The sequence below is a fragment of the Rhodococcus sp. IEGM 1381 genome, assembly GCF_030056795.1.
Lineage (GTDB): Bacteria > Actinomycetota > Actinomycetes > Mycobacteriales > Mycobacteriaceae > Rhodococcoides.
In genome coordinates, this window is the sequence record NZ_JASHKQ010000001.1 from 1779781 (window position 1) to 1837451 (window position 57671).

The 57671-nt window shown below is 64.5% G+C and carries 53 protein-coding genes, 4 tRNA genes and 1 riboswitch (2 of these 58 only partly in view); of the genes, 31 read left to right on the forward strand and 26 right to left on the reverse strand.

Annotated features, from left to right (window positions below):
* Positions 1-528 carry the 5' portion of a hypothetical protein gene (locus QM797_RS08355; protein ID WP_283274824.1) on the reverse strand. It extends 363 nt beyond the left edge of the window, so only the first 528 of its 891 coding nucleotides appear in the window; its start codon is at positions 526-528; its stop codon lies beyond the left edge, outside the window.
* Positions 529-593: 65 nt separating this feature from the next.
* On the opposite strand from QM797_RS08355, the gene QM797_RS08360 reads away from it, so the two are divergent.
* Positions 594-1892 carry a M18 family aminopeptidase gene (locus QM797_RS08360; protein ID WP_283274825.1) on the forward strand — a complete coding sequence of 433 codons (1299 nt, stop codon included), beginning with the start codon at positions 594-596 and terminating at the stop codon, positions 1890-1892.
* Positions 1893-1966: 74 nt separating this feature from the next.
* Here the strand turns inward: QM797_RS08360 and QM797_RS08365 are convergent, their stop codons facing one another.
* Positions 1967-2785 carry a nucleoside phosphorylase gene (locus tag QM797_RS08365; RefSeq protein WP_283274826.1) on the reverse strand — a complete coding sequence of 273 codons (819 nt, stop codon included), beginning with the start codon at positions 2783-2785 and terminating at the stop codon, positions 1967-1969.
* A gap of 49 nt (positions 2786-2834) precedes the next feature.
* Between QM797_RS08365 and purL the strand changes: the two genes are divergently transcribed.
* The 10 genes from purL (at position 2835) to purM (ending at position 16334) form a co-directional block, all read left to right on the forward strand.
* A complete protein-coding gene (purL, locus tag QM797_RS08370; RefSeq protein WP_283274827.1) occupies positions 2835-5126 on the forward strand; it encodes a phosphoribosylformylglycinamidine synthase subunit PurL in 2292 nt (763 codons plus the stop codon).
* 101 nt (positions 5127-5227) lie between these two features.
* Positions 5228-6955 carry an alpha/beta hydrolase gene (locus QM797_RS08375; RefSeq protein WP_502942300.1) on the forward strand — a complete coding sequence of 576 codons (1728 nt, stop codon included), beginning with the start codon at positions 5228-5230 and terminating at the stop codon, positions 6953-6955.
* Complete coding sequence (locus tag QM797_RS08380; RefSeq protein WP_283274828.1) at positions 6952-7542, forward strand: CPBP family intramembrane glutamic endopeptidase; 591 nt, start codon at positions 6952-6954, stop codon at positions 7540-7542. Before QM797_RS08375 ends, QM797_RS08380 begins: the two co-directional genes overlap by 4 nt.
* 2 nt (positions 7543-7544) lie before the next feature.
* Positions 7545-7931 (forward strand): sterol carrier family protein, encoded by a 387-nt coding sequence (locus QM797_RS08385; protein WP_283274829.1) that lies wholly within the window; start codon positions 7545-7547, stop codon positions 7929-7931.
* Between the two features lie 125 nt (positions 7932-8056).
* Entirely contained in the window at positions 8057-9619 is a 1563-nt protein-coding gene (gene purF, locus QM797_RS08390; RefSeq protein ID WP_283274830.1) for an amidophosphoribosyltransferase, read from the forward strand.
* Between the two features lie 141 nt (positions 9620-9760).
* Positions 9761-11401: an ABC transporter substrate-binding protein gene (locus QM797_RS08395; RefSeq protein ID WP_502942301.1), complete on the forward strand. Its 1641-nt coding sequence runs from the start codon at positions 9761-9763 to the stop codon at positions 11399-11401.
* Positions 11402-11510: 109 nt separating this feature from the next.
* Entirely contained in the window at positions 11511-12497 is a 987-nt protein-coding gene (locus QM797_RS08400; RefSeq protein WP_502942302.1) for an ABC transporter permease, read from the forward strand.
* Complete coding sequence (locus QM797_RS08405; protein ID WP_283274833.1) at positions 12497-13465, forward strand: ABC transporter permease; 969 nt, start codon at positions 12497-12499, stop codon at positions 13463-13465. The genes QM797_RS08400 and QM797_RS08405 overlap by 1 nt, the downstream gene beginning before the upstream one ends.
* The gene (locus QM797_RS08410; RefSeq protein ID WP_283274834.1) at positions 13462-15147 is read left to right on the forward strand and encodes an ABC transporter ATP-binding protein; all 1686 of its coding nucleotides are present in this window, start codon (positions 13462-13464) and stop codon (positions 15145-15147) included. The genes QM797_RS08405 and QM797_RS08410 overlap by 4 nt, the downstream gene beginning before the upstream one ends.
* Before the next feature lie 86 nt (positions 15148-15233).
* Positions 15234-16334 carry a phosphoribosylformylglycinamidine cyclo-ligase gene (purM, locus tag QM797_RS08415; protein ID WP_283274835.1) on the forward strand — a complete coding sequence of 367 codons (1101 nt, stop codon included), beginning with the start codon at positions 15234-15236 and terminating at the stop codon, positions 16332-16334.
* A 70-nt stretch (positions 16335-16404) separates the two neighbouring features.
* Here purM and QM797_RS08420 read toward each other — a convergent pair whose 3' ends face one another.
* From QM797_RS08420 to ygfZ, 3 genes are all read right to left on the reverse strand, one after another.
* Positions 16405-16599 carry a DUF3073 domain-containing protein gene (locus QM797_RS08420; RefSeq protein ID WP_008719426.1) on the reverse strand — a complete coding sequence of 65 codons (195 nt, stop codon included), beginning with the start codon at positions 16597-16599 and terminating at the stop codon, positions 16405-16407.
* A 247-nt stretch (positions 16600-16846) separates the two neighbouring features.
* On the reverse strand, positions 16847-17485 hold the full coding sequence (locus tag QM797_RS08425) for an MOSC domain-containing protein (RefSeq protein WP_283274837.1): 639 nt from the start codon (positions 17483-17485) through the stop codon (positions 16847-16849).
* Positions 17482-18603: a CAF17-like 4Fe-4S cluster assembly/insertion protein YgfZ gene (gene ygfZ / locus QM797_RS08430; RefSeq protein WP_283274838.1), complete on the reverse strand. Its 1122-nt coding sequence runs from the start codon at positions 18601-18603 to the stop codon at positions 17482-17484. Before ygfZ ends, QM797_RS08425 begins: the two co-directional genes overlap by 4 nt.
* Positions 18604-18697: 94 nt before the next feature.
* On the opposite strand from ygfZ, the gene QM797_RS08435 reads away from it, so the two are divergent.
* The 6 genes from QM797_RS08435 to cydC all read left to right on the forward strand — a co-directional run bounded on the left by QM797_RS08435 (position 18698) and on the right by cydC (position 26927).
* Positions 18698-19996, forward strand: coding sequence for a dicarboxylate/amino acid:cation symporter (locus tag QM797_RS08435; RefSeq protein WP_283274839.1), 1299 nt, complete (start codon positions 18698-18700; stop codon positions 19994-19996).
* A 23-nt stretch (positions 19997-20019) separates the two neighbouring features.
* The gene (locus tag QM797_RS08440; protein WP_283274840.1) at positions 20020-20886 is read left to right on the forward strand and encodes an aminodeoxychorismate lyase; all 867 of its coding nucleotides are present in this window, start codon (positions 20020-20022) and stop codon (positions 20884-20886) included.
* Positions 20887-21017: 131 nt separating this feature from the next.
* Positions 21018-22568, forward strand: coding sequence for a cytochrome ubiquinol oxidase subunit I (locus QM797_RS08445; RefSeq protein ID WP_283274841.1), 1551 nt, complete (start codon positions 21018-21020; stop codon positions 22566-22568).
* Between the two features lie 9 nt (positions 22569-22577).
* A complete protein-coding gene (gene cydB / locus QM797_RS08450) occupies positions 22578-23615 on the forward strand; it encodes a cytochrome d ubiquinol oxidase subunit II (RefSeq protein WP_283274843.1) in 1038 nt (345 codons plus the stop codon).
* Positions 23612-25300, forward strand: a complete 1689-nt coding sequence (gene cydD, locus QM797_RS08455) for a thiol reductant ABC exporter subunit CydD (protein ID WP_283274844.1) — start codon at positions 23612-23614, stop codon at positions 25298-25300. The genes cydB and cydD overlap by 4 nt, the downstream gene beginning before the upstream one ends.
* Positions 25293-26927 (forward strand): thiol reductant ABC exporter subunit CydC, encoded by a 1635-nt coding sequence (cydC, locus tag QM797_RS08460; protein WP_283274845.1) that lies wholly within the window; start codon positions 25293-25295, stop codon positions 26925-26927. The genes cydD and cydC overlap by 8 nt, the downstream gene beginning before the upstream one ends.
* 198 nt (positions 26928-27125) lie before the next feature.
* Here cydC and QM797_RS08465 read toward each other — a convergent pair whose 3' ends face one another.
* Positions 27126-27869, reverse strand: a complete 744-nt coding sequence (locus tag QM797_RS08465; protein ID WP_502942277.1) for a heme-binding beta-barrel domain-containing protein — start codon at positions 27867-27869, stop codon at positions 27126-27128.
* Positions 27870-28238: 369 nt separating this feature from the next.
* Here QM797_RS08465 and QM797_RS08470 point away from each other — a divergent pair, with 369 nt between their 5' ends.
* Positions 28239-29708 (forward strand): cutinase family protein, encoded by a 1470-nt coding sequence (locus QM797_RS08470; RefSeq protein WP_283274846.1) that lies wholly within the window; start codon positions 28239-28241, stop codon positions 29706-29708.
* Positions 29709-29787: 79 nt separating this feature from the next.
* Here QM797_RS08470 and QM797_RS08475 read toward each other — a convergent pair whose 3' ends face one another.
* The 5 genes from QM797_RS08475 to QM797_RS08495 all read right to left on the reverse strand — a co-directional run bounded on the left by QM797_RS08475 (position 29788) and on the right by QM797_RS08495 (position 32896).
* The gene (locus QM797_RS08475) at positions 29788-30093 is read right to left on the reverse strand and encodes a DUF1416 domain-containing protein (protein ID WP_094679874.1); all 306 of its coding nucleotides are present in this window, start codon (positions 30091-30093) and stop codon (positions 29788-29790) included.
* A 1-nt stretch (position 30094) separates the two neighbouring features.
* Positions 30095-30931 (reverse strand): sulfurtransferase, encoded by an 837-nt coding sequence (locus tag QM797_RS08480; RefSeq protein WP_283274847.1) that lies wholly within the window; start codon positions 30929-30931, stop codon positions 30095-30097.
* Positions 30932-30974: 43 nt separating this feature from the next.
* Positions 30975-31448 carry a DUF4395 domain-containing protein gene (locus QM797_RS08485; RefSeq protein ID WP_283274849.1) on the reverse strand — a complete coding sequence of 158 codons (474 nt, stop codon included), beginning with the start codon at positions 31446-31448 and terminating at the stop codon, positions 30975-30977.
* A 252-nt stretch (positions 31449-31700) separates the two neighbouring features.
* Positions 31701-32120, reverse strand: coding sequence for a thioredoxin family protein (locus tag QM797_RS08490; protein ID WP_283274850.1), 420 nt, complete (start codon positions 32118-32120; stop codon positions 31701-31703).
* Positions 32117-32896, reverse strand: coding sequence for an LmeA family phospholipid-binding protein (locus QM797_RS08495; RefSeq protein WP_283274852.1), 780 nt, complete (start codon positions 32894-32896; stop codon positions 32117-32119). The genes QM797_RS08490 and QM797_RS08495 overlap by 4 nt, the downstream gene beginning before the upstream one ends.
* A gap of 130 nt (positions 32897-33026) precedes the next feature.
* Here QM797_RS08495 and QM797_RS08500 point away from each other — a divergent pair, with 130 nt between their 5' ends.
* The 6 genes from QM797_RS08500 (at position 33027) to pstB (ending at position 38847) form a co-directional block, all read left to right on the forward strand.
* The gene (locus tag QM797_RS08500; protein ID WP_283274853.1) at positions 33027-33788 is read left to right on the forward strand and encodes a winged helix-turn-helix transcriptional regulator; all 762 of its coding nucleotides are present in this window, start codon (positions 33027-33029) and stop codon (positions 33786-33788) included.
* Complete coding sequence (gene mshD / locus QM797_RS08505; protein WP_283274854.1) at positions 33789-34694, forward strand: mycothiol synthase; 906 nt, start codon at positions 33789-33791, stop codon at positions 34692-34694.
* Positions 34695-34895: 201 nt separating this feature from the next.
* Complete coding sequence (gene pstS / locus QM797_RS08510) at positions 34896-35996, forward strand: phosphate ABC transporter substrate-binding protein PstS (protein WP_283274855.1); 1101 nt, start codon at positions 34896-34898, stop codon at positions 35994-35996.
* A gap of 87 nt (positions 35997-36083) precedes the next feature.
* Positions 36084-37121: a phosphate ABC transporter permease subunit PstC gene (gene pstC, locus QM797_RS08515; protein ID WP_283274856.1), complete on the forward strand. Its 1038-nt coding sequence runs from the start codon at positions 36084-36086 to the stop codon at positions 37119-37121.
* Positions 37122-37124: 3 nt separating this feature from the next.
* Positions 37125-38033, forward strand: coding sequence for a phosphate ABC transporter permease PstA (gene pstA / locus QM797_RS08520; protein WP_283274857.1), 909 nt, complete (start codon positions 37125-37127; stop codon positions 38031-38033).
* A 37-nt stretch (positions 38034-38070) separates the two neighbouring features.
* Positions 38071-38847 carry a phosphate ABC transporter ATP-binding protein PstB gene (gene pstB / locus QM797_RS08525; RefSeq protein ID WP_283274858.1) on the forward strand — a complete coding sequence of 259 codons (777 nt, stop codon included), beginning with the start codon at positions 38071-38073 and terminating at the stop codon, positions 38845-38847.
* Between the two features lie 139 nt (positions 38848-38986).
* Here the strand turns inward: pstB and phoU are convergent, their stop codons facing one another.
* The 6 genes from phoU to QM797_RS08555 form a co-directional block, all read right to left on the reverse strand.
* Positions 38987-39661 (reverse strand): phosphate signaling complex protein PhoU, encoded by a 675-nt coding sequence (phoU, locus tag QM797_RS08530; RefSeq protein ID WP_283274859.1) that lies wholly within the window; start codon positions 39659-39661, stop codon positions 38987-38989.
* 66 nt (positions 39662-39727) lie between these two features.
* Complete coding sequence (locus tag QM797_RS08535) at positions 39728-41647, reverse strand: LCP family protein (protein ID WP_283274860.1); 1920 nt, start codon at positions 41645-41647, stop codon at positions 39728-39730.
* A gap of 118 nt (positions 41648-41765) precedes the next feature.
* Positions 41766-42905, reverse strand: coding sequence for a tRNA dihydrouridine synthase DusB (gene dusB / locus QM797_RS08540; protein ID WP_283274861.1), 1140 nt, complete (start codon positions 42903-42905; stop codon positions 41766-41768).
* Positions 42906-42997: 92 nt separating this feature from the next.
* Positions 42998-43954 (reverse strand): acyl-ACP desaturase, encoded by a 957-nt coding sequence (locus QM797_RS08545; RefSeq protein ID WP_283273943.1) that lies wholly within the window; start codon positions 43952-43954, stop codon positions 42998-43000.
* Positions 43955-44214: 260 nt separating this feature from the next.
* Positions 44215-44290: transfer RNA gene (locus QM797_RS08550), tRNA-Lys, on the reverse strand.
* Positions 44291-44357: 67 nt separating this feature from the next.
* Positions 44358-45611, reverse strand: a complete 1254-nt coding sequence (locus QM797_RS08555; RefSeq protein ID WP_502942278.1) for a lipase family protein — start codon at positions 45609-45611, stop codon at positions 44358-44360.
* A gap of 670 nt (positions 45612-46281) precedes the next feature.
* On the opposite strand from QM797_RS08555, the gene QM797_RS08560 reads away from it, so the two are divergent.
* The 6 genes from QM797_RS08560 (at position 46282) to QM797_RS08585 (ending at position 48508) form a co-directional block, all read left to right on the forward strand.
* On the forward strand, positions 46282-46950 hold the full coding sequence (locus tag QM797_RS08560) for a TetR family transcriptional regulator (RefSeq protein WP_283274864.1): 669 nt from the start codon (positions 46282-46284) through the stop codon (positions 46948-46950).
* Between the two features lie 79 nt (positions 46951-47029).
* Positions 47030-47102 (forward strand) — tRNA-Glu (locus tag QM797_RS08565).
* A 124-nt stretch (positions 47103-47226) separates the two neighbouring features.
* Positions 47227-47300 (forward strand) — tRNA-Asp (locus QM797_RS08570).
* Positions 47301-47356: 56 nt separating this feature from the next.
* Positions 47357-47433, forward strand: a tRNA-Phe gene (locus QM797_RS08575).
* A gap of 117 nt (positions 47434-47550) precedes the next feature.
* Positions 47551-48123: a DUF6584 family protein gene (locus QM797_RS08580; RefSeq protein WP_283274865.1), complete on the forward strand. Its 573-nt coding sequence runs from the start codon at positions 47551-47553 to the stop codon at positions 48121-48123.
* Positions 48124-48208: 85 nt separating this feature from the next.
* Positions 48209-48508: a hypothetical protein gene (locus QM797_RS08585; protein WP_283274866.1), complete on the forward strand. Its 300-nt coding sequence runs from the start codon at positions 48209-48211 to the stop codon at positions 48506-48508.
* A 12-nt stretch (positions 48509-48520) separates the two neighbouring features.
* Here the strand turns inward: QM797_RS08585 and QM797_RS08590 are convergent, their stop codons facing one another.
* The 8 genes from QM797_RS08590 to metE form a co-directional block, all read right to left on the reverse strand.
* Positions 48521-48820 (reverse strand): ANTAR domain-containing protein, encoded by a 300-nt coding sequence (locus tag QM797_RS08590; RefSeq protein ID WP_283274867.1) that lies wholly within the window; start codon positions 48818-48820, stop codon positions 48521-48523.
* Between the two features lie 90 nt (positions 48821-48910).
* Complete coding sequence (locus QM797_RS08595; RefSeq protein WP_283274868.1) at positions 48911-49495, reverse strand: helix-turn-helix domain-containing protein; 585 nt, start codon at positions 49493-49495, stop codon at positions 48911-48913.
* A 73-nt stretch (positions 49496-49568) separates the two neighbouring features.
* Positions 49569-50501 carry a pseudouridine synthase gene (locus QM797_RS08600; RefSeq protein ID WP_283274869.1) on the reverse strand — a complete coding sequence of 311 codons (933 nt, stop codon included), beginning with the start codon at positions 50499-50501 and terminating at the stop codon, positions 49569-49571.
* An 89-nt stretch (positions 50502-50590) separates the two neighbouring features.
* Positions 50591-51586: an NADP-dependent oxidoreductase gene (locus tag QM797_RS08605; RefSeq protein WP_283274870.1), complete on the reverse strand. Its 996-nt coding sequence runs from the start codon at positions 51584-51586 to the stop codon at positions 50591-50593.
* 12 nt (positions 51587-51598) lie between these two features.
* Positions 51599-52024, reverse strand: a complete 426-nt coding sequence (locus QM797_RS08610) for an organic hydroperoxide resistance protein (RefSeq protein WP_032377436.1) — start codon at positions 52022-52024, stop codon at positions 51599-51601.
* Positions 52021-52479, reverse strand: coding sequence for a MarR family winged helix-turn-helix transcriptional regulator (locus QM797_RS08615; protein WP_283274872.1), 459 nt, complete (start codon positions 52477-52479; stop codon positions 52021-52023). Before QM797_RS08615 ends, QM797_RS08610 begins: the two co-directional genes overlap by 4 nt.
* 98 nt (positions 52480-52577) lie before the next feature.
* Complete coding sequence (locus tag QM797_RS08620; RefSeq protein ID WP_283274874.1) at positions 52578-53624, reverse strand: ABC transporter substrate-binding protein; 1047 nt, start codon at positions 53622-53624, stop codon at positions 52578-52580.
* A 107-nt stretch (positions 53625-53731) separates the two neighbouring features.
* Positions 53732-55987: a 5-methyltetrahydropteroyltriglutamate--homocysteine S-methyltransferase gene (metE, locus tag QM797_RS08625; RefSeq protein WP_283274875.1), complete on the reverse strand. Its 2256-nt coding sequence runs from the start codon at positions 55985-55987 to the stop codon at positions 53732-53734.
* A gap of 128 nt (positions 55988-56115) precedes the next feature.
* Positions 56116-56322: riboswitch (cobalamin riboswitch) on the reverse strand.
* A gap of 239 nt (positions 56323-56561) precedes the next feature.
* On the opposite strand from metE, the gene QM797_RS08630 reads away from it, so the two are divergent.
* Entirely contained in the window at positions 56562-57653 is a 1092-nt protein-coding gene (locus QM797_RS08630) for a 3-deoxy-7-phosphoheptulonate synthase (protein WP_283274876.1), read from the forward strand.
* Here QM797_RS08630 and QM797_RS08635 read toward each other — a convergent pair.
* Positions 57650-57671, reverse strand: partial view of an alpha-ketoglutarate-dependent dioxygenase AlkB gene (locus tag QM797_RS08635; RefSeq protein ID WP_283274878.1) — the 3' end only. The gene runs 599 nt beyond the window's last position; only the last 22 of its 621 coding nucleotides appear in the window; the start codon falls outside the window, past its right edge; its stop codon occupies positions 57650-57652. The genes QM797_RS08630 and QM797_RS08635 overlap by 4 nt on opposite strands.

Genomic DNA, 57671 nt, shown 5'->3' on the forward strand with positions numbered 1-57671 from the left:
GGCTTCCTCGAACTTCACAGCAGCGGTGTTCTTTCGGCCGGCTGCCCATGCAGCGTCCATGTCTCGGCCGACAAGATGACAATCGGCCAGTGTCACAGCTCGATTAGGAGACGACAGATTCAGGACACGTAGCGGTGCGCCCGGCACGTCGAGCAACGGGACCGAATAGATGTACCGACCCATGGCCTCGAGTGCGGTTGGCGCGACGATGCGCTCGCGCAACCTCGAGTGGAACTCGTCGTCCGACAACGAGGTGATGAACGTCGGGTCGGCTTCGCGCATCATCTCGATCATGACGTCGACATGGCCGTCGATGATGCTGTCCCACGCAGATCTGCTTGCCCCCGAGCACCGGGCGAAGAGGTTCTCCAGTGGAAAGTGCGGGCCTGATCCCGCCGCCAATGTTGTTGCATCCACGCGGTGAACCACCACCCCGCGCCTTCGGAACGCCTCGATGGTCTTCATCCGCACGATCGCGAATGTCGTTGCGTGAACTGCGCCGTAATTCGGCAAGGACTGAAATTTCATGATGTTCCCCCGAGTCTGTGTGTGCTCTTGGTGCGTTCGACGCAGGGGCTGACACAATGGTTCCCATGCCGTCCAACGCTTCTGCAATCGGTCTCTGCAACTTCGTCGACGTCTCGCCGTCGCCGTTCCACGTCTGCAACACGGTCTCGGTGCAGCTCGAGGAAGCCGGTTTCGTTCGGCTCGACGAGATCGACGCCTGGCCGACCGAACTAGGTCGCTACTACTTGATCCGCGGAGGTTCACTCGTCGCCTGGAGTACCGAGAGCGATAATTCGGGTCGTTCCGCAGGCTCCACTCATGCCCCCTTTCGCATCGTCGGCGGGCACACCGACAGCCCGAACCTTCGGGTGAAGCAGCATCCCGATCTGCAATCCGCAGGCTGGCAGATGGTGGGTCTCGAACCGTACGGCGGCGCGTGGCTCAACTCCTGGCTCGACCGCGATCTGGGTATCTCCGGCCGGTTGAGTGTGCGTGACGGCAACGTTGCGCGCGAAGTGCTCGTCAAGGTGGACGAACCGATCCTGCGAGTTCCGCAGCTGGCCATCCACCTGTCCGAAGACCGCAAGGGCGTCACCCTGGACCCGCAGCGACATGTCAATGCTGTTTGGGGCGTGGGTAATTCACCGAAGTCTTTCATCGCGTACGTCGCCGAGCGACAAGGCGTCGACCCGCGTTCGGTTCTGGGTTGGGAGTTGATGACGCACGATCTCGCGCCCAGTGCCGTCGTAGGGGTCGAGTCGGAATTGGTCAGTGCGCCGCGTCTGGACAATCAGGGCACCTGCTACGCCGGAACTCAGGCTTTGCTTGCTGCGGTGGAGAATCCGACCGATGTGACTCCGGTGCTGGCCCTGTTCGATCACGAGGAAGTCGGCAGCATGTCCGATCGCGGTGCGTTCTCGGATCTGCTGAACACAGTGCTCGAGCGCATCGTGCTGGGAAGGGGCGGTGGGCGTGAGGAATTCCTGCGCACGATGGCCGGATCCATCTGTGCCTCAGGCGATATGGCGCATGCGACCCACCCCAACTACCCGGATCGGCACGAGCCCGCACATCGCATCGAACTCGGTGGGGGACCGGTACTGAAGGTCAACCAGAACCTGCGTTATGCAACCGATTCCGCAGGCGCAGGTGCATTCGCGCTCGCGTGCGATCAGGCCGGAGTTCCCTTGCAGCGCTACGTTCATCGCGCCGATCTGCCCTGCGGATCGACCATCGGACCCATCACCGCGTCGCGCACCGGGTTATCGACGGTGGACGTCGGCGCGGCGCAGCTGGCCATGCACTCGTCACGAGAGTTGATGGGAGCCAACGACGTGAAGGCGTACGCCGACGCGTTGGCGGCATTCCTCGCCCCTGCGCAGTAGTCGGACGGCCAGTCGCAAACGCGCGCGCGTTTGCGAGATCCCAGGGTGAGCCAGCGACCAGAAGACCCGACGACCTACACGGGATCGAGTTGCAGGCACGCATCCGCCGCGAGCCAGAACAACTGTTCGCGCACTGTTGTCGCCTTGGTCCAGCCGCGGTGGTCCCAATCGGCGGCCAGGGAGTCTCCCGCGTACAGCAGTTGCGCGAATCGCACTCCGCGGAATTGGGCGACCGCGCAGAATGCCGATGCTTCCATGTCGACCGTTCGGCAGCCCTCCTCGACGCGGCGCGAGACCCGGCCACGCGTCTCGCGGTAGAGCGCATCGGTCGTCCAGGAACGCCCGGTGACGAAGTCGATTCCGGCGTCGGTGAGTACCGACTGGAGTACGGCCACACCTGCCGGATCGGCGTCGACCACTCGCCCCGGCGGCAGGTAGTGGAACGAGGTGCCCTCGTCACGCAGGGCGCTGTCGACCACCATCACGTGTCCCATGCCCAGGTCGTCGGACAGGGCTCCTGCGCCGCCGACGGCCACGAACTGCGTGCAGCCCATGGCGATGGCCTCTTCGAGGAACAGTGCGGCCAGTGGCGCTCCGACTCCGGGATGGAAGACGGCGAGCTTCTGTCCACCTCGTTCGATCTCGTAGACGGGGTGTTCGCCGTGCTCGGAGCGCATGATCGACACCACCCGGGCGTCGCCTTTGGCGCAGATGCTCTCGATCACCTCGGCGAAGAAACAGACGACGGCTTTCGGCGGTACGTCGACTCCCTTGGCCACCATCGACGGGTCGATGACGCCCGTTTCGTCCAGATCGTCCTCGGTCAGCGCGATGTTCATCAGGTGATGTTCGCACGAGGCCGATACGTCCGATGCCGTAGATGTCGGTGGCACCTTATAGACTCTCCCTGGCATTTCGCTCCATCGAAGGGACCTATTCCTCGTGTCCGCTAGCTCTGTACCCACAGACACTGTCTCCAACGCCGTCGCCACCCCCGACGTTGCGCAGCCGTACAAGGAACTCGGACTCAAGGACGACGAATACGTCCGCATCAAGGAAATTCTCGGCCGTCGGCCCACCGACGCCGAACTGGCGATGTACTCCGTCATGTGGAGCGAGCACTGCTCGTACAAATCCTCCAAGGTGCACCTGAAGTACTTCGGCGAGACCACCACCGACGAGATGCGCAAGCCGATGCTCGCCGGCATCGGTGAGAACGCGGGCGTCGTCGACGTCGGCGACGGTTGGGCCGTCACGTTCAAGGTCGAGAGCCACAATCACCCGTCGTACGTCGAGCCCTATCAGGGTGCAGCCACCGGCGTGGGCGGCATCGTCCGCGACATCATGGCCATGGGTGCGCGCCCGATCGCCGTCATGGACCAGCTGCGATTCGGTGCTGCCGATGCACCCGATACGCGCCGCGTCCTGAGTGGCATCGTCGCAGGCGTCGGCGGCTACGGAAACTCCCTCGGCCTCCCGAACATCGGCGGCGAGACGGTGTTCGACGCCTCCTACGCCGGTAACCCTCTGCTCAACGCCCTGTGTGCCGGTCTCATGCGGGTCGAGGACATGCACCTGGCGTTCGCGTCGGGGCTGGGTAACAAGATCATTCTGTTCGGTGCCCGAACGGGTCTCGACGGCATCGGCGGTGTTTCCGTGCTGGCTTCGGAGACCTTCGACGGTGACGAGACCGGTGGGGGCCGCAAGAAGCTTCCGGCCGTCCAGGTGGGCGATCCGTTCACCGAGAAGGTGCTCATCGAGGCCTGCCTCGAGCTGTACTCGAACAAGCTGGTCGTCGGCATCCAGGACCTCGGCGGTGCCGGATTGTCTTGTGCCACTTCGGAACTCGCCTCTGCGGGTAGTGGTGGCATGCATATCGAGCTGGAGAAGGTGCCGATGCGCGCCACCGGCATGACCCCCGCAGAGGTGCTGTCGAGCGAATCCCAGGAGCGCATGTGCGCCGTGGTGACTCCCGAGAACGTCGACGCGTTCATGGCTGTCTGCAAGAAGTGGGACGTGCTGGCCACCGTCATCGGTGAGGTCACCGACGGCGAGCATCTGCAGATCACCTGGCACGGCGACACCGTCGTCGACGTTCCGCCCAAGACCGTTGCGCACGAGGGACCGGTGTACAACCGTCCGGTCCAGCGCCCGGACACCCAGGACGATCTGGTCGCGAACACCACGGCGTCGCTGCAGCGTCCGGAAACCGGGGACGAACTGAGGGCGACGCTGCTGAAGATGATCGGCTCGCCGCAGTTGTGCAGCCGTCGCTTCATCACCGAGCAGTACGACCGCTACGTGCGCGGTAACACCGTGCTGGCCGAGAACGCCGATGCCGGCGTCATCCGAATCGACGAGAAGACCGGTCGCGGAATCGCTTTGGCCACCGACGCGTCGGGTCGCTACACCGCACTCGATCCCTACCAGGGTGCCCAGCTCGCGCTCGCCGAGGCGTTCCGCAACGTCGCGGTCACCGGTGCGACACCGAAGGCCGTCACCAACTGCCTGAACTTCGGCTCGCCCGAGGATCCGGGCGTCATGTGGCAGTTCCAGCAGGCCGTGCGCGGATTGGCGGACGGCTGCGTCACCCTCGGCATCCCGGTCACCGGCGGCAACGTCAGCTTCTACAACCAGACCGGTGCCGAGCCGATCCTGCCGACGCCCGTCGTCGGTGTGCTCGGCGTGATCGACGACGTGCATCGCCGCATCTCGACCGGCCTCGGACTCGAGCCCGGTGAGACGCTGATCCTGCTGGGCGATACCTACGACGAATTCGACGGATCCATCTGGTCACAGGTCGAGCACGATCACCTCGGCGGCGTTCCACCCAAGGTCGATCTGGCCCGCGAACAGTTGTTGGCCGACATTCTGCTGTCGTCCTCGCGCGACGGGCTGGTCTCGGCGGCACACGACCTGTCCGAGGGTGGTCTTGCGCAGGCCGTCGTCGAAGCAGCTCTGGCCGGCGAAACCGGTTGTCGCATCATCGTTCCCGAAGGTGCCGATCCGTTCGTGACGCTGTTCTCCGAGTCCTCGGGCCGGGTGCTGGTCGCGGTGCCGCGCACGGAAGAGATTCGGTTCACCGGTATGTGCACCGCCCGCGAACTTCCGTGGGTGCGCATCGGCGTGGTCGACGAGGGTTCGAATACGATCGAGGTGCAAGGGCAGTTCTCCGTCCCGATGACGGAACTGCGCGAGACCTTCGAGAGCACTCTCCCAAGACTTTTCGGCTGACCGAGGTGGGGGGACAGACATCGGTCGGGGAACAGGCATCGCAGCGGCACGACAGCGAACTCGACGCCGCACTCGAGCAGGATCAGCATCATCGGTACCACCTGCCGACCCTGGAAATCTCGGTTCCCTCGCCCGACAAGCATCCGTTCGTCATGTGGGCGTGGGGCCTGTTGCGCCTCGACTTCACCGGAATCGCCTTCAGCGCGTTGTTCTTCTGCTGGTCGCTGACTCCGTCGCTGCTTCCTCGCGGGTGGCTGTTCCAGGGCATCATCGGCGGTATCAATTCGGCCATCGGTTACGCATTCGGCGTGGCGGTGGGATGGGCGGTGACGCGGTGGTGGCTGTCGTCCCGATCGTGGTGGCCGTTGCCGCGCGCGGTCGATCGCGCCGTCAAGATCGCTGTGCCGGTCGTGGCTGTCGCGGTGTCGATGATCATGCTGGCGATATCGGCGGAATCGCAGCGTGAGCTCGCTGCATTGATGGACGCCGAGGGCACCACCACAACGGGTTACCTACGAACCGGGGCACTCAGCATCGCCATTGCGGCTCTGTTGATTTCGCTGTGGCGGGTGTTGCGCGACGTCGTTGGACTGCTGGCCCGCCAGATCAACCGCGTGGTGAAAATGCCACGGGAAGTGGCCAATGCGCTCGGGGTCGTCCTCCTCGTCGTGCTCTCCGTCGCACTGGTTCAGGGCGTACTGCTGCGTGCGGTGTCGGCGGTCACCAACTCGGCCTTCAGTCTGCAGAACGACGAAACTCGGGACGGGGCAGAACAACCCGTCGCCGACGAGCGATCCGGGAGCCCGAACTCGTTGGCACCCTGGGACACACTGGGGTTCGAGGGTCGTAACTTCGTCTCCAGCGGTCTGCGCGCCGACGAGATGGAACGGGCCACGGGCCGCCCGAGTGTCGAGCCGATTCGGGCATACGCAGGATTGGAAACCGCGGAGACCCAGGACGAACGACTCGACGTCGTGGTCGCCGAACTCGAACGCACCGGGGCATTCCAGCGCGAGGCTCTCATCGTCGTTCCTACGACGGGTACCGGGTGGGTGAATCCCACCGCCATCGAAGCGGAAGAGCTCATGTTCGACGGCGATGTCGCCACCGTCGCATCGCAGTATTCGTATCTGCCCAGCTGGATCTCGTTCATCGCGGAAGGCGACAAGGCCGCTCAGGCCGGCAAAGCGCTCATCGACAAGGTTCACGATCGCTGGCTGCAGGAGCCGGAGGCCACCCGCCCCAAGTTCTACGTCTACGGCGAGAGCCTCGGTACCCAGGCCGGGGAGGGTGCCTTCGACGGCTTGGCGGACATCAGAGCCACCACCGACGGAGTCCTGTGGGTGGGACCGCCGAACAACAACCGCATCTGGAGTCAGTTCGTCAGCCGACGCGACCCGGGCAGCCCCGAGGTTCGGCCGGTCTACTCCGAGGGTCTGACGGTTCGCTTCGCCGACAACTCGTCGGGCATCCCGCCGGAGGATCAACCGTGGTACGCACCGCGGATCCTGTACGTCCAGCACGCCTCGGACCCGGTGGTCTGGTGGTCGTCAGATCTGCTCTTCGAGCGGCCCGACTGGCTTTCCGAACCACCGGGGCCGGACCGGCTGCCGAGTATGCGATGGTTCCCTGTCGTCACGTTCTGGCAGGTGGCAGCCGACCTGACGAACGCTGCGGGCGTCCCCGACGGACACGGCCATAACTACGGAACCCTGGTGCTCGACGGCTGGGTCGCCGTCGCCGCACCTGAGGGCTGGATCGACCGCGACACCGAACGAGTCCGCGGAGTCATGGAGCAGTTCGCCGGGCGAGACGGTCCCGAGAAGTGAGAACCGCCCTGACAACCGGACTCGCGACGACGGCGTGGAGTGCCTACCTCCTCCCCGCGCTCGGCCTCGATGCCCGTGTACGGGCGGTAGCCAACGCCTCGTTCGCTGTGGGTTTGGCTGCACTGTCTCGAACGAGCGCGGACAGGCTCGGTCTGCGCAACGCTGCTGACGGCCTGAAGTGGGGCGCTGCGGCGTCGGCGATTCCTGTCCTCGGATCTGCCGTCGTCGCCGCAATTCCGGCGCTGCGACGCCGGGTCCGGCCGTCCGAGGACGAGCTGGCCGAGTGGGTGCTGTTTCGAATCCCCGTGGGAACGGTGCTCACCGAGGAGTTGCTGTTCCGCGGTGTGCTCGACGCCGCGTCGCCGGTCCTGTCGCCGATCTTCTTCGGCCTGTGGCACATCCACCCGGCCCGTGCTGCCGGAGACACCGTGATCGGAACGGTACTGGCGACTACTGCGGCCGGAGTTGTCTTCTCAGGGCTCAGGGCCCGCAGTGGGAGCGTGCTCGCCCCGGCGCTGTTGCACTATTTCCTGAACGCGAGTGGCGCTGTGCTTGCGCATCTCGCTGCGAACGACAGGAGTCGGTAGCAGTGCCACCGCACAAGGAAGTCAGCCCCGCCGAGGTGCGCGACGCAGTACTGGCGGTCGGGGAGTGGATCAAGGGTGAGGCGGACAAACCGGCTCGCGCACAGATTGCCGCGGCAGTGCGCACCACCGCCAGAACTCTCGGCCAGAATGCGCCCGGATCCTCGGTGGAGGTGCGCGTACCGCCGTTCGTTGCGGTGCAGTGCATCGTCGGCCCTCGTCACACCCGTGGAACTCCGCCGAATGTGGTCGAAACCGATGCTCTGACGTGGCTGCAGGTGGTGACCGGAACCCGCGATTTCGCCGAGGCGCTCGCCGACGGTTCCATCGATGCGTCCGGCAGCCGGGCAGCCGAAGTAGGCCGCTGGCTGCCGCTGCTGTCCATCAGGTGACCGACCCGAATCGGACACCAGTTCACCTGGTGGGAATCTCCCGTCCACACGATGCGTTGACTCCAGCCGTGTGCCCGTAGACTCAGGCACGGCCCCCCGCCCCGTCCCCCAAGGGAGCATTGCCCGTGACCAACGCCGATTTGTCGGTCGACAGTCCGAATCTTCTGCTAAGCAAACCCATCGACGAACCGGAGAACGAGCCGCGCGAAGAGTGCGGAGTGTTCGGAGTATGGGCACCGGGCGAGGATGTGGCCAAGCTCTCGTACTACGGCCTCTATGCGCTGCAGCACCGTGGACAGGAAGCTGCCGGAATTGCAGTGTCCGACGGTTCGCAGGTGTTGGTGTTCAAGGATCTGGGTCTCGTCAGCCAGGTGTTCGACGAGCAGACGCTCGGGGCAATGCCCGGGCACGTCGCCATTGGACACTGCCGCTATTCCACCAGTGGCTCGGTGACGTGGGAGAACGCGCAGCCGATCTTCCGTACCACCACTGCGGGCACCGGTATTGCGCTCGGCCACAACGGAAATCTCGTGAACTTCGCCGAGCTCGCCACCAAGGCTCGCGACGCCGGCCTGATCAACGATCGGCTGCAGGGCAACGGCACGTCGGATTCCGATGTGGTGACGGCGCTGCTGGCGCACAAGGCCGCCGATTGCACCGTCGAACAGGCGGCGATGGAACTGTTGCCGCAGCTCAAAGGCGCGTTCTGCCTGACGTTCATGGACGAGCACACCCTCTACGCTGCCCGCGATCCGCACGGTGTGCGCCCGCTGTGCCTCGGCCGTCTCGACCGCGGCTGGGTGGTTGCCAGCGAGACCTCCGCGCTCGACATCGTCGGAGCGGCGTTCGTTCGCGATATCGAGCCGGGCGAGCTGCTCGCGATCGACGCCGACGGTGTTCGGTCCTCGCGTTTCGCGTCCCCCGAGCCCAAGGGATGCGTGTTCGAGTACGTCTACCTCGCTCGTCCCGACAGCGTGATCGGTGGCCGATCGGTCAACTCCACCCGCGTCGAGATCGGTCGGCGTCTCGCCAAGGAGCACCCGGCCGAGGGTGACCTCGTGATTCCTGTGCCCGAGTCCGGCACGCCGGCGGCGATCGGCTTCGCGCAGGGGTCGGGAATTCCCTACGGCCAGGGCCTGATGAAGAACGCCTACGTGGGCCGAACATTCATTCAGCCGTCGCAGACCATTCGTCAGCTCGGTATCCGGCTCAAGCTCAACCCTCTCAAAGAGGTCATTCGGGGCAAAAGGCTGGTGGTGGTGGACGATTCGATCGTCCGCGGCAACACCCAGCGCGCTCTGATCAGGATGTTGCGTGAGGCGGGCGCACTCGAGATCCACGTCCGTATCGCGTCGCCGCCGGTACGGTGGCCGTGCTTCTACGGCATCGACTTCGCTTCTCCCGCAGAGCTGATCGCCAACGGCGTCGACTCGGAGGACGGGATTCTCGAGGGCGTCCGCCAGGCCATCGGTGCCGATTCGCTGGGGTACATCTCCATCGACGGCATGATCGCGGCGTCCGAGCAGCCCGAATCACGTTTGTGTGCAGCATGTTTCACCGGCAAGTACCCGATCGACCTACCCGCCGACAATGCGCTCGGCAAGCACGTTCTCGAGGGTCTGCTGGCGTCGGCAGCCGGCCAGCCGGTGGCCAACGATGCGAATGTGAGCGCTCTCAGTCGTCCTTGACCTGGCCTTTTCCTCCAGGGAACAGCAGGGTTTTCTCAATGCCACATATTGGAAACAGTCCATCGGTACTGTCCCGAGTTACATAGGACACACCGATTTGGATAGAGGCACCAGATGACCCTGTCGCCCGACGACGGACGCATGCAGCGCTACAGCGCCGCATCCAAGACCGCTGTGCGCAAGCACGGCAAGAAGACCGCTGCAGTGGCAGCACTGTCAGTACTTGCATTGACCGCCGCAGCGTGCGGCTCGGGCCGCACCGATGCCGGCGGTGACGGTGACGGTGGCGGAGACACGATCACCGTCGGCACCACCGATCAGGTGACCTCGCTCGACCCGGCGGGCTCGTACGACAACGGCTCGTTCATGGTGATGAACCAGACGTACCCCTTCCTGATGAACTTTGCTCCCGGCAGCTCCGAGCTCGAGCCCGACGCCGCACAGAGCTGCGATTTCGCCGAGCCGACCGTCTACAAGTGCACGCTCGAGGACGATCTGAAGTTCGCGAACGGCAACCCGCTGACGAGCGAGAGCGTGAAGTACTCGTTCGACCGGATCGTCGCGATCAACGATCCCAACGGGCCTGCGTCGCTGTTGACCAACCTCGACAGCATCGCGACTCCGGACGAGAAGACCGTCGAGTTCACGCTGAAGGCAGCAAACGATCAGACGTTCCCGCAGATCCTGGCAACACCGGCAGGTCCGATCGTCGACCAGACGGTGTTCCCGGCGGACAAGATCCTCGACGACGACGCCATCGTGGCGGGTACCCCGTTCGCCGGTCCGTACTCGATCTCGAGCTACGCCAAGAACTCCCTCGTCAGCTTCACTGCGAACGGTGACTACAAGGGCATCCTCGGCACGCCGAAGACGTCGTCGATCAACACGAAGTACTACACCAGTTCCGACAACCTCAAGCTCGACGTGCAGAACAAGGCCATCGACGTCGCGTGGCGCTCGTTGACGCCGACGGACGTCGAATCGCTCGGCGGCGTGGACGGTCTGACGGTGCACGAGGGACCCGGCGGCGAATCGCGCTACATGGTCTTCAACATGAACACGATGCCCGGCGATACCCCGGATCAGAAGCTGGCCGTACGCAAGGCAATTGCGGCCTCGGTCGATCGTCAGGCGCTGTCCGACGGCGTCTACAAGGGCACGTACACCCCGCTGTACTCCGTCGTCCCCACCGGCCTGGCCGGTGCGAACACCGCGTACGGCGATGTCTACGGCACCACGCCCAACCGCGACGAGGCAGCCGGATTCCTCTCTGCCGCAGGCGTTGCCACCCCGGTTCAGCTCAACCTGCAGTACAACCCGGATCACTACGGTTCGTCCTCTAGCGAGGAGTACGCCGCGATCAAGAGTCAGCTCGACGCGACGGGCCTGTTCAACGTGAACCTGCAGTCCACCGAGTGGAGCACGTACACCAAGGAACGCGTCGCCGACGCATACCCGGTGTACCAGCTGGGTTGGTTCCCGGACTACCCCGACGCAGACAACTACCTGACGCCGTTCTTTGCGCCGGACAACTTCCTGCAGTCGCACTTCGAGAGCCCGGCCATCACGTCACTGCTCGACCTCGAGCGCACGACGGCCGACGAGAATTCTCGGATGCAGATCATCGGCCAGATCCAGACCGAGCTCGCGACGAACTACCTGCCCACGCTTCCGCTGTTGGAGGGCAAGCAGATCGCCGTCGCCACCGATGCGATCAGCGGCGTGGACGAGACGCTCGACGCCTCGTTCAAGTTCCGGTTCGTCACTCTCGCCAAGAGCTGACGGCGTGCCCACTACCGACAGCACGACGGTAGAGGGCGAGAAGCAAGCACAGCAGGCGAGCGCGCCGTCACGGTACGGCGCGCTCGCCCGTTATCTCGGGGTCAGATTTCTGCTGATCATTCCGACTGCCTGGATTCTCGTCACTGTCGTCTTCTTTCTGATGCGGGTGATCGGTGATCCGATCACGGCGGCCCTCGGTGGCCGCCTCCCTGCCGAACAGATCGCCCAGCGCAAGGCCGAGGCCGGCTACGACCGGCCGATTCTGACGCAGTACTGGGAGTACCTGACCGGCTTGCTGCGTGGCGACTTCGGTCGTTCCGCGACCGACAACCGCGCGATCAGCGACGTCCTGCTCGTCAACGGTGCAGCCACACTGGAACTGGCGTTCTGGGCATTGCTGGTGGCCTTCGCCGTCGGTATCCCGCTCGGGTTCTTCGCCGCTACCCATCGCGACCGGTTCGGCGACGCCTCGTTGCGGATCTTCGCGATTCTGGCGTACGCGGCCCCGGTGTTCTTCGTCGGAATGCTGCTCAAGCTGCTGTTCGCAGTCAAGCTCGGCTGGCTCCCGGTGGCCGGACGAGCCAGCACCAATGTGGAACTGGCACTGCAGAACGTCTCGCCCAAGACCAACGTTCTGATCGTCGATTCGTTCCTGTACGGCGAATCGAGCTACACCGTCGACGTGCTCGAGCACGCGGTGCTGCCTGCTCTCGCCCTTGGTCTGTTGACGGCCGGCGTGTTCCTCCGGCTGGTGCGCGTCAACCTGATTCAGACGTTGCAGGCACCGTTTGTCGACGCAGCGCGGGCTCGCGGGTTGAGCGAGGGCACGGTGACGAGACGACATGCGTTTCGCAACGCGATGATCCCCATCGTCACCGTCATCGGCCTGCAGATCGCCGTGCTGCTCGGCGGCGCAGTGCTCACCGAAACCACCTTCGAGTGGCAGGGCCTGGGATACGAACTCGCCCGGTACCTGCAGGCACGCGATTTCGTTGCGGTGCAGGGCATCGTGACGTTCCTGGCCGTGGTGGTCGCCGTCGTCAGCTTCGTCACCGACGCGATCGTCGCACTCATCGACCCGAGAGTGAGGTTCTGATGAGCACCGAAGTCGTGCTGTCCGACGTACCTCCCACCCGTCCACATCGTCGAGGATTTCCCGGCGTCGCGTTCGTCAAGTCCACCTCGGGATTGCAGCGTGTCACGCTGATCGTCGGGTTGGCGCTGATGGTGGCGTTCGTCATCGCGGCGGTGTTCGCGCCGCTTCTCGCGCCGTACGGGTTCTCGCAGACCAGCGATGCCGGGCAGGATTTCGCTCGCCAAGCGGCTCCGTCCGCCGAGCACTGGTTCGGCACATCGGTCCGCGGCGAGGATGTGTTATCGCGTGTGATCTACGGTGCCAGAACAGCATTGATGGTGATCGCGTCGTCGTTACTTCTCTCGCTGATCATCGGTGTACCTCTCGGGCTCGCCTCGGGTTACATCGGGCGCTGGTTCGACCGCGTGCTCGTGCTGTTCATGGACGCGATGTACGCATTCCCGTCTCTGCTTCTCGCGGTGGTCATCTCGATCGTCGTGGCGGGTGGTCAGTCGTCGAGCTTCGGTGGCATCGCATCCGCGGCCATCGCCATCACGGCCATCTTCGTCCCGCAGTATTTCCGCGTGGTCCGCAACGCCACGGTGGCGGTCAAGACCGAACCGTACGTCGATGCCGCACGGGTCACCGGTGCCGGCACGCCGCGAATCCTGTTCCGCCACATCCTCGCCAACGTGGTCCAGACGCTGCCGGTCATCATCACCCTCAACGGGGCCGAGGCCATCTTGACCCTGGCCGGGCTCGGGTTCCTCGGGTTCGGCATCGAACCCACCTCCGCCTCCGAATGGGGCTACGACATCAACAAGGCGCTGCCGGATATCTCCAACGGCATCTGGTGGACGTCGGTGTTCCCGGGCCTCGGCATCGTGCTGGTGGTACTCGGTTTGACCATGGTGGGTGAAAGTGCAAGCGAGACACTCAACCCGCTGCTGCGCACCCGCAAGAAATTCAAGAAGGCGGTGAAGGTATGACATCGAGTGTCTCAAAGTCGAAAGAGAACACGCCACACGGGTCCGCACTGTCGGTGACGTCGCTGTCCGTCACGTTCGTCACCGATGCCGGCGAAGTCGACGCCGTCACCGAGGTCTCGTTCGAGGTGTATCCCGGCGAGGTACTGGCTGTGGTGGGGGAGTCCGGCTCGGGAAAATCCGTCAGCGTCAGATCCGCGATAGGTCTGTTGCCCGATACCGCACGCGTCGAGGGACACGTGGTGCTCGGTGGCCAGGACGTAACGAGGCTGAGCAACAAGGCGTGGGCGCAGTTGCGCGGCAACAAGATTTCGATGGTGTTCCAGGAACCGGGCAGCGCTCTCGATCCGCTCTTCACCATCGGATATCAGATAGTCGAGGCGCTGCGTGCGCACACACGCGCCAGGAGTGGAGCCGGCGGAACGACCCGAAGTGCGGACGGTAAGCGGATGTCGGCGAAAGATGCCAAGGCGCGGGCCGTGGAGTTGCTGACCATGGTGGGTTTGCCCAACCCCGAGCAGCGCTTCTCGTACTACCCGCACGAGCTCTCGGGTGGGCAGAAGCAACGCGTCATGATCGCGATCGCCATCTCGTGTGAGGCGAAGGTGATCATCGCAGACGAGCCGACCACCGCCCTCGACGTCACGGTGCAGGCCGAAATCCTCGAATTGCTCCGCGATCTCAAGGACCGGCTCGGCTGCGCCATCGTGCTCATCACCCACAGCATGGGCGTCGTGTCCGATCTGGCGGACCGCGTAGTTGTCATGCAGAACGGCCGCGTCGTCGAGGAAGCACCGGTGGCACAGTTGTTCGACGCCCCCGCAGACGACTACACCAAGAAGCTGCTGGCCGCGGTGCCGACACTCGCTGCAGTGGAGTCGGACAAGACCGTCGACACCTCGGGCGAACCGGTACTCGACGTCTCGCGGCTGGTGGTGCAGTTCTCCGGTGGTGTCGGCTCCCCGGCGTTCCGGGCGGTCGACGACGTCTCACTCACCATTCACCGAGGCGAGACCCTCGGCCTGGTGGGTGAATCCGGCTCGGGTAAATCGACCATCGGCAGATGCGTTGCGGCACTGCAGAAGCCGACCAGCGGCAGCGTGACGGTGTTGGGACAGAACATCGCCGGTGTCAGTGAACGCAAGCTCAAGCCGCTGCGCAAGCGCTTCGGCTTCGTCTTCCAGGACCCGTCGGCGTCACTGAATCCGCGACTGACCGTCGGACAATGTATCGCCGAGCCGATGATCGTGCACAAGTACGGCTCCAAGGATGCGATCGCCGCCAGAACGACCGAACTTCTCGACGCCGTGCAACTGCCGTCCGGCACCGACAAGAGGTATCCGCACGAGCTCTCCGGTGGACAGCGGCAGCGCGTCAGCCTGGCGCGCGCACTGGTGCTGGGTCCGGATCTGGTGGTGGCGGACGAGCCGACCAGTGCGCTGGACGTCTCGGTGCAGGCAGCAGTATTGGACCTGTTCGAGGCACTACAGCAGGAATTCGGTTTCGCGTGCCTGTTCATCAGCCACGACCTCGCCGTGGTGGACCGCGTCGCGCATCGTGTGGTCGTGCTGCGCAACGGGGGAATCGTCGAAGAGGGAACGCCGTGGAAGATTCTGCGATCCCCCGAGGCGGACTACACCAAGAAGCTGTTGGCTGCGATTCCTGGCAAGCGCCTGCATACGTGAGTTCTTCTCCTGACCGGGCACTCCGGTACCGTTGGGGCCGCGCCGCACCGGGCGCTGACATGAACTAGTACACAGGCTGGAGCCGAATGACCGAGGAATCCCAACCCACGAGCGCAACTCACTCGGGCGGTGCCTCCTACGCGGCGGCCGGGGTCGACATCGCCGCAGGAGACCGAGCAGTGCAGCTGTTCGCGCCGCTCGCCAAGAAGGCCAGTAGGCCCGAGGTCATGGGCGGTCTCGGCGGTTTCGCAGGTCTCTTCGCGCTCAAGGGCGACTACCGTGAGCCGGTCCTGGCGGCCTCGACCGACGGCGTCGGTACCAAGGTCGCCGTGGCGCAGGCCCTCGGAAAGCACGACACACTCGGCCTCGACCTGGTGGCGATGGTCGTCGACGATCTTGTCGTCTGTGGAGCCGAGCCGCTGTTCCTGCAGGACTACATCGCCGTGGGCCGCGTCGTTCCCGAGCAGGTCGCAGAGCTGGTCAAGGGCATCGCAGAGGGCTGCATCATCGCCGGCTGTGCACTGCTCGGCGGCGAGACGGCCGAACACCCGGGGCTGATGGCCGACGGCGATTACGACCTTTCGGCCACGGGCATCGGCGTCGTGGAAGCGGATTCGATCCTCGGACCCGAGCGGGTGCGTCCCGGCGACGTGGTCATCGGAATGGGATCGTCCGGTCTGCACTCCAACGGCTACTCCCTCGCCCGCAAGGTGTTGCTCGAGATCAATCACATGGACCTCGGCGGGCACGTCGAGGAGTTCGGTCGCACCCTGGGCGAGGAATTGCTCGAGCCCACCAAGATCTACGCCAAGGACTGCCTCGCGCTCGCAGCGGAGACCGACGTGCGCACGTTCTGCCACGTCACCGGCGGCGGACTCGCCAACAACCTCTCCCGGGTCATGCCCGAGGGACTGGTGGCCGAACTCGACCGCACCACGTGGAGCCCGGCCCCGATCTTCTCGCTCATCGCTCAGCGCGGACGCGTCGAGCGGGCCGAGATGGAGCAGACGTTCAACATGGGTGTCGGCATGGTCGCGATCGTCGCTCCCGAGGACGTCGACCGAGCGCTGGCCGTGCTCACCGCACGTCACATCGACTGCTGGACGCTGGGCACGGTGAAGAAGGCCACCGGTAAGGACATCGCCGCCGAGCGTGCGCTGCTGCAGGGCAACCACCCCAGGTTCTGATCGGCTTACCGGACGAACAAGTGAGGGGGAGCCGCTAAGCGGCTCCCCCTCAGTCGTTCAGTGCACAGTACTAGCGTCGCCAGTCCTCGTACTCGTCTTCCTCGACTCGGGAATGCACATCCGAGTCAGAGTGGATGCCACGATGGGAGTTGGACGAACCACCGGAGAGTTCCTTCTGCAGACTCTCCAAGTCCGTTGTCGGTGAGCTGTACTTGAGCTCACGAGCGACCTTTGTCTGCTTTGCCTTAGCCCTGCCTCGGCCCATGGCGGTGCCCCCTCGCGGACTTGCGGGGCGGCCTGGGGAAATTTGGCGGCCCCGTTAGAGTTGGTATTTCTTCCTGGCACACACTCTAGCGCGCGAATCGCCGCGATGCGCATACGGTGCCACGTGTCTGTAATGAGTACGTCGGCGCGACACGCCCGGGGTCGGGGCCCACGCTGCCTGTACCTGCACATATCCGTGCGCAGGCGAACTATCTTCGCCGGGCGACACGAGAACTACGTGCTGCGCGTCATGGTTTGCGCGAGGATTTCAGCGCAGCTGCTGCATCGCGATGCACCTTCGGTGCCAGTCCCGGCTCATCGAGCAGTGTCCGCATTGCGGCTGCGTCCTTCCCCTCGAAGAGCATTCGTACCGTCACCCCGTGTTCGGGAATCGACTCCACGGTCACCGCGTCACCGGTGGCGAAGACACCCGGTTCGAGAACTCGGAAGTACGCACCCACATCGCCGCGTGCAGTGAACCGGCGAACCCACCCCGGCTCGCCGATCCACCGCGCGAACGTGCCGCAGGGTTTGCGAGCGATGGTCGCTTCCAGCGTCACCGTGCCGACTCGCCATCGTGAACCGATCACTGCATCGGTCACCGGCACCCCGCTGGTGCGCAGGTTCTCCCCGAATCGACCCGGCGGAACCGGCACCCCCAGCTCGTCGGCCCAATAGCGCGCCTCGTCCTCGTCGTAGACGTACACGGCCTGATCGAGACCGCCGTGGAACTTCGTGTCCCGGCAGTGATCGCCGCCGATACCCAGCTCATGGACGTCCACCGGTCCGTCGACGGGTCTCTTGTCGATGCCGCTGTCGCCCACCGCACGGCGTCCGAACGGAACATCGGCGTGCACGACGCAGACAGCGAGAAGGGTCCCGGTCACCGGCCGCGCAGGCGGTCGACGGCAGCTCGACCAGCTTGGACGTCGTCATAGGACGGGATGGAATCAGGATCGATCGACGCGGCACACGGACCTGCTTCGAGGGCGGTGTCCACCGGAATCGTTCTCTTGAGAAGAGCCAGAGCGATCGGGCCGAGCTCGAAGTGATCGATGACGGTACCCAGACGCCCCACCGATCGTCCGCCTGCGGTGACCGGGTCACCCGTGCTGGGCCGACCGTCGGCGGAGCCGTCGAGATGCAGCAACACCAGGTGCCGCGGCGGGCGACCGAGGTTGTGGACGCGCGAGACGGTCTCCTGGCCGCGGTAGCAGCCCTTCTCCAGGTGCACGGCACCGAACTCGGCGGCACTGCCGATCCAGCGAACCTCGTGCGGAATGGTCTTCTCGTCGGTGTCGACGCCCACGCGCGGACGCAACGATTCCACCCGCAACGCGTCGAAGGCCCAGGTTCCGGCCGGGGCGGCACCGGCGTCGCGCAGTCGGAGGAACCACTCGGTGAGATGTGCGCGGGGGATCACCACGTCGTACGAGTTCTGGCCGGGCCACGGCATCCGCCGAACGAATCCGCCCCCGTCGATCGCCGACGCACCGTAGATCTCGCTCGGAGCCGGCACGCCGGCCTTGTCGAGGACCGACGCCGCGTCCGATCCGAGAACGGTGAGAACGGCGAGTTCGTCGGCCTCGCGGGGTTCGGCCTTGGCCCAGAACACCATCTTCTTCAGGAACGAGAGCAGATCCGGGCCTGCGGACCGCTCAGTATCGATGTACGTCACGCCGCCCAAGTCGGTCTGCACGAAGTGGTGCTCGATGCGGCCGTTGACGTCCAGGCTCAGGTTCTCGGCCGAGCTGCCGTCGGTCAGGTTCGTCACGAGTTGGCTCGAGATGGTGTTCAACCAGCTCAGGCGTTCGTCTCCGCTGATGGCGACAACGAAGCGGTGCGATCGATCGATGACGGCGGCGCCGCTCACGGCGTCGCGTTGCTCGCCGAACGGATTGCCGTAGTGCCAGGCCACCCCGGCGTCGACGCTGTCGTCCGGGGATCGAACGGCACCGGGAAGAGTGAGAAGAGGACTTGGGCTGATCGTCACGGAATCGGACACCACCCCATAGTAGGAGCCTGGGGAGTCCGACGTTTTACCTACGTGCAACGCATCGGATATCCGGGGGCGATTTCCCCTGTCTAGGTTTCGAGCCGTGAAAGCTATGAGACACCCGGCAGCACAAATAGGTCTGGCAGCGATCGGCGGAATCGTGTTCGGTCTGATCGTCGGTGACTGGGCCGCGAATCTGAAGTTCGTCGGCGATCTGTTCATCCGCCTGATCCAGATGTCGATCGTGCCGTTGGTCATGGCATCGGTGATCGTGGCGACGGGATCCATGTCCGGAACAGGCACCGGCAAGATCGCGGTGCGAACGTTCAAGTGGATGATCGGCTTCTCGTTCGTGGCAGCTGTGCTGGCGTGGCTGCTGAGCGTTCTCATCCGGCCCGGTGCAGGCATGGAATTCACTGCGCAACTCGACCCGAGCCTGGAAGAGAGCGCGAGCGAGGCGCTCGGCTGGCAGGACACCTTGCTCAACTTCGTCTCGACCAATGTCTTCAGCGCGATGTCCACAGCGACGATGGTGCCGATCATCGTGTTCTCGTTGCTGTTCGGAATTGCGCTGCGCAACCACATCACCAAGACGGGCGACACCGGCGTACTGACGTTCATGGATCAGATTCAGCAGATCGTCCTGACGATGATTCGCCTCGTCATGACCATCGCTCCGGTCGGTGTCTTCTGTCTTCTCGCCGCTCTCGCCGGAGACGTCGGATTCTCCGTCGTCTCGACCGCGTTGAGCTACTTGGGGACCACCCTGCTTGGAGTGCTGATTCTCTTCGCACTGTTCGTGGTCGTGGTGACGGTACGAACCCGGTTGGATCCGAGAAGCTTGCCGAGCAAGCTCACCGAGCAGACGGCCATTGCCGTCACGACCACGAGTTCTGCAGTCACCTTCCCGACCGTTCTGAAGAACACCGTGGAGAAGGTGGGTGTCAGCCAGAAAGTCGCCAACTTCACGCTGTCGATCGGACTCACCATGGGTTCGTACGGCGCGGTCCTCAACTACATGATCGTCGTGATGTTTCTTGCGCAGGCAGGCGACGTCGATCTCAGTGTCGGCCAGATTGCCCTCGGGATGGGTCTGGCGATCCTGCTGAACATGGGCACGATCACGGTGCCGGGTGGATTCCCGGTGATCGCGATGTTCCTCGCAACGTCGTTGGATCTGCCGTTCGAGGCGGTCGGCCTGTTGATCGCCGTCGACTGGTTCGCCGGAATCTTCCGCACCTTCCTCAACGTCAACGGCGACACGTTCGTCGCGATGTTGGTGGCCAACGCCGACGACGAGATCGACCGTGACGTCTACAACGGAACCAAGTCGGTAGTAGCCGAGGACATCGACCTCGACGAGTACCGCGACGTGATGGCGCAGGCAGATCGAGCCGACTGACCGTCTGCTCTACAGTGACGGCCATGGCCGATTCGGTACTGGTGACGTTGGACGGCCGAGTGCACGACGCCGGGCAGCCGTTGTTGTTCGCCGACGACCTGGCTGCCGTGCGCGGCGACGGGGTGTTCGAGACACTGCTCGTGCGGGGCGGCGCAGCCTGCGCAGTGGAGTTGCACCTGGCCCGTCTGGCGGCGTCGGCGACGGCACTGGAACTGCCTGCCCCCGATCTCGACGAGTGGCGAACGGTGATCGACAAGTCCGTCGGTCTCTGGACCGAGGACTCGGTGGACGAGGCAGTGCTCCGATTGGTACTCAGTCGGGGACGCGAGAGCAGCGGAGAGCCGACGGCGTTCGTGACGGTGGGGCCTCTTCCCGAGCGGGTGCGGACGGCGCGTGCGAACGGGGTGTCGGTGATCACGCTCGATCGAGGCTATTCGGTCGAGTTCTCGGCGACTGCGCCGTGGCAGCTCGCCGGTGCGAAAACACTGTCGTACGCGACGAACATGGCTGCGCTGCGGCACGCGTCCGCCCAGGGGTCCGACGACGTCATCTACCTGAGCAGCGAGGGGCGGGTACTGGAAGGTCCGCGGTCCACGGTGGTGCTCGCGCGCGGTAAGACACTGGTCACACCGTCGGTGGAGCAAGGAATCCTGGCCGGAACAACCGTCGCCGGGTTGTTCCAGGTTGCCGAGACTGCCGGCTGGACCTGCGAGCACGGGCATCTGTACCCGGCGGATCTTATTGTGGCAGATAGCGTTTGGTTGGTCTCGAGTGTCACCCTCGCGGCGCGGGTGACAACGATGAACGGCGTAGTTCTCGGTCGTCCCGGGAGCGGTGAACAGGTGTCCGACATGGTCGATCGAGCCGTGGAAGTCGCCGCCACGAGATAAGAGCCCAACGACCCTGCCGAAAGACTCTTCCCTACTACTACTTGTAGTAGTACATTCGAGTTTGTCGCGGGACAACGCCCTGACCTGCGGTGTTGCCCGTCACAGCTCGGGTGGAAGAGTTCGGAGTATCTATGGACGCGTTGGATGTCTCGCGGTGGCAGTTCGGTATCACCACCGTTTATCACTTCATTCTCGTACCTCTCACGATCGGCCTCGCGCCGATAGTGGCCGCCATGCAGACCATGTGGGTGATCACCGGCAAGGACTCCTGGTACCGGCTGACCAAGTTCTTCGGCAAGTTGTTCCTCATCAACTTCGCACTCGGCGTCGCGACCGGAATCGTGCAGGAATTCCAATTCGGAATGAACTGGAGCGAATACTCGCGCTTCGTCGGTGACGTGTTCGGCGCGCCCCTCGCACTCGAGGGGTTGGTGGCATTCTTCCTCGAGTCCACGTTCCTCGGGCTGTGGATCTTCGGGTGGAGCAGACTACCCAAACTCGTTCATCTGGCGACGATTTGGCTCGTGGCCATCGGCGTGAACGCCTCGGCCTTCTTCATCATCGCAGCAAACTCGTGGATGCAGCATCCCGTCGGCGCGATCTACAACGAAGAGACCGGCCGCGCCGAGCTCACCGACATCTGGGCGCTGCTCACCAACAACACTGCGCTGGCGGCCTTTCCGCACGCCGTCGCAGGTGCATTTCTCACCGCCGCAACCTTCGTCGCCGGCATCTCCGGTTGGTGGATGGTGCGCGAGGCGCGGAAGAAGAAGGCCCAGAATGAGCTCGACACACTCCCGGCCAACGGGGTCACTCCGCAGGCTGCGCTCCCGGCCAATGGGGTCACTCCGCAGGCTGCGCTCCCGGCCACCGACTCGCGGACGATGTTTCGGTCGGCAGCGCGCATGTCCTTCATCGTCATGATCGTCGCGGGCGGCGCGCTCGCCGTCACCGGAGACATTCAGGGCAAGCTCATGTTCGAGCAACAGCCGATGAAGATGGCATCCGCAGAATCGTTGTGCGACACAGAAACCGGAGCCAGCTTCTCGCTCCTGACCGTGGGTACCCACAACAATTGCGAATCCGTGGTGCACCTCATCTCGATTCCCGGCCTCACCTCGTTCCTGGCGGAGAACGACTTCGGTGCCACCGTGCAGGGCGTCAACCAGCTACAGGATCAGTACGAACAGCAGTTCGGCCCGGGTAATTACAAACCCAACCTGTTCGTCACGTACTGGGCATTCCGGATGATGATCGGACTGGCCGCAGGCTCGGCCCTGCTCGCCGTCGCGGGCCTGTGGGTCACCCGAGGTGGCCGGATTCCCGACCAGAAGTGGTTCTCGTGGTTGTCATTGTTGGCCATTCCGACTCCGTTCCTGGCCAACAGTGCCGGCTGGATCTTCACCGAAATGGGCCGTCAGCCATGGGTTGTCGCGCCGAATCTCTCGGGAGTCGATCAGATTCGGCTCACCGTCGATCAAGGCGTCTCCGACCATCCCGTCGGCCTCGTCGTCGCCTCGCTGGTGACGTTCACGCTGCTCTACGCCGCTCTCGGGGGCGTCTGGTTCTACCTGCTTCGGCGCTACGTCATCGAAGGACCTCTCGACCACGACGCGCACCCGCACGTCGACCCACCGGATTCGGAAGACGAAGAGCCCAAACAGCTCTCGTTCGCGTACTAGGGGATAGCCATGTCACTGCCCGAATTCTGGTTCCTCATCATCGCCTTCTTCTTCGTCGGCTACTTCGTGCTCGAAGGCTTCGACTTCGGCGTCGGTATGCTCATGCCCATCCTGGGCAGGCACCCGGACGCGGCGACGGGTGAGAAGCGCAGGCGTGCCGTCCTGAATACGATCGGTCCGGTCTGGGACGGTAACGAAGTCTGGCTCATCACTGCAGGCGGCGCCCTCTTCGCAGCGTTTCCCGAGTGGTACGCCACGTTGTTCTCGGGCTTCTACCTGCCGCTGTTGTTGATCCTGGTGGCGCTGATCCTGCGTATCTGCGCCATCGAATGGCGCGGAAAGATCGACGACCCGACGTGGCGTCGGCGCTGCGACATCGGAATCGGCATCGGCTCGTGGGTTCCGGCGGTGCTGTGGGGCGTCGCGTTCGCCAACATCGTGCGCGGAGTCGCGATCGACGAGAACAAGAAGGTCACCGCAGGGTTCTTCGACCTACTCAACCCGTACGCACTGCTCGGCGGAGTAACGATGGCCGTGGTGTTCGCACTGCACGGTGCCGTGTTCATCGCGCTGAAGACCTCCGGCGACGTACACGAGGACTCGGTGAAAATGGCGGCGTGGCTTTCGGTTCCGGCAGTGCTCGTCGGTGGAGCCTTCGCGCTGTGGACACAACTCGCGTACGGGAAGACCTGGACCTGGGTACTCGTCGCGGTCGCAGCAGTGGCGCTGCTTCTCGTCGTCGCGCTGACGGCGAAAGTACGCGAAGGCTGGGCCTTCGTCTTCACCAGCATCGCCATCGTCGCCGTCGTCGTGCTGCTGTTCGCCGCCCTGTTCCCCAACGTCATGCCGTCCAGCACGGACGCCGCCTTCGATCTCACCATCGCGAACGCGTCGTCCAGCCCGTACACGTTGAAGGTGATGACATGGGCCGCGGCCTTCGCTGCCCCCGTCGTCATCGGCTACCAGGCCTGGACGTACTGGGTCTTCCGGCAACGCATTTCGAGCGCTCAGATACCTGATTCGATCGGACTGACGGTGAAGTCGTGAGCGCACCCGCCCGCTCGCGGGCACCGGTCGATCCCAGACTGTGGAAGTACTCTCACTCCGCGCGCGGCTACCTCTTCGCGACGGTCGGGCTGTCGACCGTCGTCACCCTGTGCATCATCGTGAGTGCGCTTGCCATCGGCCGCGTTCTGGCCGGCGTCATCACCGACTCGACGGCCAGGTCGTTGTCCGATTGGACCACGGAACTGGTGGTGCTGGCATGTGCGACGGCAGTTCGCGTGGTCGCGACCGGAGCCCAGTCTCGGTACGCGCACCGGTCGGCATCGCGAGTGGTGGCCGAGCTGGAGCTCGAAGTGCTCACGACCGCAACTGGTTTCGAGCCTCGGGAGCTCGACGCCCAACGTGAAGAGCTGGCGGTCGTCGTGACTCGCGCCATCGGCGGATTGCGGGCATACCTGATCGGCTACGTACCGGCGCTGGTGCTGGCCGTCATAGTCACCCCGTTGGTCCTGATCGTCATCCTCACCCAGGACGTGACGTCGGCGGTGATCATCGCGGTGACCCTGCCGCTCATCCCGATCTTCATGATCCTGATCGGACTTCTGACCAAGGGGCGAGCGGCTGCGACGCTCACCACGATGACCCGGCTGTCGGCGCAGTTGCTCGATTTGTTGGCCGGTCTGCCGACATTGCGCGCGCTGGGGCGCGAACACGGGCCCGCAGCCCGCATCCGGGCGCTGGGCGATGCACATCGGCGAACGACGATGCATGCGTTGAAGGTTGCCTTCCTCTCGTCGATGGTGCTGGAACTGCTCGCGACCCTGTGTGTCGCGCTGGTGGCCGTCGGCATCGGACTGCGGCTGGTATTCGGGGAGATGACACTGGAGGCAGGCATCGTCGCGTTGATTCTCGCGCCCGAGGTGTACTTTCCACTGCGGTCCGTGGGCACGCAGTTCCATGCGGCCGAGGACGGCGTCGAAGCCGCGAGCCGGGCATTCCGAGTGTTGGATCGCCGGACGGTTCGGCCGAGTGGTGGTCGAACGGTCGACGCCTCGGCCGCGAACATCGAACTCGACGGGCTCACCGTCACGAGTCGGGACGGCGAGGCTCCGGCAGAGCTCAGTGCATTGTGCCGAGCGGGCACCGTCACGGTGCTGACCGGGCCGAACGGCGCGGGCAAATCGACTGCACTACAAGCAATCCTGGGTCTGACAACGCCATCGAGCGGCGTGGTGAGAATCGGGGGAGTGCCGGTGGCCGACCTCGACCTCGAACAGTGGTGGGCGCAGGTTGCCTGGCTTCCGCAGCGGCCGGTGTTGTTGCCCGGCACGCTGTACGAGAACGTCACCCTGCATGGAGTGCCCGAGCCGGATGCCTTGGACGCGGCGTGCCGTTCGGCCGGCTTCGACGAGGTCCTCCGAGATCATCCGGCCGGCTGGGACACCCGCGTCGGTCAGGGCGGAGTGGGGCTGTCGCTCGGAGAACTGCAGCGTCTCGCCCTTACCCGGACCTTCGTCTCGAATGCGCCGGTGATGGTGCTGGACGAGCCGACCGCGCACCTCGATTCAGCGGGTGAAAAGACTGTGCTGCACGCTGTTCGAGCCGCGGCCGATCGAGGGGTCACCGTCGTGATGGTGGGTCACCGGCGGTCGGTGTTGCATGCCGCCGACCGCGTCGTCGAGGTGCACCGTAGTGCGCGCGCGGTGCCGGAGTTCGATCATGTCTGATCTGCGGCAGGCGTTGGGCCTGTTGGAGCTCTCGCCGCGGCGGGTGGCGGTGGCTGTTGCTGCCGGAGTGGCGACGCTCGGGAGTGCGCTGGCTCTGGCCGCGCTGTCGGCATGGTTGATCACCCGGGCCTGGCAGATGCCACCGGTGCTGGATCTGTCCGTGGCGGTGGTCGCCGTTCGGGCGCTGGGCATTTCGCGGGGAGTGTTCCGATATCTGGAACGACTGTCCACACACGATGCGGCGCTGCGTGGTACGACGGCAGCTCGCACCGGAATCTACGACAGGTTGGCGAACGGAAACGGGGCGATCCATCTGCGGCGCGGTGACGTTCTCGCTCGCACCGGAGCCGATGTCGACGTGCTGGGCGACGTCGTCGTTCGGGCCGTCGTACCCATCTGTGTCAGCGTCGTGATGATGTTCGCGGCGGTGGGCCTGCTCGCCGGCATTGCGCCTGCTGCCGCGTCGATCCTGGCGGTGGCGTTGCTGATCGCCGGAGTGGGCGCCCCGATGCTGGCGGCGCGGTCGGCGAGGATCGCGGAAGAGGCCGGTGCCGACGCCGACGCACGGTTCGCGGAGTCGGCTGTCCGTGCCCTCGACCATGCTGCGGAACTGCGGGTCGCAGGGCGACTCGACGCAACACTGGCCGAGGCTCGAAGCGCAGCACAGGCTTCGGTGGTTGCCCGGGATCGCGCCGCCCGTCCGTCGGCCATCGCCGACGCCGCTGGGCCGCTGTCGATCGGCGCATCGGTGATCGGGTCCTTGCTCGTCGGAATCGGGCTCTACGGACCGGACGGAGGCACCGCCGGTGGTATGACGCCGATGGCACTGGCGATCATCGTGTTGGTTCCGCTGGCTGCCTTCGAGGCGACTGCCGCGCTCCCCGGGGCGGCAATCGCGCTGATGCGCGGCAGAATCGCAGCCACCAGAATCGTGGCCATGCTCGATGCGGCTCCGCCGCATGTGCACGACTCCCCTGATGGGTCGTTCCGCGGGCTCCACTCCCGCTGGACCCCTGCTACGAACTTCCGTGCACATGCGCGGAGCGCTCTCATCGGGCCCAGCGGGTCGGGTAAAACGACGATGTTGCGCGCACTTGCCGAGGAATACGGCTCGGACGCAGCGTTGTTCGCCGAGGACGCGCATTTGTTCGACACCTCGATTCTGGAGAATCTGCGGGTGGTACGCGGCGACGTGAACGAGCAGGAAGCAGCGAAGGCACTGCGGAAAGTCGGCCTCGGATCGTGGCTCGACGCGATGCCCCTCGGTGTCCACACGACCCTGGTCGGCGGCGCACAGGCGGTGTCCGGGGGAGAGAGACGCAGGCTGCTGCTCGCGCGCGCTCTGCTCGGTACCGCACCGATCGTGCTGCTGGACGAGCCGACGGAACATCTCGACAGAGTCTCCGGCGAGCGGATACTGCGCGAGCTGCTCACCACCGACGGCGGCCTGTTCGGTGCCGACCGAACCGTGGTGGTCGTCACCCATCAACTGCCGGAGAACACCGACGCCGACCAGGTGATCGATCTCGGCGCAGATGCGAAGAAAAAACACTTTGCCGACTCGGAATCTCCGGCGTACGTTGGGAGTACACGAGAGAGGAGGTGGTCTGAAGTTGATGAACTCTAGGACGCGTGAGGTGGCTGTCAGCTAGCCGCTATCGCTGACGGATTCACTGCGAAGACCGCGCGAGCGGCAGGCGAATCCCAGGCAGCTACCCGGCCCCCGAGCCCCCGACCTGTCCGGTCGGGACCTGAAATCAGGTATGGCTCGGGGGCCGTTCGCGTGCAACGAGCCGAAGTAAATAAAACGAGCCGAATGAAAGATTCAGCCGATGTAGCGAGAGAGCCGTGCGGACAACCGCGGTGCGAGTGGGCCGTCGGCGACAACACGTTCCTCGACGTACGCCAGATCTCCACCCTCGACGATTCCGTACAGGCGGCGCGCTCCGCCGACCAGCGCACCCGAGGTGCTGCGGATGACGACGTCGGTCGCGAGCTCCCAGGAGGACTTGGTGAGTGCGTGTCCGTAATAGAGTTCGACCACACCGGTGCTGTGGGTCAGTAGGAGCTCGACGACTTCTTCGTCCTCGGAACCTTTGAGCCCATTGCCGCCGCTGATGCGCCAGAATCCGGTTTCGCGCAGGTCGGGGTGTGCGTAGTTGCCGTCGGAGTCGAGCCGCCACGAGCGCGACTCCCAGCTCAGGTAGCTGCCGCCGTCATGGGTGATGACGATCTGCTGGCCGAAGGGGTAGTCGGTGCCGACCTCGGGGTCGTGACCCTCGCCCGTGCCGCGCCAGACGCCGACGAGCGGCAGCAGAGCCAGCATCGACGGGTTCAGATCGGGACCGAGCCGCAGGTTGGCGGTGTCGTCGGGATGGGGGATATCGGGCAGTACCGGGATGTTGCGCAATGACGCCTCGGCGAACTTCTGTTCGGCCGCCGCTATCGCTTCGTCACCACTGGTGATGGGGGCGTCGCGTACCTCGTCGGCACTGCCCTCGTCGGCCCTGCCCTCGTCGGCCCTGCCCTCGTCGGCACTGCCGGGTTGCCCCGCTGCCGGTTCTGTCACGACTCGTCGTTGACCAGTCGGTAGACGACGTACAGCGAGAACGCGATGATGGCTATTGCCGCAAGCACCAGCAACAACTCGAAGAATATGACCACGAGTGCAAGTTTAACCCGCAGCCGTCTTCATCGAGAACAGCGGCCCGAATCCTGCGTGTGCCCTTGGTGACATCTACCCAAGTTCGGGGCTTTCAGTGCGCTGGATCACTCGTACGGATGGTGAAACGGCCGCGAACAGGTACCTTCTTCGGGGGGCGTCGGCACTCGATCACGAATTTCCGACGTTTTTCACTGTGTTCTGTATCAAAAGGCTGGGGAGGTCTTCGCAATAATGCTGCGTCGTAAACGGGCTCTGACAATGTCGTTCGGCTCTGTGCTTGTCAGGTCGGCGGTGGTGACCCTGGCGTTGGCTCTCGCTGCTCCCGCAGCTGCACTCGCCGCACCCGATTCGGGTTCTGCAGATTCGGGTTCTGCAGACTCCGGATCGGGGTCCTCGCAGGGCCCCAACATCGACCCCAACAACTACGCGCAGGACTGTCCGGATGTGTTGATGCTGGCCGTGTCCGGTGCCACCGACTCGGATGCGGGCCGCAATCCTCTGAACGAGGAGCCGCCCGCGATCGACTCGAATTGGGTCGGAAACGTCACGCTTCCGACCGGTCAGGTGAACGCGGACAGCCCCGGCACGGTCGGTTGGCTCTACGTCCCCTACGCATCGACCTACGGCGTCGGTGTGCTGGACGACGTGCTGACGTATCAGCAGAGCATCACCGACGGCATCGCCTCGACCAATCGACTGATGGACGAGTACAAGATCAAGTGCGGCGACAAGACCAAGTTCGTTCTCGTCGGCTACAGCGTCGGCGGTGAGGTGCTCGACCGTCTGGCGGTCGACCTCGGCCATCGCGACCCCTCGGCACTGGTCAACGGTGACGACATAGCGGGCGTGATGATGATCGGCTCGCCCTACCGCCCGACCGGTGTGCCGAACTTCGAGGACGAGCCGGGTCAATCGCTCGGCGGATTCATGGATCAGTCGCCGCGGGATTACGGAACGCTGACCGACAAGGTCACCTGGTCGTGCCGACCGTACGATCTGGCCTGCGACGCTCCGGACAACATCGAGTTTCTTCAGTTGGCACTGGAGATCATCTCGCAGATGCGGATGACGCTGCTCAACCCGGTGCAGACCGTGGCCGACTTCGCGCGTGCCGTGACGACCATCGCCACTCGCGCGATCGTCGACATCGCAACGAACAAGTCCTGGCTCGAATCGGACGAGACCCTTCTGCAAGTTCTGGTGAAGGTGGCTGATGTGGACTACACGGTCGCCGATCAGCAGGCGGCCGCCGCTCTCACACCGGACCAGCTGCTCGCAGATCTGAACTGGGCTCTCGGACCCGGTGCCGAGACCGTGGAAGCCAAGCTGCGCGCCGAGGGCGAGGGTCTGGTGGAGAACAACAAGGGCATCGCCGACGTGGTACTCGGGCCCTACCTGTTGATCGGGTTCCTGCAGCACCTGTCGTACTGGTACAACGACCCCAACGACGGCTACGAGTGGGAGAGCGAGAAGATCGTCGCTTGGGTCACCGACCTCGCCCGCACCGAACGGGAGAAGAACAACGCGCCCGCGCCGTCCGCACCACAGACCGCAGCCCCCGAGACCGCAGCACCCGAGACCGCACCCGAACCTCACCTGCTCCCGGTGCCAGGAACGCAGACGAGGGTCAGCGATCTCGGTGCGTTCCTCGAGTCCCAGGGCATTCCGGTGCCGGAGGGGATGTTCCCTCCTCAGTACTCGACGGTTCCCGAGCCGACCACTGCCGCACCCGTGCCCAACTAGCAACTCGGTAGAGAACGAAAGAACCCCGCACCTCTCGCAGGTGCGGGGTTCTTGTCTCTGTGGCTACGAGCGGGCCGAATCAGACTCCGACGGTGACGTTCGCCGAGTGCACGCCTGCACCCTCGGGAGCGATGACGGTGTCGCCGTTGCCCGATGCCGACAGTGCGCGCAGCGTCCACTGGCCGGGAGCGGCGAAGAAGCGGAAGTCTCCGGTGCCCGACGCGACGACCTCGGCGGTGAACTCGCCGGTGCCGTCGAGCAGACGCACGAATGCTCCTGCTACCGGCTCACCGTCGCCGGCGAGGACGCGGCCGGTGATGACCGTTTCCTTCTCGACGTCGACGCCTGCGGGGATGGTCTGGCCCTGTACGGGTGCTCCACACATATCAGTGAACCTCCAACTCGATGGGTGCTCCGACGAGGGAGCCGTATTCGACCCAGCTACCGTCGTAGTTCTTGACGTCTTCCTTGCCGAGGAGCTCCTTGAGGACGAACCAGGTGTGGCTCGAACGCTCACCGATGCGGCAGTAGGCGATGGTGGCCTTGTCGTCGTCGTAGCCCTTGGTCTTGTACAACTCTTCGAGCGCGTCGTCGGACTTGAACGTGCCGTCCTCGTTGGCGGTGGTGCTCCACGGGATGTTGATCGCCGACGGCACATGGCCACGCTGCTGAGCCTGCTCTTGCGGGAGGTGAGCCGGGGCGAGGATCTTGCCCGAGAACTCGTCGGGCGAACGCACGTCTATCAGGTTCTTGTTACCGATGGCGTCGATGACCTCGTCGCGGAATGCACGGATCGACAGGTCGGGAGCTTCGGCGCGGTACTGCGTGTTCTCCCGGCTGACGACGTCCTTCGACAGCGCGCGTCCGTCGAGTTCCCACTTCTTGCGTCCACCGTCGATGAGCTTGACGTCCTTGTGGCCGTAGAGCTTGAAGTACCAGTAGGCGTAGGCGGCGAACCAGTTGTTGTTTCCGCCGTACAGAACGATGGTGTCGTCGTTGCTGATGCCCTTCGCGGACAGCAGGTCCGAGAACTGCTCCTGGCCCAGGAAGTCACGGCGAACCGGGTCCTGCAGGTCCTTGCGCCAGTCGAGCTTGACCGCACCTTCGATGTGTCCGCCGTCGTAGGCGCTTGCGTCTTCGTCGACCTCGACGAAGACGGTCTTCGGTGCGTTCAGGTTCTGCTCGGCCCAGTCGGCAGAGACCAGGACGTCGGAGCGAGCCATGGTGTTCCTTTCGGTCTTTCTTGTACGGATCGGAAGAAGGGTGTCAGTGCGAGGTGCTGCGCAGTCGCGCCGCGAGGGGGTAGATCATGCACCCGAGGCAGACCGCGAACGCAGCGTTGAGAAACGCCGCGAACAAGGCGAAGCCTGCTGCCACGGTGCCGACGACAGGAGAGCCGAGCGCGAAGCCGAGCACTCCCACGGCGGCGAACGCGAATCCCACCAGCTGAGCGAACTTCAACGGAGCCACCGGCTCGCGTTCGCTGGTAGGGGAGAGTCGCGGAGCGACGAACGTCGCGTAGATCGTGCCGTACGGACTGTGCTTGGGTCCGCGAACGGCTCCGATTCCGAACACGATCGCCTGTAGCCCGAGCAGGATTGCCGCCGCGGGGACCGAGAACGTGGTCAGGAGAAGTACGACGACCAGAACGGCCGTGGTGATCCACGCTGCGAAGCGAGGGCCGCGGACGTCGACCTGGTCGATCGTGGGGGAGTCGGTGTGGGTGTCGGGTGTCGACATCGAGAAGTACTCCTGTGCGAGGCCGGGGCACGCTACATGGGCAGTGCTCGGACGTGGATTCCTGTCTTGAGGCCGACATCACGCATGGGCGTGGCGGCAGAAGGAAATCAGCAGCAGCGACAGCAACATCCGCCCAGTCGGCACAGATCAACCGTGCGTCGACTGGTGAGCATCAGCTCGTGGCGGGAGAACACGAAGAGCATCCTACCCGCTACCAGCGGCGCGTCGAACCGCCGGCCCGATCGGGTGCGGTCAGAGTGCGTCGAGCGCAGAACGCAGAGCCGCCGCGGAGGGAACCCCCGCGATTCTGGAGCGCCGACGCAAGTCGGTGTCGAGCACGAACGTGGTGGGCAACGACAGCACTCCCAGCTCGCGGGCGAGAACCGGATGGGCATCGATGTCGAGCTCCACTTCGCGGGCCCCGCTGCGATCGTTCAGTACTTGCCCTACGACGCGACGGACGGCCGCGCACGGTCCGCACCAGTCCGCCGAGAAGTGCAGCACGGTCGCGGTGTCGGTCGTGATGCCGGCCTCGAGTAACAGTGGGCGTACAGCGTCGGTGTCGGAGCCTGTGTCTCGTACGGCGCGTACGGTGCCGGAGCGGCTTCGGAAGTACAACCCGGTAGCGACGGCAAGGACCGCCACGACCAACAATACTGTGATCCCTGTCACGGCTTCTCGATCTCGTTGAGGTCGATCGTCACGTTGTCGCCCGAACCCTCGATGACGATCTGCGACCCTTCCGCGTACACGTCGGTCGGCAGAAGTCCGAAGGGCAGGTTCTGGCGCTCGATGGTCTTGGTGAACAATCCGAGCACTGTCGGCTTGGCGAAGTCGGGAATCGTGAAATCCGCCCGACCCTCGGGGCCGAAGTAGAAGTCGGATGCCACGATGGCGACGCTGTCGCCCTCGAGCGACAGGTCGGCTTGCACGCTCACTGTCGTCTGCAGTGGGCCGACCGGCACCGTTCCGGTCAGCACGACGCCTCCGGTCGTCGTCTTGCCCGAGCCGCCGGAGCCGCCCGTGCCGTCGGACTTGTCGGCCGGTGGCGCAGAAACCTGCAGGTCGACGATGCCGAGGAACCGGCCGAGGTCTGTCGCCTCGATGCGGACGCGGCCGTCGAGTTCGTCGACCGGAATGGCCCGGACGTTGTTGTCGATCAAGTCGGACAGGGCGATGTGCACGCCACGAAGATTGGCCTCGATCGTCGTCGAGCCGACGTATTCGGTGGGGACGTCCTGGGCCCTTATTTCGATGTTCTGGTAGCGGCCGTCCGCGGCCTGGGTCAGGAACGGGAAACCGTGCACGATCACCTGGGGGTCGGAATTGAGCTCGCCACCGGCGCGAATCGCGCGCGAGACTCGGTACTCGGAGTAGGCCGCCGCGCCGAAATCCACGACGAGCGCGAGGGCCAGCAGGCTGACGAGTCCGATGAGAAGTGTGCGCACGCGTCCATTGTGACCGACGGGTCGCACACTGCCCGCTTCGGCCAGTTGTACGAACAAGCTAGTCTGTGTCCTTGACGAACAGTCCAATCCAGCTCGAGCTGGACCGGCCAGCAGCAAGAATGGAGACGCAGTGGAGCTCCTACTACTGACGTCCGACCCCAATCCGGAGGGCGTTCTTCCGTCCCTTGCTCTGCTGGCGCATCACGTGCGTCCGGTGCCCACCGAGGTCTCCTCGCTACTCGAAGCGGGTTCGGCCGATATCGCGCTCGTGGACGCCCGCACCGATTTGGCTGCGGCACGCGGGCTGTGTCGCCTGTTGGGCAGCACCGGATCGGCGATCCCCGTCGTCGCGGTCCTCACCGAGGGCGGGCTCGTGGCGGTCAACTCCGATTGGGGCCTGGACGACATCCTGCTTCCCGGTACCGGCCCGGCGGAGCTGGACGCGCGCCTGCGGCTACTGGTCGGGCGCAGCGGCGGCGTCGCGAGCCCGGAGACCTCGGGCAAGATCACGCTCGGTGAGCTGATCATCGACGAGGGCACCTACACCGCACGGCTTCGCGGTCGTCCGCTGGATCTGACCTACAAGGAATTCGAGCTGCTGAAGTATCTGGCACAACACGCGGGTCGCGTGTTCACTCGCGCGCAGCTGCTGCAGGAAGTGTGGGGTTACGATTTCTTCGGTGGCACGCGCACCGTCGACGTCCATGTTCGACGCCTGCGCGCCAAGCTCGGCACCGAGTACGAATCGCTGATCGGCACCGTGCGCAACGTGGGATACAAAGCGGTCCGGCCTGCGCGCAACACCAAGGGCGGCCCCGCTGCATCGGACGGCGCGAACGGGGATTCCGGCGATGCGGATTTCGAGTTCGAGCAGGAGAGTACTCTCTCCTAGATGAGTTCGGATACTGCGTTCGGCGTCCATCCCATCGACGGCGACGCACCGTCTTCTCGAGTCTCCGACGAGGTTCATCGGATCCTTTCTCGCGCAACGGAAGTCGACGGTACCGCGCCTCTTTCGGAGCAGGCGGTGAAGGCGGTCGACGCCGGCGAGAACGTCGTTCGTCTCGTCGCCACCGACGGTGATCGCGTCGTGGGCTACGCCGGAATCGCCGACGGGATGGCCGAGGCGGTGGTCGATCCTTCTTCCCGCGGTCGCGGCATCGGTCGCGAATTGGTATCTCGCGCACTCGATATCGGGTCCGGTACGCGAATCTGGGCGCACGGCAATATCGCCGCGGCGCAGTCCGTTGCATCTCGTCTGGAGCTGAAGGTGGTTCGGGAATTGCTGCAGATGCGTCGGGCATCGGCCAGTCCTGATCTTCCCGATGTTGTTGTACCGGAGGGTATTACGCTGCGAACCTATCGTGGCCATCAGGACGACGCAGAGCTGCTGCGGGTGAACAATGCGGCATTTTCGTGGCACCCCGAGCAGGGCGGCTGGACCGACCGCGACATTGCCTCGCGACGAGACGAGCCCTGGTTCGATCCGGCGGGCCTGTTCCTGGCGTTCGAGGAAGGCAGCGACCACCTACTGGGATTTCACTGGACGAAGGTTCATCCAGCGGAGAGTGCCGAGCCGCCCACCGGTGAGGTGTACGTGGTCGGCATCGATCCGCAGTCCCAGGGCCGTGGTCTCGGTCGAGTACTGACGCTGGCGGGCTTGCACTACCTGCGTAGCCGCGAACTGGGTCAGATCATGCTGTACGTCGAGGCCGACAACACTGCGGCGGTGCACACCTACACCAAGCTCGGATTCGAGAACTATCACGTGGACGCCGCGTACGCGCGCACCGTCTAAACGGACATTTCCAGCGCGGTGTTCATCTTCCGTTCACCCACGCGGGGGTAAACGTCTACCACCTGCCCTTACCTTTCTCTCTGGGCGGCAACCTACGCCGCCTGGTGCGAGGTTTCTTTCGAGCCGGCACCCACACAGTCACTGCTCGGCCCGATCAGGCCCGAGGCGTGAACACGGCCCAAGATTCCTCGGAGGAAACAGGTGAACCTCAAGCGCAACGGTGCTCTCATGAGTGCAGTGGCAGTCAGTGCCATGTTGCTGGCCGCATGCGGTAGCGACGCGAACGTCGCCACCACGGACGGCGCATCAGAGTCCTCGGCTACCTGCGAAGGTAAGTCCCCGCTGACCGGTGAAGGCTCGTCCGCTCAGCAGAACGCCATGTCCAACTTCACCTCGATCTACTCCGGCGTCTGCGCCGGAAAGGCCGTCGAATACACCACCAGCGGCTCGGGCAACGGCCGTACGCAGTTCGTCGCCGGTCTGGTCGACTTCGCCGGCTCCGATTCGTCCATCAAGGACGCGCAGGCAGCCGAAGCGGCCACCCGCTGCGCCAACAACCCGGCCTGGAACCTGCCCCTGGTCTTCGGACCGGTCGCAGTGGCCTACAACCTCGACGGTGTCGAGAACGTTGCGCTGAACCCGGATGTCATCGCGCGCATGTTCACCGGACAGATCACCACCTGGAACGATCCCGCGATCGCCGCCCTCAACGAAGGCGTCGAACTGCCGGCCACCCCGGTCACCCCGGTCTACCGCTCCGATTCCTCGGGCACCAGCGACAACTTCCAGCGCTTCCTCGCAGCTTCCGCTCCCGAAGCGTGGACCCTCGACCACAGCTCCGACTGGGCCGGCGGCGTCGGCGAAGGTGCCAACGGATCCTCGGGCGTAGCCCAGGCCGTGGCCGCTACCCCCGGCTCGGTCACCTACGTCGAGAAGGGCTTCGCCGATCAGGAAAGCCTCGGCACAGCTGCCGTCGACTTCGGCAACGGACCGGTCGAGCTCAGCACCGAGACTGCGGCCGCCGCAATCGACGCGGCCACGTTCTCCGGCGAGGGCAACGACCTGGTCATCGACATCGACGCGCTGTACGCCAGCAAGGAAGCCGATACCTACCCGTTGGTCCTCGCGACCTACGAGATCGTCTGCTCCAAGGGCTACGACGCCGACACCACGGCAGCAGTCAAGTCGTTCCTGCTCAGTGCAGCCAACGAAGGCCAGCAGGGCCTCGAGGAGGCCGGTTACGTGCCGCTCCCCGATTCCTTCAAGGAACGTCTGGTCACCGCTATCGAAGCGATCGCCTGATTCAATGAGACGTGATCCTGCTTCGGCTCGTGGCAACGCGAGCCGAAGCAGGACCGTCCTCGACCTCCACACGAGACAGTGAGCGGTATGAGCGACACCCACTCGATGACCGGCGTCCCCTCCGCGGCTACCGTGCCCGCCGCGGGTGCCGCGCACAAACCGGAAGAACCACAATTGTCAGACAAGAAAACATCGGGGACCGTCACTCGACCCGGTGACAGGATCTTCTCCGGCCTCGCCACGGGCTCGGGAATCTTCATCATCGCCCTGATCGCCGCCGTGGGTATCTTCCTGGTCTGGCGCGCGATCCCCTCACTGTCGAACAACACGGTCAACTTCCTGACCTACAACGGTGCCTGGGACACGTCCAATACCTCGGCCATGGCGTTCGGTGTTCTGGATCTGTTTCTGGTCACCGTCACGGTGTCTCTGTTCGCGCTGATCCTCGCGATGCCCGTCGCACTCGGCATCGCCATCTACCTGACGAACTACGCACCCAAGCGAGTCGCCGGACCGCTCGGCTACATCATTGACCTGCTGGCCGCAGTTCCGTCGATCGTCTTCGGTCTCTGGGGTCTCTACGTCCTCGCGCCCGCCATCAGCCCCTTCGCAGAATGGCTGAACTCGTCGCTGAGCTGGTTCCCGCTCTTCAGTACCGGCTCGGTCTCGATCGCCGGTGGCGGCACCATCTTCACCGGCGGCATCGTGCTTGCCGTCATGATCCTGCCGATCATCGCGGCGGTCACTCGCGAGGTGTTCATCCAGACGCCGAAGGGCCAGGTCGAAGCAGCCCTCGCGCTCGGAGCCACTCGCTGGGAGGTCGTGCGCACCACGGTCATTCCGTTCGGCAAGTCCGGCTTCGTTTCCGGTTCGATGCTCGGTCTCGGCCGCGCACTCGGTGAGACCATCGCTCTGTACATCATCATCCGCAGCACCCAGGCGACATTCGGTGGAACGTTGTTCGACGGCGGTTCCACGTTCGCGACCAAGATCGCGCTGGCCGCGGGCGAGTTCAACAACCCGCTGCAGGCCGGTGCCTACATCGCCGCTGGTCTGGTGCTCTTCATCCTGACGTTCGTCGTCAACGCCGGTGCCCGCGCCGCCATCGCCGGAAAGAAGGACTGACCCATGACTGCAACCATGGACAAGCCCGTCAAGGAACCCACGTTCCAGGGCGTCAGCGCTCGGCGCAAGGCATCCAACCTCTCGGCGACGATCCTGGTCAGCCTCTCGGTGCTGGTCGCACTCGTACCGCTGATCTGGGTGCTCTACACGGTGATCTCCCGCGGTCTCTCTGCCGTGGTCTCACCCACCTGGTGGCAGAACTCGCAGGCAGGCGTCACTCAGTTCATCGCGGGCGGCGGTGCTTACCACGCCATTATCGGCACGCTCCTGCAAGGACTGTTCTGCGCCGTCATCTCCATCCCGATCGGCATCTTCGTCGCCATCTACCTCGTCGAGTACGGGGTGGGCACGCGACTGGCCCGGGTCACCACCTTCATGGTCGACATTCTCACCGGTGTGCCGTCCATCGTCGCGGCCCTGTTCATCTACTCGCTGTGGATCGCTACCTTCGGATTCCAGCGCTCCGGCGTGGCCGTCGCATTCGCCCTCGTTCTCCTGATGATCCCCGTGATCGTGCGCTCGGCCGAGGAAATGCTGCGCATCGTCCCCCAGGACTTGCGCGAGGCGTCCTACGCGCTCGGCGTGCCGAAGTGGATGACCATCGCCAAGATCGTCATCCCCACCGCGCTGTCCGGAATCGTCACCGGAATCATGTTGGCCTTGGCCCGCGTCATGGGCGAGACGGCACCGGTGCTGATCCTGGTGGGATCCGCGACCGCTATCAACTTCAACATCTTCGAAGGGCCGCAGACGTCTCTGCCGCTCATGATGGTCGACCTGCAGAAAGCAGGAACCGGCGTGCTCACCGCTGAGCGCATGTGGGGAGCAGCCCTGACGCTGATCCTGATCGTCGCAATACTCAACATCGGCGCGAAGTTGGTCTCGAAGTTCTTCTCGCCCAAGAACTTCTGACCCACCCGACTCCAGCGAACCGTAAGGAACGAAGAACATGGCAAAGCGTCTCGATCTCAAAGACGTCAACATCTACTACGGCAAGTTCCACGCCGTTTCCGACGTCACCCTGGCCGTGCCGCCGCGCAGCGTCACCGCGTTCATCGGACCGTCCGGCTGCGGTAAGTCGACCGTCCTGCGATCGCTCAACCGCATGCACGAGGTAACCCCCGGTGCCCGCGTCGAGGGTTCGGTGCTGCTCGACGGCGAGGACATCTACGGCAACGGCGTCGATCCGGTGGGTGTGCGCCGCACCATCGGCATGGTCTTCCAGCGCCCCAACCCGTTCCCGACGATGTCCATCAAGGACAACGTCGTCGCGGGCCTGAAGTTGCAGGGCGGCCGCGGCAAGAAGGAACTCGAGGAGATCGCCGAGCGCTCACTCAAGGGTGCCAACCTCTGGAATGAGGTCAAGGACCGTCTCGACAAGCCCGGTGGCGGCCTTTCCGGTGGTCAGCAGCAGCGTCTGTGCATTGCTCGTGCCATCGCCGTCTCGCCCGACGTGCTGCTGATGGACGAGCCCTGCTCGGCTCTCGACCCCATCTCCACTCTTGCCATCGAAGATCTGATCCAGGAACTCAAGCAGGACTTCACGATCGTGATCGTCACGCACAACATGCAGCAGGCTGCTCGTGTGAGCGATCAGACCGGCTTCTTCAACCTCGAGGCGACCGGCAAGCCCGGCAAGCTCATCGAGATCGACGACACCGAGAAGATCTTCTCCAACCCGACGCAGAAGGCCACCGAGGACTACATCTCCGGCCGCTTCGGATAGCCACATACCGCGAAGAGAACCCCCGCCGAGCGAAAGCTCGACGGGGGTTCTTCTCGTTGTGCGCCTGCCCTGATACGGACGCCGAGTAGCGCTGCTGGGCAGCGCTACTCGGCGAGAGCGGTACTCGGCGAGAGCGGTACTACGAGGTGGGAATGTTGTTCTGGTGTAGGTCGACCGGAAGCTGGCCGGTGACCAGGAAGACGACTCGGCGGCCGACCTCGACAGCATGATCGGCGAAGCGTTCGTAGAAGCGACCCAGCAGGGTCACGTCCACCGCAGCCGCGACGCCATGGCTCCACTCACGGTCCATCAGAACCGTGAAGAGGTGACGGTGCAGATCGTCCATCGCCTCGTCCTCCTCCTGCAACTTCGCAGCGCGCTCGGGGTCGCGTGTCTCGAGGACCTCGCGAGCGGACGCGCCGATCTGGACGGCGAGGCGTCCCATCTCGGCGAAGTACCCGTTGACGACCTCGGGGAGGGCGTGGTTCGGGTGCCTGCGACGGGTGATCTTCGCGACGTGCAGGGCAAGTGCGCCCATCCGGTCGATGTCGGCAACGATCTGAATGCCGGCCACCACCGAACGGAGGTCGCCTGCGACCGGAGCTTGGAGGGCGAGGAGTGTGAAAGCCTTCTCCTCGCACACCGCACTGAGCTCGGTGATCTTGTCGTGCTCGGAAATGACCTGCTCGGCGAGCACCAGGTCTGCTTGGAGGAGTGACTGGGTGGCCTTCTCCATGGCCGTACCAGCCAGGCTCGCCATCTCTCCGAGGAGATCGGCAAGCTCGTTCATCTGTTCGTTGTAGGCGACGCGCATGAGCGAAGTTTAGTAGGTCACACCGACCTGTTCCCTGTCCCGAGGGTTAACGGAGCATGAATGAAGTCAGGCACACGTGTCGTCGGCGGCATTGGTGAACGAAAGATCTTCCGGGAGCGGCGCGCTCTCGGTCGACCCCTCCACCTGGGTGGCATCGATCGCGGTGCCGAACGCCGTCGGGGATTGCGTGTATCCGGGGTAATTGGAGCCGAGTACCACCTCGACGACGTTGTTCAGGCTCGGAGCCAGCTCGATGGCTGCGCCGGGGATCGCCGACGCAACGGTCGCTGCGGCCGCTTCCTGGTCCTGGGAGTAACGCACGACGGTCTGGGCGGCGGATCCCGAGAAGTTGCCCACCGTCAGGATCTGGAATCCGTAGGTCGCGAGCTCGTTGGATGCAGTTTGAGCCATTCCGGCGATATCGGACGCGTTGGATACCTGGAGGGACACTGTGCCTGGTTCGACGGCCAGAAGCGGGGCTTCGGGGGCGGCAGGGGGAGCCGAGGATTCGGGGGCCACCGGCTCTGCGCGTTCCTCGCCGGGCAGCGGATCGTCGTCGATGATGGCCTGAAAGATTGCGCCGATCGCGTCGTCGTTGGGGATCTCGTTGCCGTAGTCGTTGGTGCCGGTGGTGGGGATGGTGAGGAAGGTGACCGCGCCGGCGTCCACGTTCTGCAGCGATCGGCCCAGCGTCACCAGGTCCTGGGTCTTGACGTTCTCCACGAACGTGTCCGAGGTGAACGCGTTGACGAACCCGTTCAACTTGCCCGGGTCGAGCAATACCTTGTTCGAGAGTGCTGACCTGAGCAAGGACGACAGGAAGCGTTGTTGCCGTTTGATGCGGCCGTAGTCGCCGTTGCCCTCGGACTCGACGTTGCGAGCCCGGACGTAGTTCAGCGCGGTGCGCCCGTCGATGCGTTGCGTACCGGGGTTGGGCAGCACGTCTCCGAGTTCGTAGTCGATCAATGGTTGCGCGGTGCAGACCTCGACGCCGCCGACCTCGTCGACCATGGACTCGAATCCGGCGAAATCCATACCTACGAAGTGACCGATGCGTAGACCGGAAATCTTCTGGATCGTCTTGACCAGGCATTTGGGGCCGCCGAGGGCGTAGGTGGCGTTGAGCTTGTCGCCGTACGCCTCGGGGAACATCTCACCGGTGTAGGTATTGGTGTCGTTGTCGAACTGCTCGCACTCGGGGCGCGTCACATCGAGATCGCGGGGAAACGAGACGGCGACGACGCGGCTGCGATCGGCCGGGATGTTGACGAGCATGACCGTGTCCGAGCGGGCACCCTCGGCGTCGGCGACGGTGCCTGCACCCACCTCGCCGCTGGCCCCGGTGCGGGTGTCGGTACCGACGATCAGGTAGGTCTCGTCGCCGTATTGGCCCGCGGCGTCGACGACGTCCGTCGAGTCGGGATCGAGCGCAGCGACCTGAAGAAATCCTTGGTCGGTATTGCGGAGATATCCCCACACCACTCCGGTCAGTGCCACCGAAAGAATCGCGATGACGGACACCAGACTCCGGCCGACCATCCGCAGTCGCCTGCGTCGTCGCACCCGGCTCATGGCCAACCGCGTCAGTGCCGGGCGGTCCGAGGCGGGCGCGCCCACTGGTTCCGGTACTGCATGCGGGGGCGTCGGTGGTACTGCCCGGGAGGGTGGGGGCGTGGAATCGGTGATCGGGGCGATGATCTCGGTGGGTTCTTCGGTCTCGGGCCGTTCGGTCGGTACCCGACGACTCGATCCCGACCGCGACATCTTGTCCACCAACTCGGCCACCGAGACGGTGTCGGCATTACGCGGCGATCGTTTGCCGAGTCTGCCGCTGTCGCCGGGCTGCGGTGGTGAATCCTGGTCCGGTGTGGACGGGCGTTCGGAGCGAGGCCGATGCTCTCCGTTTTGTCTGATTGAGGAAAGCGGGCGCTCCCATGGGGCGCGACCCTCGGGCACAGACGGGCCCGACTCTCGATCGTCTCCCACGAATTCGAACCTGGCCTTCCATCACACGCACGCGTTGCCTACTCGGCAATCCAAGCCATAGTACTGACTCGAGCGGCATGGTCCACTTCGTGCGAGGTGAGGGCCGGTCAGCTGGGGATCAGCCGCCCGAGTGCATCAGGTCGGCACCGGCCGGGACGCAGATGTCCTCCGGATCGTCCAGCCAGCCGTCGGGCAGCGCAACCGCACCCGGAGAACCCTGTCGTCCGCGGGGCCCCTCCGCGTCCTTGGGGAACGGAACGCTCGGATCGAGTTGCGCCAGTAGGTCGTCCAGCTCGCCGAGTGTGGACACCAGCGCCATCGAGACTCGAAGGTCCGATCCCGCCGGGAAGCCGCGGAGATACCAGGAGACGTGCTTGCGCAACTCGCGTAGGCCCTTTTTCTCCCCGTGATGTTGGGCGAGCAATTCGGCATGGCGGGCGATGATCGTGGCCACCTCTCCGAGGGTGGGGGGAACGGGCTCGGGTCGGCCGTTCAGGCGGGCGCTGAGTTCGGCGAACAGCCACGGCCTGCCCAGGCAACCTCGCCCGACGACGACCCCGTCGCAGCCGGTCTCGGCCATCATCCGTACTGCGTCGGAGGCGGAGAAGATGTCTCCGTTGCCCAGCACCGGGATACCGGTGACGTGTTCCTTGAGTCGCGCGATCTCGTTCCAGTCCGCGGTACCGGAGTAACGCTGCGACGCGGTTCTGGCATGCAACGCCACCGCGGCGGCACCCTCGTCGGCGGCGATTCGGCCCGCGTCGAGGTGCGTGTGGTGGTTCTCGTCGATGCCGACGCGGAACTTGACGGTGACCGGAATGTCGGTGCCCTCGGTCGCCTTGACGGCCGCGGCGACGATGCGACCGAACAGGTTGCGTTTGTAGGGCAGAGCGGCCCCGCCGCCCTTGCGGGTGACCTTCGGCACCGGGCAGCCGAAGTTCATGTCGATGTGGTCGGCCAGATCGTCGTCGACGATCATTTTCGCCGCGGCATACGTGGTGTCCGGATCGACGGTGTAGAGCTGCAGCGACCGCGGAGTTTCGGTGGGGCCGAAGGTCGTCATGTGCATCGTGGCGGGCTGTCTTTCGACCAGCGCGCGGGCGGTCACCATCTCGCAGACGTACAGGCCCGACGTGCTGCCTGCCCGCTGGAGTTCCTGCTCCCGGCACAGAGTCCGGAAAGCCACATTGGTGACGCCCGCCATCGGTGCCAGGACGACGGGGCTGCGCAACTCCAGAGAGCCGATCTGCAATGTCATGGAAGAGCCTTTGGAACGGAGGGAGAACTTTCAGGATAAAAAGCGGGTGCCCGGCACCGAAATCGGTACCGGGCACACCAGTCGAGCGAAGCTTACGACGCGCGTGCTTCGGCCTTGGCGCGTTCGCGGGCGAGGGAGCGGTCTCGCATTTCCTCGAACTTGGTGGCTTGGCGTTCGAGGTCTTCGAGGAACGCGGCGAGTTCTTCGCGCTTGTTCTCTCCGCGGGCGGTGAAGTCGTTGCGCTCGAAGACGTTCCATTTGCGCAGCACCGGCCAGACGACGTCTTCGAGGTGCTGACGCAGATCGTAGATACCGTGCTTGGCCATGAGCACACCGTTGCGGCGGAAGTTCGGCATCCCGGCACCGGGCATGACGAAGTTCATCACGATGTCCGAGACGGCCTGCAGCGTCTGGTCGGGGGAGATGTCCATCGCTGCGCCGGTGATGTTGCGGTAGAAGATCATGTGCAGGTTCTCGTCGGCAGCGATGCGCTGGAGCATCCGGTCGGCGATCGGGTCGTCGCAGACCTTGCCGGTGTTGCGGTGCGAGACGCGGGTGGCGAGCTCCTGGAAGGTGACGTACGCGACCGAGTGCAGTAGTCCGACCTGTGTTCCGGCGGGGGAGGCGTAGCCGTTGGTCATGTGGATCATGCGGGCTTCTTCGAGGGCGACGGGGTCGACGCCGCGGGTGACGACGAGGTAGTCGCGCATGACGATGCCGTGGCGGTTCTCTTCGGCGGTCCAGCGGCCGACCCAGGTGCCCCAGGCGCCGTCGCGGGAGAAGTTCTCGGCGATCTCACGGTGGTAGGAGGGCAGGTTGTCCTCGGTGAGCAGGTTGGTGATCATCGCGGCTTGGGCGACGTCGGAGAGCTTGGACTGCTCCGGGTCGTAGTCCTGGCCGCCGAGGGCGGCGAAGTTGCGGCCTTCGTCCCACGGCACGTAGTCGTGGGGATGCCATTCGCGTGCCATCGTGATGTGACGGTTCACGTTGTCTTCGGCAGTGGGTACCAGCTCCTGCAGAAGCTCGAGCTGTGTCAAATCCCTCGCCATTAGATCGCCTCCATAGATTGCGTACGACCGGTCCAGCTTACGGCACCGTAGGTTCGGTGTGAACCGTGTCGCGCCTGTTCACCTGCTGTTCCGGCGGTCGTGATGTCCGGTGTCGACCGACGTGAATTCCCCGAATGTCGGTCGACCGGTCGGCCTTCGCGACTGTTGCAGTTCCCCCTGCACGTCGCTCTGTCTCGGCCGATCGTTACTGCCGAGTGTACGTACCGGGCAGGTGTGATCACCGTTGCCCGGGATGTATGTGGTGCCCCCAGTAGGACTCGAACCTACGACCTGCGGATTAAAAGTCCGTAGCTCTACCAACTGAGCTATAGGGGCGCGGCTCGAAAGTCTAACGGGCCGCGCAGCGCCGACGGCATGTACCCCCGACAGTGCTACCGACGCGTCAGCGTCCGAAGCTGCTGCATCCACTCGGCGCAGGAATACCGGCCAGGCGGTCGTCGATCCAGGCGAACGCACCGGGCATTCCGGTCACCGCGACCACGAGGTGCTCGCCGACGTATTCCTCCAATCGGACGCTCGCGCCGTTGGCGCACCACTCGTCGTACAGGTTCTCGGCCCCTTCCGCGGGTATCCAGAACTCTTGCTGCCCGTGATAAATGAAGACGGGGGCGGTCGGTGTCTTGTCTCCACCCATGCGCGTCGACGCGATGATCTGCTCGGCGATCGACGTCCGATCGACGTCCGGAATGTCCGAAAGGGCCTGTGCTGGAATGGGAGCCACCAGGCCTCCCGGGGCAGTGAGATAGATGCACATGTCCTTGGCGATGGTGGCCAGGCGCAGACCGTTGGCGTTCATCAACGAGAACATCTCGGGATACTCTCGGGCCACTCCGAGCGTGGCCGACAGGAACAGGGTCGACCCCACCGTTCCGTTGAGCGAATGCAGGAGAATGCGGTAATCGGTGGGTGCACCGCCGAACGCCACGCCGACGAGATTCACGTCCGGGGCGTAGGTGGGAGCCAGCTGCGCAGCCCATCCGGAAGCGATGGCACCCCCGGAATATCCCGTCGCGGCGATCGGAGACTCTGCAGGCAAGCCCAGCTCGGGCAGTTTCACCATGGCGCGGAGGGCGTCCAGGATGGCGTGGCCCGCCATCGTTCCCGACGCGTATCCCTGGCGCGGCCCCTGATGATCGGTGACGACGACGGCGTAGTTCTTCGCCAGGAACGACTGCACCGGAACGATCTCCGGTGCGATTCCGCGAGGGAGGGTCCACGACGGAGCGCAGGTGTTTCCGAGTGAATCGATGGCCATGTTGTACGCCACTACCGGCCGGCTCCCGGGTCCCGTCCACGGTGCCGAGGGCACGATGATCGTGGTGACACCCGCGACCGGCCGATCCTTGGAATCGGTGGTGCGGAACAGGATTTGCGTCGACCTGACGGGGGTCAGCAGCGGCCCGACGGTGACGTGTCGAGTTGCCAGGACGGAACCGGGTGGTTGCTGTTCGTAGCCGGCGGGCGGATCGAACCAGGGCTCGCCGAGCGGGGTGGGCAAGTAGAGGGCAGGATCGGGAACGGGGGCCACGAAGTTGCCGATCGGGTCTGCGATTGCCGTGCCGGTTGTGGGAAGCATCAGAAGCGAAACTGCGAAAACTGTTGTCACGGAACGAAATAGTCGGATGTATCCCCTCATGGCAGCACTCGTTTCCGATAGGCAGAGCCGGCTGTGTGATGCAGTTCACAGTAAAGTGATGCGGTCGCGAATGATGCGAGATACGGCGAAAGTATTGAAAACGTTATCTACTGATCTGTTCGACATCGATTATCCAACATGATGTTTGGCTGTATTCGAAATATGTATGCGTGTAAAATACTGGTGTGCAACAGATTTAATTTGCTAACGAGCCTGGCGAATCGATTGATCTCGAGACTTGTTACGGGCAAATGTAATTCGGCTGTCAACTGAAAGCGAGGCACGTGCCCGAGACTGTCGGGCAACGCGTCGGCGGTTCCGTTCTCGAGGTGTCGATCGGGCGATGCGCGCGCTTTCGGCTTCGGATCCGGTGACGGCACGGGTAGTCGCGGTAGAGGTGCGATGCGGCGGCGGTGCGATGCGGACAGGTGGTTGTGGGTGGGCGGTGCCCCGGCAGTGAAGCGGCTCGAGTGCGCACCCCCTGCAGCGCACTCGAGCCGCGCAGACCATACCATCGGGCTTGTTTCGGTTGCCTAATCAAATATTCTGTCGGCAGTGTCCGTCGAACCGAACCGCTGGTGAGTCGACTCGTGTGTCGTTCGGGTGAAGTACTCTCTATCTGTACTACCTGTGGATACGCAGGGCGCTTGGGCTCGGAGGCACGAAGTAAATGGCACAACAGGAGCGCGCACGGCGGACCCGGGCGGCCATCGTAGAGGCGGCGGCGGCGGAGTTCGCCAAGCGCGGATATGCAGCAGCATCCGTCAACACCATCTTGGAAGGCTCGAACGCCACCAAGGGGGCGATGTATTTCCATTTCCAATCCAAGGAGGATCTGGCCAGAGCGGTGCTCGCGGCCGGGTTGGATCGGTACGTGGCGATAACGGAGAAGTGGGCCGACACCACTGCACACCCCTTCTATGTCATCCGGGGGATCGTGGACGACATCGCGCAGAACTTTCAGAACGACGTGATCGTGCGCGCAGAATTTCGGCTGATAGTCGAGCCCGAGTTCTACGCCGAGGTTCATTCCGGCGGCGGTCGAGTCTGGGGAGCGCAAGGTCACATGCAGGCCGAGCGCGCTCTGGCGATGGGGGACCTCAAGCCGGAGTTCGAAGCGGCCAAGTTCGTCCGCGTGCTCGCCGCGTCGATGGCAGGTCAGCGCTACATGTCCGATCTGGTCGCCGACCACGCCGACCTGCGCGAGCGGTTCGAGGAGTCCGTCGAGGTCGTTCTGTTGGCGATGGCGTCGGAACGTTGGCTTGCCGAATTCAAACTGCACGGGTGGGAACAGTTCGGCGAGAACTACGCAAAAACCACCTCTGACCTGCCGGTTTGAGATTTGCTGGGAAAGTGTCCTAAGCTATCCCAGCTCCCAACGGAACGCCGTTGAGGGTAACGTCGAAGCAGTTCGGCGGGCCCCCTTCGTCTAGCGGCCTAGGACGCCGCCCTTTCAAGGCGGTAGCGCGGGTTCGAATCCCGTAGGGGGTACGTAGGAAGAGATCGGTTTGACAACCCGGTCGGCAGTAAAGCAGTCTTCGTCTCACTCTTCACGGGGTGCGGATTTGCAGTTCGGAGAGTTACTGCGCTAGAAATAGCGCGGCAACAACAGCAAGGCCCTGTGGCGCAGTTGGTTAGCGCGCCGCCCTGTCACGGCGGAGGTCGCGGGTTCGAGTCCCGTCAGGGTCGCAACATCGGTGCGAAATCACCGACATTGCGATGGCATTGTTTCACCGGTGCCGCCCGGCCAGGTAGCTCAGTTGGTACGAGCGTCCGCCTGAAAAGCGGAAGGTCGTCGGTTCGATCCCGACTCTGGCCACCACGGTTTTGGATCGACATGCACGACGAAAGCCCCTTCCGGTACCCGGGAGGGGCTTTTTCGTGGTCACGACGCCTCCGTGCTGTGACGACAGTGCCCATCGAGCGATATGGTCGACGCGTGGACGTGATCGATCGAGCGCAAGAGGATCTGGCGCGTGGAGACATCGTCGGTGCTCGGGATCGGCTCGTTCGCGCCCTGCGTCGAAACCCGGCCTCGCCGGGCATTCTCGAACTGCTCGCGTACACCCATCTGGTGCTCGGCGATCGCGCGGCCGCAGGCGCGGCATGGTTCCTCACCGACAAATCCGACGACGATCCAACGGCGTCGGCTGCATTGGCCGCACTGGAGAAGCGGTACCGGTCACCGTTGGCCCTCGCCGAGGCCCTTCCCATCCACGCGCCCTCGGACTGGTATCCGGCCCGGGCTCGGATGCGCCTCGAACGACTTCAGGCCGCCGTCGAAGCCAATGGTCAGCGCTGGGTGCCGCCGCGTGACGTCGTCTACTTCGACGAGGACGGGCTGAACTCCGACGACTTCTACGATTCGACCATCGATTCTGATGCCGAATACGACGGCGACCGAACCGGGTCGAGCTACCGCTCGGTGCGACAGCGTGCGATCGCGGCTGCCATCGTCATCGCCATCGCGGCCACGTCGGCATCGGTAGTCCTGGCGCTGATCTTCGGGTGACGAACGGTTCCTGGACGGGAGACTCGGCGCTGAGCGTAGAGTCGCGTAGGAAATTCTGGCCGACGACCGAGGGCGACTTCTTTCCATGGGCACAGTGAACGGCGCATCCTCACCACCGAGGGACGACAACTATGCCGTCAACCTCGAACAGGCAAGGGTCTTCGCCCGAGGGTTGGCCGAACACATCCAGACGTGCTCGGCGTCCATAGAAAGTGCGCAGTCGAAGGCGTTTCGGGCTCGCGCGGACCGCGCAGAATCCCGGGCCCGAGCGTTCGAGTCCGAGGCGTCGGCGCTCCGGGCCGAGCTCTACGAGATGTACCGCCACATCGATGCGATGACGGCCCGGTTTCCGGAACTGAGCACCGATCCGGCTGTGCGCGGCTAGTGCCCCGGCCTATCAGACGGCTGCGGAATCGGTGACCGAGCCGAAGGTCGCCTCTGCGCCCCGGCGGCCGAGCGCTGATCCCCACACCTCGAACACCGCATCGGTGGCAGACGAACGCTCGATGTCGCGTCCCTCCGCGACGGTGATGAGTGTGCGGGAGAGCTCGAACAGACTGACTCGGTGTTTTCTCGCGGTCGTGAACAGCTCGTCGATGGCGTCGGCGACGGATCCGCCGTGGATGCCGATGAGCACTCCGGTTGCGATGTCCACGTGGGTGCGAGATGCAGGCGATTCGGGCAGTCTGTCGGTCATCTTTTTCCTCGAGATGGTGTGGTCGGTGCGGATGACCGAAGCGGATTCTGGCGTCGAGCGGGCTTCACTGTCTCACACGGACATGACATTTCATACCGTCGGTTTTGCCCGTACGTGCATCCGCTCGCCCTGGGGTCCGAACAGGCTCAGCAGCTCCACCGGACGGTTCCCGACGGCACCGAACCAGTGCGGTACCCGGGTGTCGAATTCTGCTGCCTCACCGGGTTTCATCGTCAGATCGTGCTCGCCGAGAATCAGTCGCAGGGTGCCGTCGAGAACGTAGAGCCACTCGTACCCTTCGTGCGTTCTGGGGCGAGGCTCGGAGTCCTCGGGTCGAACCAGAAGCTTGTAGGCCTGCAGTCCGCCCGGACGCAGGGTCAGGGGAAGAATGGTCACGTGTTCGCGAACAGTGGCCGTCGTGCGTACCCGAGGGTCGGCGACGGGCGGCGCGGTCACCAGATCGTCGAGCGCCATCTGATGGGCCCGGGCTATCGGCCACAGGAGTTCCAGGCTCGGCTTGCGGTCGCCGGATTCGAGACGCGAGAGCGTGCTGATCGAGATTCCCGTGGTCTCGGACAGTGACGCCAGGGTGGTGTTCTTCTCCATCCTGATGCGCTTGAGACGGGGACCGAGGCCGGCGATGACCTCGTCGAGGCTTGCCACTGCTTCCTTCATCCCTTCATTGCAGTTTCGGCAAATGAATTTGTCAAGTCACGCCGGTGAACCGGTGGCAAGCTGCGCATCGGAATCAGATGCGTCCAGGTGCTCCTGCCGTCGGTAGTTGCGCAGGCGGATCGAGACTCCGATTGCTCTCGAACCGTCGGGTCAGGCCAGTGAGTGGATCGACGAATTCGATCGAGCGGGCCAGCAGCCGGAGCGGATCGGAGTAGTCGTCGTGGGCGACCTCACGGAACGACGGATAGAAGTTGTCACCGACGATCGGAATGCCCAACGAGCACAGATGAACCCGAAGTTGATGCGTCTTCCCGGTACGGGGGTGCAATCGATACAGGCCGTAGGATCCGACGGTGTCGACCAGATCCACGAGTGTCTCGGCGTTGGGTTCACCCGGTACCTCTCGGGCCTGAAGAACGCTGCGCTCTTTGATGATTCGACTGTGCACCGTCAGCGGAAAGTCGAGATCCTGCGAGAGTGGGGCGATTGCCTCGTATTGCTTGGTGATGGTGCGTTGAGCGAACAGCTCCTGGTACGGCCGGCGAGCCTGTTGCCGCACGGTGAACACCAGAACCCCCGCGGTGAGCCTGTCCAGACGGTGCGCCGGGCTCAGCTCGGGCAGGTCGAATCGGCGTCGGAGCAGAACGAGGGCCGAGCGAGCGACGTATGCGCCGCGCGGAGTGGTGGCCAGAAAATGCGGCTTGTCGACCACCAGTAGATTCTCGTCGCGATGGAGTACGTCGAGGGAGAACGGAACCGTCGGCTCCACCGGCGGATCGCGGTAGAGGTAGATGTCGGCGCGTGGTCTCGCGAGCGTCGCCGAATCGATGGGTATGCCTGCCGCGTCGACGATTTCACCGCCTGACACCTTCTCGGTCAGCCTCACCGCGTCCTGCGGAAACCGTGCACGCAGGTACTCGAGCACGGTGGCCCCGGTTGCGATATCGGGCATCCGGACCCGAGTGGGGTCGAGGCCGTCGCGCAACGGCAGGGGAGCGGCGGGCATGGTCACGACTGTAATCGGTCGGCATGGAAACACCCCGGCCGGAAATTCCGGCCGGGGTGTGGTCTGCGGTGGAACCGTTCGGGTCCGACCTAGATGGTGACGACCATCTTGCCGGTGTTCTCGCCCTTCATCAGGCCGATGAACGCCGAGGGAGCGTTGTCGAGACCGTCGACGACCGTCTCGTCGAATTCGATTGCGCCGCTGCCCAGCCAATCGGTCATCTTGGCGCGGAATTCCTCGGTGACGTGCGCGTAGGAGCCGACGATGAAGCCCTTGAGTGTCAGCTCCTTACCGATCGCCAGCGCGAGGTTGCGCGGGGCAGGAGTCGGCTCGGTGGAGTTGTACTGAGCGATGGCTCCGCACATGGCAATTCGGCCGTGCTTGTTCATCGAACCGATGGCGGCTTCGAGGTGCTCGCCGCCGACGTTGTCGAAGTACACGTCGATGCCGTCCGGTGCGGCCTTCCGGAGCTGCTCGGCAACCGAACCGTCGTGGTAATCGAATGCTGCGTCGAAACCGAGCTCGAGCAGGCGGGCGACCTTAGCGGCAGATCCGGCACTGCCGATGACGCGAGAAGCGCCGAGCGCCTTGGCGATCTGGCCGACCAGCGACCCGACTGCGCCGGCAGCGCCGGAGACGAAGACGACGTCACCCTCCTTGAACGAGGCAACTTCGGTCAGCCCGGCGTACGCCGTCGTTCCGGTCATTCCCAGTGCGCTCAGGTATGCAGACGCCTTCGCGGCCGAGAGGTCGACCTTGCTTGCGCCCTTCGCCGGGACGATGGCGAGATCGCGCCAGCCCTTGCCGTGCAGAACCGCGTCGCCGACCGCGAAACCCTCGGCCTTGGACTCGACGATCTCGCCGACGGCACCGCCGTCGAGCGGGGCGTCGATCTGGAACGGCGGGACGTACGACTTCACGTCGTTCATCCGACCACGCATGTAAGGATCGACCGACATCACGATGTTGCGGACGAGGATCTGCCCGTCCGCGAGTTCGGGGAGGTCGACGACCTCCGCGCGAAAGTTGTCTTCGGTCGGCCAGCCTTCTGGGCGGGACGCGAGGTGAATTTCGTGTGCCTTCATGGTGATGTGTCCTTACTCGTCTTCGGTGACTGTGACGGTGACGTCGATGTTGCCGCGGGTGGCGTTGGAGTAAGGGCACACCTGGTGGGCCTTGTCGGCCAGCGCCTGCGCGTCGTCGCGGCTCAGGTTCGGCAGGGTCACCTCGAGGGTGACGGCGAGCTGGAAGCCGCCTGCGTCGTTGGGTCCGATGTCGACGCGAGCGCCGACGGCCGAATCGGTGACGTCGGCCTTGTCCTGGCGCGCCACCATCTGCAGTGCGGAGTGGAAGCATGCGGCATAGCCGGCGGCGAAGAGCTGCTCGGGGTTGGTGCCGTTGCCGCTGCCGCCCATGGCCTCCGGGATGGCGAGGTCGAGATCGAGGCGTCCGTCGGAGGTGCGGGCGTGGCCGTTACGGCCCTCTCCGGTCGCAAGAGCTTCGGCGGTATAGATGGTCTTCATGATTCTCCTTCTGTCGTGCGCGAATCGGTGTGATGCAGAGCGCTCGTCAATGCGTCGAGCGCTTCCTTGAGCCTGACGAGATCGTCGATTCCCATGCCGGTCTTCTCGGCCAGCTTGCGTGGGAGGTCGAGTGCCTTCGCGCGCATGGCGCTGCCGGTCTCGGTGAGGTGGATTTCGACGCGGCGTTCGTCGGTGCTCAGTCGTCGACGCTCGATGAAACCGAGGCCTTCGAGTCGCTTGAGCATCGGCGAGAGAGTGCCGGTGTCCAGCTCGAGTTCGGCGCAGATCTCCTTGACGCCGCGCCCGTCCTTCTCCCACAGCACCAGCAGCACGAGGTACTGCGGATACGTGACGCCGAGCTCGTCGAGCATCGGGCGATACACCGCGGTCGTAGCCCGCGATGCGGAGTACAGCGCGAAGCACACCTGACGGTCGAGTGCGAGTTCGTTGATCACCTCACGTACAGTAGTGCACGGTTAAGTTGTGCGCAACCTATCTCTCCGATGTGCATGGAACTTCGTAGCCTGCTAAGAAGTTCCATGCACATGGGCGGTCAGCTCTGCAGGGCACTCTTCAGGCCGTCGAGCACGATCGTTGCCGCGGTCGGGCCGGCGTTGAGGTACCACGGGTCGTCGTCTACGCGCACTATGTGGTTCTCGGTGGCTGCGCTCATACCCGTCCAGAGCGGGTTGGTGGTGTACGACGCGGCGCTCGAATCGGCCCCCGCGTCCTGGCTCGATACGAACACCCAGTCGGCGTTCGCGAGCTGTATCTCCTCCTCGCTGAAGTCCTGCGAGGTCTTGTCGAACTGTTGACTTTCCGGCCGAGCCAGACCGGCGTCCCAGGCGATGTAGCCGGCGAAGGAGGGAACGCCGAACACTCGCGCGCGATCCGCGGTGAAGCGGACGAAGGAGACCGTCGGAGTGCCGCTGCTGCCGGCAACCGAGTTACCGAGTGCCGCCGCGTCGGAGACGAAGGTGTCATTGAAGGTCTGCGCTTGCTCGGTTCGGCCCAACGCGTCGGCGAGCAGCAGGAAGTCCTGCTTCCAGTTCACTCCGGTGCCTTCGGTGAGCACGGTCGGTGCGATGGTCGAGAGCGTCGGGTATATGTCCTCGGAGCCGGTCTTGTTCGCCAGGATGAGGTCGGGTTCGATGGCGGCGATGGCCTCGATGTCGACGCTCTGGCGGTTGCCCACGTCCACCACTTGGCTCAGCTGGTCCGTGTATTGGGGGAACGAGAAGCTGATGTAGTCGGGCACCAGTGCGGCACCGTCTCCGTAGGCGACTCCGGTGGGTACGACGCCCAGTGTGAGGGCTGCATCGAGCTGACCGGTGGCGATCACGACGATCTTCTTCGGTTCGGCAGGGATCTCGGTGGAGCCGCCGAAGTGGCCGACGGTGCGTGGAAACACTCCGTCGGCCGCTCCCGAACCCATGCCGTCGGGGACGCCGGTCGGTCCCGGTGCGTCCGTCACGGCGTCGCCGGTGGCCGACTCTGCGCTGGTGGAGGGAGTGGTGGTCTGCTCGGCGGTGCCGGCGCAGGCGACCGTGGTCAGCGCGGTGACTGCGGCGATCGTGGTGGCCAGGAGTAGACGTTTCACTTCGTTCTCTTTCGCAGGGCGGGCGTAGGCAGGTAAGCCTAGCCTGTACCTGACGAACGAGGTGAGCGGAACTTCGTGGCAGGGGTCGAAGTTCCGCTCACCTGGGGTCAGCGCAGCGCGGCCGCCGCCTGCACCATGTTTCTCAGCGACCGCTCCACCTCGGCCGCCCCGCGGGTCTTGAGTCCGCAGTCTGGATTGACCCAGAGTCGTTCGGCAGGAACGGCTTTCAATGCCGCACGCAGCGATTCGGTGATCTCGTCGACACTCGGCACCCGCGGTGAATGGATGTCGTACACGCCGGGGCCGACACCGAGGTCGAATCCTACCGAGTTCAGGTCGTCGAGTACTTCCATGTGCGAGCGGGCCGCCTCGATGGACGTCACGTCTGCGTCCAGGTCGACGATCGCGTCGATGATCTCACCGAACTCCGAGTAGCAGAGATGCGTGTGAATCTGCGTGTCGTCGGACACGCCGGATGTCGAGATCTTGAACGATCTCACGGCCCACTCCAGGTATGCCGCTGTATCTTTCGAGCGCAGCGGGAGGAGCTCGCGAAGGGCAGGTTCGTCCACCTGGACTATGCGAATACCCGCTTCCTCCAGATCGATCGTCTCGTCGCGAATCGCCAGGGCGATCTGAGCTGCGGATTCGTCCAACGGTCGGTCGTCTCGGACGAACGACCACGCGAGAATCGTCACCGGGCCGGTCAGCATGCCTTTGACCGGCTTGCCGGTGAGCGACTGCGCATACTCGGACCAGTGCACGGTCATCGGTTTCGGACGCGAAACGTCGCCGTACAGGATCGGCGGCCGAACGCATCGAGATCCGTACGACTGGACCCAGCCGTTCGACGTGGCCGCGAAGCCGCTGAGCTGCTCGGCGAAGTACTGCACCATGTCGTTTCGCTCGGGCTCGCCGTGTACCAGCACGTCGAGGCCGATCTTCTCTTGCAGTGCCACGACATCGGCGATCTCGGACTGCATCCGGGATACGTATTCGGTTTCGTCGATCTGGCCTGTGCGCAGGGCTGCCCGAGCGAGTCGAATCTGCGTGGTCTGCGGATACGAGCCGATGGTGGTCGTCGGCAGCGAAGGCAAGTCCAGTCGCACAGCCTGAGCCCGACGACGTTCCTCGGCCGGGGTGCGGTCGACGGAGACCCCCGCCTCGAGACGTGCCCGGATGGTCGCGTCGTGCAAGCGGGGGTCGGTGCGACGACTCTCGAGCGCGGCTCGGGCCTGATCGAGCTCGGACGACACCGATTCGGTCCCGTCTCGAAGCGCCCTCGCGAGGACTGTCACCTCGGCAACCTTCTCGGCACCGAACGCCAGCCAGGATCGGAGCGGATCGACGATGTCGGTCTCCCCGTCGAGGGTGTACGGAACATGCAGCAGCGAGCACGAACTCGACACCGCAAGCGTTCCGGCGCTGCCCATCAGGCTCGCCAACGTTGCCAGCGCCCGGTCGAGATCCGTCCGCCAGATGTTGCGCCCGTCCACGACGCCCGCGACTATGTGTTTGCTCGCGAGCGCAGGCACCACAGCAACGTGCTCGACGGTGCCCGGCACCGTCAGATCGATCGACAATCCCTCGATGCCGGTCGATGCGAGCACGGGCAGCGCAGCACCGAGGTCACCGAAGTACGACGCCAGCAATATGGCGGGCCTCGTCGACACAGCGCTCAGAAAGTCGTAAGCCCTTTTTGCACAGTCGATCTCGCTCTGGGTGCGATCGGCTACGAGCGCCGGTTCGTCGATCTGGACCCACTCCGCCCCGGCATCGGCGAGGGTCGTCAGCAGCTCCGCATACAGCGGCAGAATCTCGTCGAGGCGGTCCAGTAGCGGGGCGCTGCCGCCGACTGCCTTCGACAGCAACAGGAACGTCACCGGTCCTACGACGACCGGTCGAGCCGGGACATCGAGCGCGCGAGCCTCTTCGAGCTCGGCCAGCACTTTCTCCGGGTGCAGGGAAAAGGTTGTCGCGGGGGAGATTTCGGGCACGAGGTAGTGGTAGTTGGTGTCGAACCACTTGGTCATCTCGAGTGGTGCGACGGTCTCGTTGCCGCGGGCAGCGGCGAAATAGCGGTCCAGTTCGCTGCCGATGCCTCGAACCCGCTCCGGTAGTGCGCCGAGCATGACTGCGGTGTCGAGCACGTGGTCGTAGTACGAAAAGGTGTTCACCGGAACGGAATCGAGTCCAGCGGCGACGAGTTCTCGCCAGGTGTTCTCGCGCAATGTTCGCGCAACGGATTCGAGTGCGGCTGCGTCGAGCGTTCCGGCCCAGTAGGATTCGACGGCTTTCTTCAGTTCGCGGTTCGGTCCGATACGGGCCGAGCCGAGCACGGTGGCGGTGAATTCGATACTCACGGTAGTTCTCCAGGTGACTGCTGCATCGACGGTGCACCGCCTTCTCGGGCGCGCATCCCGGAGAGCCCCACGAGCAGCCGTACCAGGGTTACGCGCCCATTCCACGAGGCGGTGAACCGCTGCGCACGGCGTGCACAGCACAGACGGCAGGTATTCGGACTCGCGGGCACGTGGACGAAGAGCCCACTCCTACTGGCCGTCGCTTCCCGAAGAGGCCTCTTCAGTGCTGTTGACGGCGGTCGTTCCTGCATACCGCTGCGGGACAGTCCCGGATTCTCACCGGGTTCCCTCTCGCGACGCGCCGAACTGCACGCATCGCTTCGACGCCGTGGTGAACTTCGGGGCTCCTCATGACCACCTGGCGAACCGACTGCAGGGACGAGCATAGATCCATCGACGACGCATCTGTTACGGTGCTCTCCATGCAGCGCGCGTATTTCTGGTTTAGCAGGCCGGCCCCGGGTGGGTCAGCCAGCGACGCCGTGCGCTGACCTCCACCCCACGAGCCGGATACAGACCGGCTCGAAGTGCGCGTGGAGCATGCTGAGCCGGCCTGGGAACAGGAAACCCTCTCATGACGCTCTCCCTCGACACCCCGTCACTCGATGATCAACGGACGATCAGCATCAGTCCGCTGGTTGCCCCCTCGGTCGTGCGCCGCGAACATGCGGTCGACGACGCGATCGCGGCGAGTGTCCGTACCGGACGCTCCGGTGTCGTCGACATTCTCGACGGCCGGGACGATCGACTGATCGTCGTCGTCGGCCCGTGTTCGGTGCACGACACCGATGCTGCCCTCGATTACGCCCGGCGCCTCGCCGCGACGGCAGCCGAACTGGGCGATCGACTGCACATCGTCATGCGGGTCTACTTCGAGAAGCCCCGGACGACGCTGGGGTGGAAGGGACTGATCAACGACCCGCACCTCGACGGCAGCTTCGACATCAACGCCGGACTACGGGTGGGACGTCAACTGCTGCTCGATATCTCGGCGCTCGGCCTGCCTGTCGGATGCGAATTCCTCGACCCGATCACTCCGCAGTACATCGCAGATCTGGTGAGCTACGGCGCGATCGGTGCCCGGACCGCTGCGAGCCAGGTGCACCGCCAGCTGTGCAGTGCGCTGTCGATGCCGGTGGGGATCAAGAACTCCACCGAGGGCGACATCCAGGTAGCGGTCGACGGCACCCGGGCCGCCGCCGCGAGCCATGTCTTCCCCGGCACCGATCTGGACGGCCAGGCAGCGCTCATCCGTACCGTCGGAAACCCGGACTGCCACGTCATTCTCCGCGGGGGCGTCGACGGACCGAACTACGACGTCGAGTCGGTCGCCGATACCGTTGCGCGGCTGCGTAAGTCGGGTCTGCCGGAGCGCGTCGTCATCGACGCAAGTCACGGCAACAGCCGCAAGGACCACAACAAGCAGGTCGACGTGGTCACCGATGTGGCCGGCCGAGTCGCAGCAGGCGAACACGGCATCGTCGGGCTCATGCTCGAAAGCTTCCTGGTGGCGGGGCGTCAGGATCTCGAACTCGGACACCGCGACGACCTGGTGTACGGGCAGTCGATCACCGATGCCTGCCTCGACTGGGATACGACGGCAACACAATTGAACGTGTTGGCTGCAGCGGTCGAGGAGCGCCGGAACACGAGAACCTCGCGCTAACGAACCCCGCGCGGTCGG

Bases quoted from the DNA above. Each gene is read 5' to 3' on its own strand.
- QM797_RS08560 (WP_283274864.1), top strand. From the start codon at position 46,282: ATGGCACAACAGGAGCGCGCACGGCGGACCCGGGCGGCCATCGTAGAG.
- QM797_RS08600 (WP_283274869.1), bottom strand. From the start codon at position 50,501: ATGCCCGCCGCTCCCCTGCCGTTGCGCGACGGCCTCGACCCCACTCGG.
- pstA (WP_283274857.1), top strand. From the start codon at position 37,125: ATGACTGCAACCATGGACAAGCCCGTCAAGGAACCCACGTTCCAGGGC.
- QM797_RS08610 (WP_032377436.1), bottom strand. From the start codon at position 52,024: ATGAAGACCATCTATACCGCCGAAGCTCTTGCGACCGGAGAGGGCCGT.
- QM797_RS08630 (WP_283274876.1), top strand. From the start codon at position 56,562: ATGACGCTCTCCCTCGACACCCCGTCACTCGATGATCAACGGACGATC.
- QM797_RS08360 (WP_283274825.1), top strand. From the start codon at position 594: ATGCCGTCCAACGCTTCTGCAATCGGTCTCTGCAACTTCGTCGACGTC.
- QM797_RS08485 (WP_283274849.1), bottom strand. From the start codon at position 31,448: ATGTCGACACCCGACACCCACACCGACTCCCCCACGATCGACCAGGTC.
- QM797_RS08445 (WP_283274841.1), top strand. From the start codon at position 21,018: ATGGACGCGTTGGATGTCTCGCGGTGGCAGTTCGGTATCACCACCGTT.
- QM797_RS08545 (WP_283273943.1), bottom strand. From the start codon at position 43,954: ATGGCGAGGGATTTGACACAGCTCGAGCTTCTGCAGGAGCTGGTACCC.
- QM797_RS08420 (WP_008719426.1), bottom strand. From the start codon at position 16,599: ATGGGCCGAGGCAGGGCTAAGGCAAAGCAGACAAAGGTCGCTCGTGAG.
- cydB (WP_283274843.1), top strand. From the start codon at position 22,578: ATGTCACTGCCCGAATTCTGGTTCCTCATCATCGCCTTCTTCTTCGTC.
- dusB (WP_283274861.1), bottom strand. From the start codon at position 42,905: ATGACATTGCAGATCGGCTCTCTGGAGTTGCGCAGCCCCGTCGTCCTG.
- QM797_RS08585 (WP_283274866.1), top strand. From the start codon at position 48,209: ATGGGCACAGTGAACGGCGCATCCTCACCACCGAGGGACGACAACTAT.
- QM797_RS08480 (WP_283274847.1), bottom strand. From the start codon at position 30,931: ATGGCTCGCTCCGACGTCCTGGTCTCTGCCGACTGGGCCGAGCAGAAC.
- QM797_RS08475 (WP_094679874.1), bottom strand. From the start codon at position 30,093: ATGTGTGGAGCACCCGTACAGGGCCAGACCATCCCCGCAGGCGTCGAC.
- pstC (WP_283274856.1), top strand. From the start codon at position 36,084: ATGAGCGACACCCACTCGATGACCGGCGTCCCCTCCGCGGCTACCGTG.
- QM797_RS08605 (WP_283274870.1), bottom strand. From the start codon at position 51,586: ATGAAGGCACACGAAATTCACCTCGCGTCCCGCCCAGAAGGCTGGCCG.
- QM797_RS08555 (WP_502942278.1), bottom strand. From the start codon at position 45,611: ATGAGGGGATACATCCGACTATTTCGTTCCGTGACAACAGTTTTCGCA.
- QM797_RS08405 (WP_283274833.1), top strand. From the start codon at position 12,497: ATGAGCACCGAAGTCGTGCTGTCCGACGTACCTCCCACCCGTCCACAT.
- QM797_RS08590 (WP_283274867.1), bottom strand. From the start codon at position 48,820: ATGACCGACAGACTGCCCGAATCGCCTGCATCTCGCACCCACGTGGAC.
- mshD (WP_283274854.1), top strand. From the start codon at position 33,789: ATGAGTTCGGATACTGCGTTCGGCGTCCATCCCATCGACGGCGACGCA.
- phoU (WP_283274859.1), bottom strand. From the start codon at position 39,661: ATGCGCGTCGCCTACAACGAACAGATGAACGAGCTTGCCGATCTCCTC.
- purM (WP_283274835.1), top strand. From the start codon at position 15,234: ATGACCGAGGAATCCCAACCCACGAGCGCAACTCACTCGGGCGGTGCC.
- pstB (WP_283274858.1), top strand. From the start codon at position 38,071: ATGGCAAAGCGTCTCGATCTCAAAGACGTCAACATCTACTACGGCAAG.
- QM797_RS08440 (WP_283274840.1), top strand. From the start codon at position 20,020: ATGGCCGATTCGGTACTGGTGACGTTGGACGGCCGAGTGCACGACGCC.
- QM797_RS08595 (WP_283274868.1), bottom strand. From the start codon at position 49,495: ATGAAGGAAGCAGTGGCAAGCCTCGACGAGGTCATCGCCGGCCTCGGT.
- cydC (WP_283274845.1), top strand. From the start codon at position 25,293: ATGTCTGATCTGCGGCAGGCGTTGGGCCTGTTGGAGCTCTCGCCGCGG.
- QM797_RS08410 (WP_283274834.1), top strand. From the start codon at position 13,462: ATGACATCGAGTGTCTCAAAGTCGAAAGAGAACACGCCACACGGGTCC.
- QM797_RS08395 (WP_502942301.1), top strand. From the start codon at position 9,761: ATGCAGCGCTACAGCGCCGCATCCAAGACCGCTGTGCGCAAGCACGGC.